Below are 57671 nucleotides of genomic sequence, written 5' to 3' on the forward strand. Positions count from 1 at the left end.
TTTCTTTTTATGCTACACTTGGTGAAAAGCCTGTCTTTCTTATTGCGACTTCATTTGTTGTTGGAGTTTTGTTTGTGCTTTTGTTTTTCTTCGTAATCAAACAAGTGCAAAAACTAGCTGAAGACAATTCTTTTAAAATAACCAATACACTAAATAAAACTGCGGAAGTATATCTGACTATTCCCGAAAAGAAAAGCGGAAAAGGCAAAATTATGATTAGCGTAAACGGTGCCTTTCATGAACTGGAAGCCATGACAGAAAATGATAGAATTCCGTCAGGAAGTTCAGTAAAAGTTGTCAAAATAGAAAACAACAACCTCTTAATCGTAGAAACCATATAATACACATACCATGTTAATGAACCCAATTATTTTGATTGCAGTTGCGGCAATCGTTCTATTCGTAACCATTTCAGCATTAATCTCGAGGTACAAACGCTGTCCTTCAGATAAAATTTTAGTAATCTACGGACGCACTGGCGGCACTTCTGCACGATGCGTGCATGGCGGAGGCGCTTTTATCTGGCCAGTTATTCAGGATTATTCTTTTCTGGATTTAAAACCACTTTCTATCGAAGCCAATTTGACAAATGCGTTAAGCCGTCAGAACATTAGAGTAGATGTCCCTTGCCGATTCACCATTGCAATTTCTACAGAATCGGACAGTATGAACACTGCTGCTGAAAGATTATTAGGTTTATCATCAGAACAAGTTCAAGAGCTTGCAAAAGATATTTTGTTTGGTCAATTGCGTTTGGTTATTGCAACAATGACTATTGAAGAAATCAACTCAGATCGTGATAAATTCTTGGACAATATTTCTAAAAATGTTGACAGCGAATTAAAGAAAATTGGTCTTAAACTAATAAACGTTAACGTTACCGATATTCGTGACGAATCTGGTTATATCGAAGCTTTAGGAAAAGAAGCGGCTGCAAAAGCGATCAACGAAGCTAAAATCAGCGTGGCTGAGCAGGAAAAAATAGGAGAAACTGGTAAAGCTCTTGCTGACAGAGAAAAAGACACTCAAATTGCTGAAACACACAGAGACCGAGATGTAAAAATAGCCATTACACAAAAAGACCGTGAAATTAGTATTGCAACAGCTGCTAAAGATGAAACGATTGGAAAGGCCGAAGCAGAAAGAGATACAAGGGTAAAAACATCTGAAGCAAACGCAATCGCAATTCAGGGAGAAAACGAAGCGAAAATTGCCATCGCAAATTCTGAAGCTATTCGTAGAGAAAAAGAAGCAGAATCGTTGCGTATTGCAATTGCTGCCGAAAAAGTACAACAGGCAAAAGCACTGGAAGAATCATATCTTGCAGAACAAAAAGCCGAATTGGCACGTTCTGAAAGAGAACGCTCTACACAAATTGCCAACATTGTAGTTCCTGCTGAAATTGCTAAACAAAGAGCCATCATTGAAGCGCAAGCTGCTGCCGAAACCATCAGAGAAAATGCAAAAGGAGAAGCGGATGCAATCTTCGCTAAAATGGAAGCAGAAGCAAAAGGTTTATTTGAAATCTTAACCAAACAAGCAGAAGGTTACAAAGATGTTGTGGCTGCCGCTGGCGGAGATCCGAGCAAAGCATTCCAGCTTTTATTATTGGAGAAACTTCCTGAATTGGTTAAAACTCAGGTGGAAGCGGTTAAAAACATCAAAATTGACAAAATCACGGTTTGGGATTCTGGAAGCGGTCAAGGCGAAAACGGTTCAACAGCCAATTTTGTTTCTGGAATGATGAAGACAGTTCCGCCATTAAATGATCTATTCAATATGGCAGGTTTAAATCTACCAACTTATTTAAAAGGCGAAGATGCTCCTGAAGTTCCTCCAACTATTCAAGTAGAAGAAACGAAAGAGTAAAAAACTTCTTTCTAAAACAAAAAAGCGCGAACCAATTAACAGTTTTAATTGATTCGCGCTTTTTGCTTTCAAAATAGTCGCTTTCTGAATTATCTTTGAAAAATAATACACAATTAAAATTCATTAAATGAAACTCACCAAACCAAGATTAGCGTTAATCTGCGGTATACTCTGCATATCTATTTTCCCGATATTGGTAAAATTACGTTTAACACCAGGATTGATTTCGGCTTTTTACCGAATGTTTTTTGCTGTGATTCTCCTTTTGCCTTATGTTATTTTTAGCGGAAACTTTAAACTCCCAAAACTAAAATTTGCTCTTTTGGCGGTACTTTGCGGTGTTTTATTCTCGTCTGATGTAGCAGTTTGGAATATCGCCATTCAGGAATCAAGCGCGACTCAGGCTTCTTTGTTGACTAATTTATCTCCAGTTTGGGTTGGTGTTGGTTCTTTCTTTTTTCTGAAAGCAAAACCTGCCACAAATTTCTGGATCGGAACATTAGTCGCTCTATTCGGAATGATAACTTTAGTTGGTTTTGAGTTTTTTATCGATTTGAACTTTGATAAAGCATTTCTTTTTGCCGTTTTATCTGGAATTCTATATTCTATTTATCTGTTGGTCAGCAAAAATGTACTTTCCGAGGTTGACGTTTTATCGTTTATGACGATCAGTCTAATGGCTTCAAGCGTTTATTTGGGAATTTTATGTTATTCATTAAATGAACCTTTCACAGGATTTACAGATATGGGCTGGCTTGTTTTGGTGCTTCAAGCCGTAATTTGTCAATTATGTGCTTGGCTTTCGATTAGTTATGCCACACAACACATGCGCGCGACGAGAGTTTCGTTAAGTTTATTGAGTCAAGCTGTAATTACATCGATTTTAGCTTGGTTGTTTTTGGAAGAACAAATAACTTTACAAATGGTTTTCGGCGGAATCGTTTTACTTTTCGGAATCCGAATTACTTTTTACGATAAAACTATTTCTTTAAAAAGGCTTTTTTCTAAGAATTAGATTGAGAAAGTTTTCACTCAAATTGACTTTAAACAATTCGTGCAATTTGCGGCAGAAAAGCTCTCTCGCAGATTTTGGAGATTGAGCAAATATTTTAATCTTTAAAATCGTTTCAATCTATGACAAAAAACTTGAAACAAAAGAAAACCTCAAACTTGAAACAAAAAAACTATGTTACATAAAACTAAAATACCAAACTTAAAAGTAATCGCATTTGATGCCGATGATACTTTGTTTGTAAACGAACCTTATTTCGAGGAAACCGAACATAAATTTTGCGCTTTGATGGAAGATTATCTTTCACATCAAGGCATTTCGCAGGAATTATTCAAAATAGAAATTGCCAATCTGCCTTTGTATGGATATGGAATCAAAGGATACATTCTTTCGATGATTGAAGCTGCGATGAATATTTCAAACAATACCATTCCGGTTGAAGTAATCGAAAAAATCATTCAATACGGAAAAGAATTACTGGAAAAACCAATCGAATTGCTGGACGGAATTGAAGAAACCCTTGAAGCTTTAAAAGGAAAATACAAATTGGTCGTTGCTACAAAAGGCGATTTGAAAGACCAGCACAGCAAATTGCATCGTTCTGGTTTGGGTCATTATTTTCATCATATCGAAGTAATGTCAGACAAACAGGAAATCGATTATCAAAAATTGCTTGGCCGTTTAGACATTCAGGCGCATGAGTTTTTGATGATCGGAAATTCATTAAAATCAGACGTTCTTCCTGTTTTAGGAATTGGCGGTTATGCCGTTCATATTCCGTTTCACACTACTTGGGAACACGAAAAAATTAATCATACTATAGAACACGAGCATTTTAGTTCATTTGAAACTATTGCAGAAGTGGTTCCGAATTTATTATAATGAAAACACTTTTAGACCTAGAAAATTGGAATAGAAAAGAGCACTTTGCCCATTTTAAACAAATGGAAGAACCTTTTTTTGGTGCCACTGTAGAAATCGACTGTACCAAAGCATATCAAACCGCAAAAAGTATAAATGCTTCTTTCTTTATTTTCTATTTGCATAAAACTTTGGCTGCAGTAAATGCCATTGAAAATTTTAAATATCGAATTTCAGAAGACAAAATATACATTAACGATCAAATTGATGCATCGGCGACAATTGGTCGTGAAGATGGCACTTTCGGATTTTCTTTAATTGAATATCACCCAGATTTTAAAACATTTGAGCAAATTGCATTAACCGAAATCGAACGCATTCAAAATACAACCGGACTTTTCACGAGATCTTTTGATGATGATAATCTAATTCATTTTTCGGCAATTCCGTGGCTGAATTTTAGTTCTATAACCCATGCGCGCAGTTTTACCTATCCAGACAGCTGTCCTAAAATTTCGTTTGGCAAAATGATGGTTTCCGAAACTGGAAAAAGAACCATGTCGATGGCCGTTTATGTTCATCATGGTTTAATGGACGGAATGCATGTTGGTCAGTTTGTAGATCTTTTTCAAGAGCTTATGAATCAATAAAATAATCGGAATGATTTTTGCGCCCAAAAACATATGAAACAAATTTTCCTTTTTTTGTTTTTAATCTCCACTACTACATTGCTAAGTCAGACAGTGCTGACTTCTTATGCCGTCGATTTAAAAAACAAAATAGGACAATCTGAAATCATGACTGGCGAAAACACAGTTACTCACGACGTATTTACTTTTGTTGCGAGCGCAGACAGTCTTTCTATACTAAAATACAATAGCGCTTTATTTCTAAGGGATAAATTTGTTACAAATCGTCAGTATACCCAAAACAGAGCCTTAATGGGCTACAGTTTTAGCGAAGATGGAAATCCTACTTTGTACTGGTTTTCGAAAGAAGAAAAAACAATTATTTTAATTAAATATTATCTGGAAAACAAAACTTCCCGAGCATTAAAATTTCAGATTCCGCTTGAAGAAAATTCATTGATAACACATTATCAGAAAGACAACAATTTCTATTTGTTGATGAAAGATCGAACAAAAGAGGCTTTAACTGCTTTTATTTTTAAAAACGGAATGGCTCAACAAAAGTTTTTAGATTTTAGCGCTTTCAAATTTATAGATCAGAAAAACCAGCCTAAAACATTTCATCAAATTTTGTTTGAAAATCCGATAGAACTGATGGGATCTGGCGAATACAATCCGTTGTATAAGGTTACTGCCAAAAGTAAAATTTACACCCTTCCTAATCGCTTGATTCTAACGTTAGATCAAAATTTTAGAAAAACACAATTGTTTGATATTGATTTAGAAAATCTAGAAATAAAAGAAAAGACGTTTTTAAAACCCGTTGGAGAGAAAAACCCAAAAACGTCTAATTCTTATTATCACGAAAATAAATTATATCAAATTAATCTTAATGCCGACGAGCTTTTGTTTGATATTAAAGATTATGAATCTGGAGAATCGATAAAGGCTTTTGTGGTTTCAAAAAAAGATACCATTCGCTTTAGCAATTCTCCTTTACTGATGCAAATTGAAGATCGTGAACCCAGAAAGTTAAAGAATACAGCGAAATTTTTAAAAGCTTTGTCTTCTCTTGACGCCGGAGTTTCGGTTTATAAAAACGAGAAAAATCTGTTTATCACGTTAGGAGGAAGCGGAAGAGATTTCAATACGGTATCTATTAATGGCTTTAATTTTAGTGACCCTTTTGGAGATTTCCCTTCAAACAATTATTACAATGTTGAGACGAATTATTCTGTTTTTTTTGAAAGCATATGGACAAAAAAACTAGACACAACACAAGAAACACACGAGGCTTTTGCTACTGATAAAATCTTCTACTTTTTAGATTCTCATCGAGAAGCAGTTCTTCCTAATTCTGTTAAACTAAGTAATTACACCATTTTAACTTATTACGATATTGTTGCGAAACAGCTTGTTCTTCGCAAATTTACGGACGGATTTAATTAAAACAATTCGTTGATAAAACCTGTTTGCTTTTATTTTCCATATTTTTTTTATTGCTTCGATTTTTGCCTATTGCCCTATTTTAATACTTTTTTGGCTTTAAGGGAAAGTTTTTACTTACAATTTGTTGTTGTTTTGGACAATATTTAAAATTAAGAAACAATGAAAAAAATTGTAATGACTCTTGCATTTGCCCTGGCTTTAACAGGAGTACATGCGCAAACAGAAAACAATAGCAGCTATAATAAGTGGTCTGTAGAATTAGCTGGCGGACTAACTAAACCTCAACGTTCATTTTCAGCAGGTTACTCAACAAGTACTCCAAGTCCTTGGGTTGGTGAAGTAGGGGTTCGTTATATGTTCAACAACAAATTTGGTTTAAAGGCCGATTTTGGATACAACAGTTTTACTTCAAAAAGCAACTCTATCGATTTTGATTCAAAAAACTACAGAGTAGATTTACAAGCTGTTGCTAACTTAGGCCGTATCATGAATTTTGAAACATGGACAAACACTTTAGGCTTATTAGGACATGCTGGTTTTGGTTATGGTCAATTAAGAAGTGACAACTTTAAAGGAGCAGATGAAGTGGGTAACTTTATTGCCGGTGTAACTGGACAAATAAAATTATCAAACAGAGTTGCTTTAACTGGTGATTTCTCTACTATTTTGAATGCATCGCAAGATCATACTTTTGACGGAGCTTATGTAGCTCAAAACAGAGGTTTCTCAGGATTGATTTTTAACGGTACAATTGGTTTAAATGTGTACTTAGGAAAAAATGCAAAACATGCAGACTGGACTGTAACTTCAAGTGAAGGTAACAATGTGGATATTTCTGCTTTAGAAAACAAAGTGGCAGATCTTGAAGCAGAAATCAAAAAAATACCTGCACAAAAAGAAGTAGTTGTTGAAAAACAAATAAGCGCTCCTCAGGCAACTGATAATGAATTAATCAGAAGAATGATTAATGACAAATATTACAGTGTTTATTTTGATTTCAATAAAACAACTCCAATCGAGAACTCAACAGCTGCAATTGACGTTGTGTTAAATTACTTAAGAAAAAACCCTTCTGCATCTCTAGACCTTGTTGGTTATGCTGACCAAGTTGGAAAAGCTGAGTACAATGAAAAATTATCTTATACTAGAGCTACTAACGTAAAAACAATTTTCGAAAAAGCTGGAATCGCTTCTTCTCGATTAAATGTTGTTGCAAATGGTGCAGATACATCAATTCAAAAAGATTCTGACGAAGCTAGAAGATTAGCTAGACGAGTTACTTTTATTGTAAAATAATTTCTTTTTAATACTTGATTCGAAAGTCCTTAAGATTTTTTCTTAAGGGCTTTTTTTATTTTTCAAATTTAAAACGATGTAAATACGGCATAAAATTTGAACAAAATCTGCTAAACATATAAGAAGCACATTTATGAAAAAACTATTACTTCTTTTTCTTTTGCTTTTTCAAGCAATTTTGTTTGGACAAACAGTCTTAAATTCTCTACCATTAAATCTAAACTCACTAGGAAAAACTCAGATTTTAAATATCGAAGACAAAAAAACCAAAGATATTTATGCCTTTACTTGGGACGAACAGAACATAAATATTTTAAAATACAATAGATTTTTGTTTCTAACGAATCGGTTTACAGATTCTATTAAAAAAGAAACAAATCGAAATCTAATGGGCGTTACTATTAACAAAGAACAAAAGCCAACACTATACTGGATTTTGCCAAATAGCAAAAACATTCTAATTGCGACTTACGACCTTAATCACAAAAGATCAGAATTCTTAAATTTTGATTTCCCTAGAAATCATGATTACATTATAAGCTCTTTTGAAGAGAATAGCATTTTTTACATTCTAGCCAAGGAGAAGGATTTTGAACATCTTCTTCTTTACAAATTTGAAAATCAAAAGTGTGAAATTAAAATGCTTGATTTTTCTAGTTTCACTTTTAAAAACAAAGAGAATGTAAATATTTCTTTTAATGCGCTTATAAAATACTTTCCAATTAAAAAAATGGAATCAGGTATTCTTAATCCAATTGATTTTGTATCGCAAATAAGCAAACTCTATGTGACCGATAATCATCTTATTTTGACATTCGACAATCGTTTAGAACGAACGCAGGTTTTTGAGGTTAATCTTGATACTGGCAATATGAAAGAAAGAACTTTTGATCATCCTGTTTCTAAAAATCCAATACGAACAGCAAATTCATTTTACAATGATAAAAAACTATTTCAAGTTGCAGCCAATAAAGAAGAATTGCTGTTTGAAGTAAAAGATTTTGATTCTAAAAGCATTATTAAAAATTATTCTTTTTTTAATAATGATAGTATTCCGTTTAAAAACTCACCTTTCTTTGTTCAAATTAATAACAGGAAACCTCAACAGCTAAAAACTACTGCAAAATTTCTTAAAGATCTAGATGGACTAACTGCAGGTATTTCGATACTTAAAAACAAACAAAGCAGTTTTATTACTTTTAGTGGTTTTGGAGAATCCTTAGATTACTATTTTAAATCTGAATCTCCAGATGATTTTGGAGCACGTGAATATTATTCATTAAGTAAAATAGTCTATTTTGATGCTACTCTAAATGAAAATTTAGATTTCATAGATGATAAACATTCAGAGCCATTGGCAATTGAAAACTTATTTTATTTTTTAAATAATAATAAAGACATCAAATTATACGATACGTTAAGATTAAGCAATTATTACATACTTAGTTATTACGACAAAGCCTCTGAACAATTTGTTATGCGAAAATTTACTGATGGTTTTATGGTGGAAGATAATAGAAATCCAATCGCAAATAAATCTATATTTTCAAATCCTGCAAAATTTGACAAAATCAATTCCAATTAATTCTACTTACAGTTAATCCAAGAGTCTAATGTTTTCGAGCTTTAGAAAAATGAAATGAATAATTTTGCTTAATTTTACAAAAAAGACACCGTATTATGTTAGCAAAAAATATTGAATCGGCTTTAAACAAGCAAATCCGCATAGAAGCAGAATCTTCGCAAACTTATCTTTCTATGGCTTGTTGGGCTGAAGTACAAGGATTAGAGGGAATCGCTCAATTTATGTACACACAGTCAGATGAAGAGCGTGCGCATATGCTTAAACTAGTTAAGTATGTAAACGAACGCGGAGGACACGCTCAGGTAACAGATCTTAAAGCACCAAAAACAACTTATACTACTTTCAAAGAGATGTTTGAGGAGCTTTACAATCACGAACTTTTTGTTTCGAAATCTATCAACGAATTAGTGCACATTACTTTTGAAGAAAGAGATTATGCTACTCACAATTTCTTGCAATGGTACGTTTCTGAACAAATTGAAGAAGAAGCTACAGCTAAATCGATCTTAGATAAAATCAATTTAATTGGTGATGATAAAGGTGGACTTTATTTGTTTGATCGTGATATTCAGCAATTAACAGTTACAAGTTCAATCGCTATCAATCCTAAATAAAAAAGTTAAAGTTTATTTAGAACATTTAAAAATAACTTTTTTGATTTATATTTGTCACTGTTTTTAAAATTCAGAGGAAAAAGTGAGCAAGAAAGAAAAAGACAAGGACAAAAAAAAGGATAAAAAGAAAAAGAAAAACAAAGATATCCTTGATAAAATTAAGAAGATTGAAAACTGTAAATCTTCTTGTTGCGAGAAATATAAAAAGAGCGAAAAAAAACGCTGTTCACGCTGTCCTATGTTTGACTTATTCAAAAAAACTGCTTAATACAATATAGAAAAACCCATCAGATTTCTCTGGTGGGTTTTTTAGTTTTAAATTGCAGTCACTTTCGATTTTTAAATGCTATTATGGAAAACACTATTACAATTCCCAAATCTAGTCTTGACTTTTTGGCTGAGCTGAAAATGAACAACAATAAACCGTGGTTTGAAGAACATAAACCGCAATATTTGATAGAGCTCAATCATATTGAAAATTTTGCAGGCGCTTTACTGAAGGAACTTTCCAAAACTGATGTTCTAGAAAATGCCTCGGGCAAGAAGAGTGTTTACAGAATTTATCGAGACATTCGTTTTTCTAAAGACAAAACTCCTTTTAAGACATTTTGGGGCGGAAGTTACACAAGGGCAACTGCGGCAAGACGTGGCGGTTATTATTTTCATCTGGAAAAAGGAAACACCTTTTTTGCTGGTGGCTTTTGGGGACCAAATGCCGCAGATTTAAAACGAATAAGAACCGAATTTGCCCAAGATCCGGAAACCTTTCAGGAAATACTAAATTCAAAATCATTTGTCAGCAACTTTGGAACTTTGCAAGGAGAACAGCTCAAAACAAAACCAAAAGGTTTTGATGTTGATCATCCTGCAATTGATTTGCTTCGTTTTAAACAATTTTTGGTTATAAAACGCTTTACTGATGATGACGTATTAAGTCCGCAATTTTTAGAACTGGCTCTAGATGCTTTCAAAAATATGAGACCTTTTTTCGATTATATGAGTGAAGTCCTTACAACTGATGCAAATGGCGTTTCGATACTTTAATCTCATTCTTAAAAACAGCAAACCCGATAGGTTTTGAAAATCTATCGGGCTTAATTAATTATTGTCTTTTCCTAGTAAACTATTATTTACTCAACAGTAAAATTTCATTTACTACCACTTCTGTTATATAACGTTTCTCTCCGTTTTTATCATCGTAACTTCTGTGCGTTAATTTTCCTTCAACAGCGATTTCTTTTCCTTTTACAACATACTTTTCTATAAGTTCGGCTGTTTTTCCCCAAGCGGTTATGCGATGCCATTCTGTTTGTTCAACTTTTTCACCTTTATCATTTCTATAAATCTCATTGGTTGCGATCGTAAGGTGTGCTAGTTTTCTACCGCTTTCTAATGTTTTAATTTCTGGATCATTACCAACATTCCCGATTAATTGTACTTTGTTTCTAATTGCACTCATGGCGTATACTATTTTTATGTTACTACTAAATTGAATCGTTTGTCAAATTCAACATGGCAAAGATGCAAAACCCAAGTGCTGATAGTCGGTTACTAACTATTTACTATCGACTGTAACTATTTGTAAGCGTTTGTAAATGGAAATTGTTTTTTGTATATTTGAGATAAATCTTACGATATGCAGGCAAAAATTAAAAAAGTAGAGTTACGAAATCTTGAAATAGAAGACTATAAACAATTAAAGAAATCGATGATCGAATCGTATCCAGAAATGGCCGATTCTTATTGGAGATCTGAGGATATAGAAAGACTTCTTTCAATTTTTCCAGAAGGACAGCTGGTGATTTTGGTTGACGGAAAAGTTGTTGGCTCTGCCCTATCTCTTATTGTTGACGAAAAATTAGTAGAAAAAAGACATAATTATCAGCAGATTAGTGGCGATTATACTTTCTCGACCCACAATCCGAATGCTGAAATTTTATATGGAATAGATGTTTTCATCCATCCAAATTATAGAGGCTTGCGTTTAGGACGTCGTTTGTACGATGCAAGAAAAGAACTTTGCGAACAATTGAACCTTAAGGCGATTGTCTTTGCAGGAAGAATTCCGAACTATAGAGAACATGCCAAAAAGATGTCTCCCAAAGCTTATATTGAAAAAGTGCGTACTAAAGAATTATACGATCCGGTTCTTTCTTTTCAATTAAGTAACGATTTTCACGTTTTGAGAGTCATCAAAAATTATTTGGAAGGAGATGAAGAATCAAAAGAATTTGCGGTTCTATTGGAATGGAATAATATTTATTACGACGATAGTCCGAAACTGATTAATTTAAAGAAAAACATTATTCGTTTAGGATTAATTCAGTGGCAGATGCGTCCACTTAATAATGTTGAAGCGCTTTTTGAACAGGCAGAATTTTTTATTGACGTCGTTTCGGGTTATGGTTCTGATTTTGCTTTATTTCCAGAATTGTTTATTGCGCCTTTAATGGCCGATTACAATCATTTGTCTGAAGCCGAAGCTATCCGTGAACTGGCTCGTCACTCTGATCCAATCAGAAAGCGTTTTCAGGAATTTGCCATTTCGTACAATATCAATATTATTACTGGAAGTATGCCTTACTTAGAAGGCGGAAATCTTTATAATGTTGGTTTCTTATGCAAAAGAGATGGAACTTCAGAAATGTATACCAAAATTCATATCACACCAAACGAAGTTATACATTGGGGAATGAAAGGCGGATCTCAATTTAAAACCTTTGATACCGATTGCGGTAAAATTGGAATTTTAATCTGTTATGATGTTGAGTTTCCAGAACTTTCTAGACTTTTGGCAGATGAGGGAATGAATATTTTGTTTGTCCCATTTTTAACAGATACTCAAAACGGATATACTCGCGTAAAACATTGCTCGCAGGCACGCGCCATCGAAAATGAGTGTTATGTAGCCATAGCAGGTTGCGTTGGAAATCTTCCGAAAGTGAATAATATGGATATTCAATATGCGCAGTCTTCTGTATTCACACCATCTGATTTTGCTTTTCCGAGTAACGGAATCAAAGCAGAAGCTACTCCAAACACAGAAATGACATTAATTGTAGATGTTGATTTAAACTTACTGAAAGAACTTCATGAACATGGAAGCGTAAAAACATTAAAAGACAGAAGATCCGATCTTTATGAAATTAAAAAATTGAATTCATGAAAACATGCCTCGAATGCTCAGCCAAAATTTTCGGCAGAGAAGACAAGAAATTCTGCTCAGACAGTTGTCGAAATGCCTACAATAACAAAATAAATAAAGATAGTACGAATTTCATGCGAAATATAAACAACAAGTTACGCAAAAATTACCGTATTTTGGCAGAGTTAAATGTAGACGGAAAATCGAAAGCTTCGAGAGATAAATTACTAACAAAAGGCTTTGATTTTGAGTTCTTTACAAACATTTTACAGACCAAGACAGGAAATACATATTATTTCTTGTACGATCAAGGCTATCGTTCCTTGGACAATGATTATTTTATGCTTGTTAAAAAAGAAATATAGTTAGTTTTTATTACCATGAGAAAAAACCCCACCTCAATTCTAGCCATAGTCTGCGTTTTAGCCTTACTTGGCATTATATACGCCACGATGATGCCGCAAGGAATCTCTAAAGATGATGAAGCTCTTGCTGAATTCTCGACTGAAAGAGCCTTAAATCAGGTCGAGATTATTGCACAGAAACCGCACTATGTAGGGTCAACCAATCACGAACTTGTTGCCAACTATTTAAAGCTCGAATTAAACCGAATTGGTCTAGAAACGAGTATCCAAGAAGGTTTTACTCTAAATGATAAAGGTCTTTTGGTAAAGTCAAAAAATATTTTGGCTCGAATTAAAGGAACTAACAATACAAAAGCGCTTTTACTTCTTTCTCATTATGATAGTGCACCGCACTCGTTCTCAAAAGGCGCAAGCGACGATGCTTCTGGAGTCGCTACCATTTTAGAAGGTGTTCGTGCCTTTTTGTACTCAAAACATCCTCAAAAAAACGATATTATCATATTATTCTCTGATGCAGAAGAATTGGGATTAAACGGCGCTGCTTTATTCGTAAACAAACATCCTTGGGCAAAAGACGTTGGTTTGGTTTTAAACTTTGAAGCAAGAGGAACTTCTGGACCAAGCTACATGCTGATGGAAACCAATAAAGGAAACGAAGCTCTGATTAAGGAATTTACTAAAGCAAAACCTTCCCATCCCGTTTCAAATTCGTTGATGTACAGTATTTACAAAATGCTTCCTAACGATACTGATTTAACTGTTTTTAGAGAACAAGGAAATATTCAAGGTTTTAATTTTGCATTTATCGATGGGCATTTTAACTATCATACGCAACAAGATGATGTTCAGCATCTAAACAAAAACACATTAGCACATCAAGGCACTTACATTATGCCTTTGCTGAAATACTTCTCTAATATTGATTTAAACCAAACCGAGTCTACCGAAGACGATGTTTATTTCAACGCTCCTTTTACTTTCATCAGTTATCCGTTTACTTGGGTAATGCCAATGACACTTATTGCTTTTGGCTTATTGGTTATTTTTATTTTCGTTGGAAAAGTAAAACGAATCATTACTTTCACAGAAATTTTCAAAGGTTTTGTTCCACTTCTTGGATCCATTATAATTGCAGGATTGGTAACGTTTTTAGGATGGAAGCTTGTTCTTGAAATCTACCCGCAGTATTCTGATCTTTTAAACGGATTTACTTATAACGGACATGCTTACATTGGCGCTTTTGTTATGTTAAGCATTGCAATCTGTTTTGCTTTTTACCATCATTTTTCTGAGGCAAAAACAACTATGAACCATTTTGTAGCGCCCTTACTGATTTGGATCATCATCAATGCCTTTTTAGCGAATAGCTTAACAGGTGCCGGTTTCTTAATTATTCCAGTTTATTTCGGAATATTATTATTCGGAATCTTTGTCTTTACACAACATTACAGTTTAGGAATGAATTTAATATTTTCTATTCCTGCCCTAGCCATTGTTGCGCCTTTCATTGTAATGTTCCCAGTTGGTTTAGGTCTTAAAATATTATATGGAAGTGCCATTCTAACCGTTCTCTTGTTCGGATTGTTACTTCCGATATTTGGAGCATTTGCAAAAAAAGGAGCTTGGATCGTTGTTTTCTTCCTTTCTTCTATCGCATTTTTCATTTCTGCGGGATACAATTCTGGTTACGAACATGGCAAAGCAAAATCGAATAGTTTATTATATGTTTACAATGCCGACAACAATTCGGCTGTTTGGACAACATATGATACTAATTTGGACGAATGGACTAAATCTTATTTAGGCGAAAACAATCAAAAAGCAGTTGGATTAAATACGCTTCCACTGGCAAGCAAATACAATACAACGTTTACTTATAGCGCTATTGCTCCAGTTGTTGAAGTTCCGAAACCAACCATTCAGTTTTTAAGAGACAGTGTAATTGGAAATAATAGATATCTAAAAATCAAAATTACTCCAAACAGAAAAGTAAACCGTTACGACATTTATGCTAATCCGAAAATGACGTTCTTTAACTTTAAAGCAAACGGAGTGGCAACTTCTGGCGAAAAAGGAAATCGTCTGCAAAGAGAAGACAGCAAAATTTTATGCTATTATGTTGTAGGGAATGAACCCCTTGAAATGGAATTCTACATCAATAAATCATCCATTTTTGATATGGATTTAATCGAAAGTTCATTCGATTTAATGAGCAATCCGCTATTGAATGTTAAACCAAGAAATGATTGGATGATGCCAACGCCATTTGTTTTAAATGACGCCATTTTAATACAGCAGAAAATCAAAAGATATGTGCCGCCAGTAAAACCTATTGAGCCTGTTGTGCCAATAGATAGTTTGGCGGTAAGTAAAGATACTTTGAAACCGGCAGTTGTTAAACCAGAATAAGAAAATTGTTCTAACCCTTAATCATTTAAAATGAAAAAAAACTTCTCGTTATTTTTAATTTTTAGTGGCTTTTTAGCACTACACGCACAAACCGTTGAAGAAAAAATTGCCACAAAAGCATGCGAGTGTTTAGAAAAAAGTTCAAAAATTACTGAAGATGTTTATAGAGATTGTCTAACTAAACCAATGAGCGAACTGATCTTGACAGATAAAGATCCTAAAGTTAGAGAATCAATAAATACAGTGGAAGGCATTCAGAGTATGATTCTGAAAGTTCAAGGTGTTATTTCAAAAAAATGTCCAAATCTGGTTCCAGAATTAATGGAAAACAAAGACGATGTTTTTTATGGCAAATCAAAAAACCAAAACGCGCAGAATTCTTATGTAATTGCTAAAGATTTTATGCGCCAGAGCAACTATAAAATGGCTATTGAAAGTTTTCAGCTGGCTTTAAAAGAAGATCCAAATTTTGTTCTTGCTCTTGATGATATGGCGGTTTCTTACAGACAATTAAACGATTATGATAATGCCATTAAATATTACAAAAAATCGCTCGAAATTTATCAAGAAGGAAATTTTGCCTTGATGAATATTGGTGTTGCCTATACTTTTAAATCTGATTATAAAACCGCGATAAGTTATTATGAAAAACTAATTCAATATCATCCAGACAATGCTGAAGGCTACTTTGGAGCTGGAAAAAACTATTTCATACTAAAAGATGATGAAAAAGCATTGGATAATCTTTTTTTGGCCCATATAATTTATACCAATGAAAATTCAGAATATGCAAAAGATTCTGAACAGCTTATTGGTGCTCTTTATCAGAAAATGAAATCGGAAAACAAAGAGGATTTATTCAAAAAAATTGCGGAGAAAAACAATATTAAATTAGAATAAAACTTAAATAAAAAAGGCAGACTTATAATTCTAAAGTCTGCCTTTTTTCAGTTTTAACAAGCGCATTCTATTTTCAATCCCTGCTTTTCGCCTTTTATGCCTTCGGTTGCATATCCGTCAATCTTCCACCATTCCAAACCGCCAATTAGTTCTTTTACTTTAAAACCTAATTTCGTCATATTCAGAGCTCCTTTTGTAGATGCGTTACAGCCAATTCCAGTGCAATACGTCACATACAAAACATCTCTATCCAAATGCTTAGTGGTTTCTAAATTCATTTCGCGGTGCGGAATATTAACTGCAGTCGGAATATGTTCTTCATCGTATCCAAAAGCTCTTCTGGCATCAATTACTATAATTTTTTCTCCATTGTTTAAAGCTTCAAATAAATCTGAAGGATCCATTTCAAAAGCTAATTTGTTTTCATAATGTTTAATTTGTTCTTCCATTTTGTTTTCGGTTTTGATGTTTTACTTTTCCAAAAGTAGCCGAAGATCAAACACCATAAAAACGAAAAGAATTCATCAACACCATTACTTTTTTTCATGCAAAAGCCAGTCTAAAATTTTGTTACTTTGCGTATTAATTCTTCAAAAATGGAAATACGCCACTTAAAATTGATAAAAGCAATTGTCGAAGAAGGAAGCATCACAAAAGCGATCGACAAACTTCATTTGACACAATCGGCTTTGAGTCATCAGCTTAAAGAAGCTGAATATCAATTGGGAACAGCCATTTTTTTAAGAACAAATAAAAAGCTAGTCCTTACAAAAGCAGGCGAAAAGATCTACGAACTGGCCAATGAAATCCTGAACAAACTTGCCGAAGCCGAAACTCAAATCAAACAAATGGTCTTTGGCGAACAGGGCGAAATCAGAATCAGTACCGAATGTTTCTCAAGTTACCATTGGCTTCCTTCCGTTTTAAAGCAATTTCATCTTTTATACCCAAATGTCGAATTGAAAATAGTAGCCGAAGCAACTCATATCCCGTTGCAAAAACTTCTAGAAAACACGATTGATATTGCCATTGTAAGCGATCAGATCAAAGACAGCAATATAAAATATCAAGAGCTTTTTCAGGACGAGGTTGTAATGGTCGTTTCTGAAAATCATGCTTGGGCAGGTAAAAAATATGTCGTTGCAGAAGATTTCATCAGCGAACATTTTATAATTCATTCGCTTCCGCTAGAAACGGTTACGATTCATCAGTTTCTTTTGGCTCCAGCCAAAGTAAACCCGAAGAAAATAACTCCAATGCCCTTGACAGAAGCTTCTCTAGAAATGGTAAAAGCCGATATGGGAGTCATGTCGATGGCAAAATGGGCATTTACGCCATATTTAAAAACCACTTCGCTTAAAGCCGTAAAAGTTGGAAAAAATGGTTTGAAAAGAAAACACTTCATTGCAACACGCGCTAATGAAAGTTATCCCGATTACTTTTATCATTTCATCAGCTTTTTGCAAAACGAAATCAACTTACAATGGAATATTCAATAAGAAACTGCGAAATTAGAGACTTGCCTAAACTATTGCTTTTAATTCAAAAACATGCCGAATTTGAAAAAGCAGAGTTTTCTCCTGTAGGAAAAGAAAAAGGTTTAAAAAATGCTTTATTTAGTCAAAATCCAAAACTATACTGTTTGGTTGTGGCTACAGAAGAAACTATTGTCGGTTATGCTTCTTATACTTTTGATTTTTCAACCTGGAATGCACAAAACTTTCTTTACATGGATTGTTTGTTTCTGGAAGAAGAAACGAGAGGTTTTGGTATTGGCGAAATCTTAATCGAGAAATTAAAAGAAATCGGAAAGCACAACAATTGTGTCAACATACAATGGCAAACTCCAGAATTCAATACAAGAGCGATTAAATTTTACAACAGAATGGGCGCAAAAGGAAAAGATAAAGTACGTTTTACTTTAGACTTAAATCCATAAAAGCCCAAAAGAAAACCTCTGCAACTTTGTACCTTTGCAACTTTGATACTTTAAACAAATGACAAAAATTAGCATACTTGGTTGCGGTTGGCTCGGACTTCCTTTAGCAAAAACATTAATTTCAAAAGGACATTCCATAAACGGATCCACAACTTCAGAAAATAAACTTTCCATTTTAAAAGATGCAGGAATAAATTCATTTTTAGTAACTGTTGAAAGCGAAAGTGTTTCTGAAAATACCACATTTTTTTTAGCGGAAAGCGAAATATTAATCATAGACATTCCTCCAAAATTAAGAACAGTTGATCCTAATTCTGAGAAGAAGGCCTTTGTAGAAAAAATCAAGAATTTGATTCCGTTTATAGCAAAATCAACAGTTAAGAAAGTCCTTTTTGTAAGTTCAACATCGGTTTATGGAGATGATAATGGTTTGGTAACAGAAGAAAGGAGTCCAAATCCAGATACTGAAAGTGGCAAACAGTTAGTTTTAGCTGAAAAGCTTCTTCAAGACAATCAAAACTTCGACACTACAATTCTGCGTTTCGGCGGATTAATTGGTGAAGATCGTCATCCTATAAAGTTTTTAGCTGGAAAAGAAAACCTAGATAATCCTGATGCTCCAATCAATTTAATTCATCAAAACGATTGTATTGGCATTATTGACGAAATCATAAATCAATCCAAATGGAATGAAGTTTTTAATGCCGTTGCTCCTTTTCATCCAACAAGAGAAGACTATTATACTCAAAAAGCTGTAGAAATGAATTTGCCAGAACCAAAATTCGGTTCCGAAAAATCAAATATTAAAAAAGTGGTTTCTAGCGAAAAAATTGAAAACTATTTGAACTATAAATTCTGTTTAGATAATTATTAAACTGGCTATCAGGCTGTAAAAGTTAAAATCATTATTTAATCTTAAAGTGATATAAATACATCTTATTGAGGCTATTAAAAACACATCCATAAAACATTTTTGCAAAAAATTTTAAAGCGAAAATTATGTCAATGGAACACAAATCATTTTTGTTTAATACATCAGCCTTCACAAAAGAATTATCAGAAATCATTCTTACTGCCGGAGAAACAGATAACGAAAAATTGCTAATTTCTTTTATAAACCAAAATTTAAACGATTTAAAGTCACCTTATTCAGGAGAAGAACTTACAGCTGAATGGATAGAAGAATTAGAAACCGAAGATATTCAAGAACTAGCAGATTTTGCAATGACAAAATATTATAATCCTGATGAAGAATTAGGGTTATCTTATAGCTGGGAATTATTATTAGAATCATTTGATGAATTAGACCTTAAGTTCAATAATGAATATTATATACTGGGCAAATCATTAGACTCCGAAAACTTTACTCTAGACCCAGGCAGAATGGGACTTGGTTTTATTGACTCTCAGCAAATTTCTAGCATTCATAAAGAACTAATAAGTTTAAAACAAAACTTCACAAATATCTTCGAGACTGAGAGCTTAGACAAAGAAGTTATACAAGCTTATGAAGAATTAATTGAGATTTACGAAGAAGCCAAAGAATCAAATTGTGGACTATTAATGACTTTTTGATTATTTAAGTTTTTAGACTTAGCAACATCTGGGATATATTATTTTCGCAAGTCTGCGACTTCGCTCAGGGCGATAATAGTTTAAAGTATTATACAAAAACTTAAATTACTTACATGATTTAAAAAAACTTTGCGAACTTTGCGATGGACCTTTGCTTCTTTAGGGTTAAAATACAAAAATCATGGAAACAGTTTTCATCAATTCGCCTCTCGGAATCACCAAAATCATTGGAGATGAAAACGGTATTTCGGTAATTTCTGTTTCTGATGTTGGAACAAATGAAGCTTCTAAGGAAATTCCAAAGGTTTTACAAGAAGCAGTTTCGCAATTAAATGAATATTTTACAGGTAAAAGAACCGATTTTGATCTTAAACTAAATCCGCAAGGAACCGAATTTCAGCAGAAAGTCTGGAAATCTCTTTTAGAAATTCCCTACGGAAAAACGGTTAGTTATATGGATCAGACCAAAAAACTGGGCGATGTAAAAGCAATTCGTGCTGTAGCATCGGCAAATGGTAAAAATCCGCTTTGGATTGTGGTTCCCTGTCACCGCGTTATTGGCACAAACGGGTCTTTAACTGGATATGCCGGCGGATTGTCACGCAAAAAATGGCTTTTGGAACATGAAAGCCCTTCTCAACAGCAAAGCTTGTTTTAGCGTTTTTTTATCGTAAGAATTTTACGCATATTTGTAAAAGTTTCAATATTAAAATCTAAAAATCTAACCATCTAATATCTAAGGAGTCTGGAAAATGATTGAAAAAATAAACCTCAATAACATTTTATTTCTTGATATAGAAACTGTTCCTGAAGAAGAAAATTTCAATTCGCTTGACGCGGAAATGCAATCGCTTTGGGATTTAAAAACACAATATCAACGAAAAGACGAATTCTCTCCAGAAGAATTTTACGAACGAGCCGGAATTTGGGCCGAGTTCGGAAAGATAATCTGTATTTCGGTTGGCTTTTTTACCATCAAAGGAGATGTTCGAAATTTTAGAGTAACTTCTTTTTTTGGTGAAGAAAAGAAAATCTTAAAAGATTTTTCGAATCTGATCAACAATCACTTTAATCAGCCTCAGCATTTGATGTGTGGACATAATTCAAAAGAATTTGATATTCCGTTTATTGCCCGAAGAATGATCATCAATCAAATGCCAATTCCCGACAAATTGAATTTGTTCGGTAAAAAACCTTGGGAAATTCCGCATCTGGATACTCTCGAATTATGGAAATTTGGCGATTATAAGCATTTTACTTCTTTAAAATTGCTAACCAAGATTCTGGGAGTTCCATCGCCAAAAGGCGATATTGACGGAAGCCAAGTTGCTCACGTCTATTACGTAGAAAAAGACATTGATCGAATTATTACATATTGCGAAAAAGATACCATTGCTGTTGCGCAGATATTTCTTCGCTTACGTCGAGAAGATTTACTGATTGAGGATGAGATTATTCATGTGTGATTTTTTTAGGCACAAAGACTCAAAGTAGCATAGATGCAACGGTTTGAAATTAAAATTTTATTTTTTTAAATGATTTATTCTGAGATTTCACATCATCGTCTTGTTTCACAGAAACTGTACAAAACAAGTGCCTTTTCACCACAAGAAATTGTACACCATTTGGGCGCTATGCAGGCTCAAGATTATGCTATGGCAAAATGGGCTGTTGGTTCTCGATGCCATGCTTCTGAAAAAGAAATAGAAGAAGCGGTAAATTCTGCAAAAATTATTAGAACACATATTCTTCGTCCAACCTGGCATTTTGTTTCTGCTGATGATATTTATTGGATGTTGGATCTTTCGGCTCCTCAGGTAAAACGTTTTACTGTCGCCGCTGCCAAAAAATATGGTTTTGATGCAAAAAAACTGGATCAGATTAATAGTTCTATCGAAAAATTATTAGCTGGAAATAATCATTTAACGCGAGATGAGATCATGCAAGAACTTAATATCAAAAAAAGTTCTAAAGAAGATTTCCTGAGCGCAGCCATTATGATGAATGCAGAATTGGATGGTTTGGTATGTAATGGAGAAATGAAAGGCAAGCAAATTACGTATGCTTTGCTTGAAGAAAGAGTTTTAAAACCTAAAACTAAATTGACCAAAGAAGAAGGTTTAGCCAAACTTGCTCTGCGCTATTTCGAAAGTCACGGTCCGGCCACAGCGCTTGATTTTTCTTGGTGGTCAGGTTTTCCACCGACAATTTGCCAAAAAACAATTAACGCAATAGAGTTGCAATTAAGCGGAGTTACCATTGATAATCAGCAATATTGGTTCAAAAAGCATCATTCCGATTTGGATAACTTTCGCGAAAGCGTACATTTTCTACCTGCATTTGATGAAATTCTTATTTCGTATAAAACGCGTGAAGCCTCTATCCTGCAAGAACATCAAACCTTAGCTTTTACCAATAATGGCATTTTTAAACCTATTATTCTTGAGAACGGAAGAGTAATTGGAACTTGGAAACGGACTATTAAAAAAGATCACGCCAAAATAGAAACGAAGTTTTTTAATGAAACGGAGAGTTCGAAAAAAGCGATTTTATTTGAAGGAATTAAAACTTTCGAAAATTACTTAGAAACAAAAATTGTTATTGAATAAAGCTTTTTATTTTGCTCCGCTGGAGCTTTTTATCTTTGCCATCCTCTTTCTATAAACATTTCGTCTTGATGAGGCTTCTTTACTTCCATTGTGATGACATCACAATAAAATCTTTATGCTTATTATTGCTAAATAATTACATTTACAAAAAATTACAATTATGGTATTAAGCAGATTTTGGTTAGCGATTTTTATTTCTTCGATTGTTTTTATTGTAGTCAGTTTGTTTACTGCCAACACGTATACTATTGATTCTATTTTAAATGGAAAAAAAGACGATCCTGTTTTAGTTTCTGAAAAATACGTCGAAGAACTTCCTGCTTTCTTAAAAGACAGCATTAAAAAAGCGCCAGATCAGACCATGATTATCAATCGTGATATGCTAAATGCTGACACTACTTACGTTTACAAAAACAAAACCGTAAAAATTTACAGCGGACTTCAAAAATCGGATGGTTTATTGCCAACGTGTAAAAGCACTTTGGTTGATTTAATTTTGCCTCTTATTGCTTATTTAGCTTTTTTCTGTGGTTTGATGGAACTTTTAATCGTTTCTGGAGCTTCAGGAAAATTAGCCAAAGCTTTGAGTCCGGTTTTTGTGAAAGTTTTCCCTAGTATTCCTAAAAATCACCCTTCGATATCCTACATGACTTTGAATTTTGCTGCCAATTTCTTAGGATTAGATTCGGCGGCAACGCCATTCGGATTGAAAGCCATGGAAAGTTTACAGGAAATAAATCCCGAAAAAGACAAAGCGAGTGATGCGCAAATCATGTTTATGTGCCTTCATGCTTCTGGTTTAACTTTAATTGCAACTTCAATTATTGGTTATCGTGCTGCGGCAAACGCAAGTAATCCTGCCGATGTTATGCTGCCTTGCATTATAACTTCATTTATCGGAACCATTGCGGCTTTCCTAATTGTTGGAATCAAACAAAAAATTAATTTTAGAAGTGCTTCGCTTCTTATTGGTTTGATGGTTCTGATTGCCGCAATTGTAAGTTTGCTGATGTATGTGAATCATTTGGACTTAATTGGAAAAAACTATTTTACATCTAATCTTTCTGGATTAATCTTAATTGCCATTATTGCATTTACCTTGATTTTCTCATTTATACATGAAAAGAAATTCAAAGATGCAGAAACCACTGTTTTCGACACTTTTGTAGTTGGCGCCAATAATGGAGTTAAAACTGGAGTTACGATTTTCCCTTATGTTTTAGGAATGCTGGTTGCAATCTCGCTATTCAGAAACAGCGGTTTATTCGAAATTATCAGCGATGCAATTGGGTTTGTTTTTTCGAATCTAGGGGTAAGCAAAGAAATTACTAATGCATTGCCAGTTGCCATGCTTCGTCCATTTAGTTCTGCAGGTTCAAGAGGTTTTCTAATTGATTCGATGAATACCTTTGGAGCCGATTCTTTAACGGCAAGATTAAGCAGTATTTTCCAATGCAGTGCCGAGAGTACTTTCTACGTAATTGCGGTTTATTTTGGATCGGTAAACATCAAAAACACTCGTTATGCTTTGGGTACAATGCTTTTGGTGGATTTAATCTGTGTAATTACAGCCATTTTTGTAGCGACTTGGTTTTTTTAAAAAAAATTGAAAATATTTTTTCTCCTCAAAAAAACACTCTAAATACCTTTATTACAAACAATAAAGACTAATTAATTAAAGTTTTAAAAGAAGCCTTGAAAGTAATTAAACTTATTTTTCATGTGCTTCTTTTTCTTTTTTCTAAAAAAAAATCTCATAATTTTATACTTTAGAGGTTTCGCTAGAATTTAAAAAACAATTAAAATATCTCCCCAAAGATGAAAATCCACACTCTTTTTTTCTCCTTGCTTATTTTTATCGGATGTCAAAAAACAAAACCTACAGATGCTGCGCCACCTATAGCGGAAATCATTGAACCACAAGAGACATTAGAGGTTTCTGCCGACGAAAAGATCATTAAAACCGATACGGTAGCCATTTACACTGACGGAACAGAATCTTCGACAGATTTTATACTAGCGCATTTGGTAGATCAGCAGGCAGACCAAGACAGTATTGTTACTGTAAAATACCGATTAGACTTTTATCAGAATAAAGCCAAAACCGCATCTTCTAAGATTGCAATAAAAGGCTTTCAAAAAGGTTCTGAATGGACCGCTTCTTACGGATTAACATCTGAAACTTCTAAAAATTCTCCATTCGTACAAATCACCGTTGGATTTCCTGCTTGTGGTTATTCACACGACAACTATCTTTATTATTTAAAAAACAACGGACTTCAATTGGTACACCAATGGAGCTCTATGACTGACAGTGGCTGGGGAAGCTGGGTTGAAATAGCAAACCCTTCTAACAATTCTGACCCAAAATCTTTTTATTGCAAAACTGTTGCATTTATACCTGCAGACGAAGATGAAAACATGGATATGGGAATCCTTAAGCACTCAGACTCCATATCTTTTGAATTAAAAGACAATAAATGGAAAAAGATGTTACTGTCTGCCAAAGACAAACCGTACTTTGAAAAAAAGATGACGTTTGATCAATTTAACACTTCAGAGTAAAAAACATCTGCACAAGAGTTCTAATTCAAATTCTTTCTTAGGTAAATAATTTCTAAATTTGTAAAAAAACAAAACAATGATCGATTTTATATACCAAGATCCTTATCCGATCTTAAAGGATGATACGCAGTACCGCAAAATCACTTCTGATTTTGTGAAAGTAGAACAATTTGGAGAGCGTGAAGTTTTAACCGTTGACCCAAAAGGTTTAGAATTATTGGCTGAAGAAGCATTGACAGATGTTTCGTTTATGTTGAGAACAACGCATTTACAGAAACTAAGAAAAATTTTAGACGATCCAGAAGCAACAGACAATGATCGTTTTGTTGCTTACAACTTGCTTCAAAATGCATCTGTCGCTGCTGAAGGTCAGTTGCCAAGCTGTCAAGATACTGGAACTGCGATTGTAATGGCTAAAAAAGGCGAAAGCATTTTTACTGGTGTTGATGATGCAGAGTGGTTAAGCCGTGGTATTTTTAATACGTATCAAAAAAGAAACTTACGCTATTCTCAGATTGTTCCGATTTCGATGTTTGAAGAGAAAAATTCAGGATCAAATCTTCCGGCACAAATTGATATTTATGCTAAAAAAGGAACTTCTTACGACTTTTTGTTCATGGCGAAAGGTGGAGGATCTGCAAACAAAACATACTTATACCAACAAACAAAGTCTTTGCTGAATGAAAAATCATTGGACGAATTCATTCGCACAAAAATCAAAGATTTAGGAACTTCTGCTTGTCCTCCGTACCATTTAGCTTTGGTAATTGGCGGAACTTCTGCTGAAGCAAACTTAAGCGCTGTTAAAAAAGCTTCTGCCGGATATTATGATCATCTTCCAACTTCTGGAAACATGGCGGGTCAAGCTTTCCGTGATTTTGAATGGGAAGAAAGAGTTCAGAAAATATGCCAAGAAAGTGCTATTGGAGCGCAATTTGGAGGAAAATATTTCACGCACGACGTACGTGTAATTCGTTTGCCTCGTCACGCAGCTTCTTGTCCTGTCGGACTTGGAGTTTCTTGCTCGGCAGATAGAAATATCAAAGGAAAAATCACTAAAGACGGAATCTTTGTTGAGCAGTTAGAAGTAAACCCAAAGCAATTTTTACCAGAAACAGCTCCACATTTAGAAGCTCCTGTAGAAATAGATTTAGATCAGCCAATGGCAGATATTTTGGCAAAATTATCTCAATATCCAGTTAAGACTCGTTTAAAACTAAACGGAACTGTAATTGTTGCCAGAGATATTGCTCACGCAAAAATCAAAGAATTATTAGACGCTGGAAAACCAATGCCTGATTATTTCAAAAATCACCCAGTATATTACGCTGGTCCTGCAAAAACTCCAGACGGAATGGCTTCAGGAAGTTTCGGACCAACAACTGCTGGACGTATGGACGTTTATGTGGATGAATTCCAGAAAAATGGTGGAAGTATGATTATGCTGGCTAAAGGAAACCGTACCAAACAAGTTACTGATGCCTGCAACAAATATGGCGGATTCTATTTAGGTTCTATCGGAGGTCCAGCTGCTATTTTAGCTCAAGATAATATCTTAAAAGTAGAAGTGGTTGACTTTGAAGAATTAGGAATGGAAGCTGTTCGTAAAATCACTGTTAAAGATTTCCCTGCGTTCATTATTACAGATGATAAAGGAAATGATTTCTTTGCTAATTTATAATATTCAGCTACAAAGGCACTAAAACGCAAAGTTTTTTATAAAAATAAAGCCATCCTATACGGGTGGCTTATTTTTTTATCTTCTTTAAAAAATATCTGAGCGTCTTTGTGCCTTTGTGGCAATTTAAAAAACCTAAGCGCTTATGTCCTGTTTTTCGAAGGCTATGAAATGAGATATTTCGCCTTTCAGGTTATAAACTGGCGAGGCATCGATTTTGCATTTATAGGTTTGACCGTTTTTTCTATAATTCTCGAGGGTTTTGGCAAAGGGAATCTTCTTTTTTACCGCATCTCTAATTTCCTTTAAATCCTTTTGTGAAGTTGCTGGGCCTTGAAACATCTTAGGGGTTTTTCCTAAGACTTCTTCTTCTTTGTAACCCGTCATTTTTTTTATTCCGCTTGACGCGAAAACTATTTTCAAATCTAAATCGGTTATTAAAACCACTTCGTTTTTGATTCTTTCCTGAATATTGAGCATCGTTTCGTCCCAGGTAAATTCATCTGAGATTTTATTTACCCTTTTCAAATCAACACTAAACGCTTTTAGCTCATTCAAATATTCATAATGAAAATCCCAAGAAAGAATTGGAACTGAATTTCGCTGTAACGGATCTTCGGAATTTTTATTTTTCATACAAAAATAATTCACAAGACAGATAAATCTTTTTACTCAAAGATAACAGAAAAATCCTGTTATATAAAGTCTTGAATCTTAATATACGATTAAAAAACATCACTAAAATGTAAATTTTAACTGAACTGCGACCGCTTTTTTCACTTCGTTATTCAAATTGCTCAACGAAATTCCGAGCAATCGTACCGAATCTTTCATTTTTTCCTGATACAATAATTCCTCAACGTTTTCCATAATCAGATTTTTATCAGAAATAAAATAAGGCAGTGTTTTACTTCTGGTCTGTTGCGAAAAATCACTGTATTTGATTTTGAGAGTGATTGTTTTTCCAGAAATGTTATGCCTTTGAAGACGTTTTTCTAGCGAAGTTGCAATACGCTCCAACTGCTGCATCATAAAAATCTCCGAAGACAGATTCACATCAAAAGTATGTTCTGCAGCCACAGATTTGGTAATTCGTGACGATTTTACTTCGCTATTATGAATGCCTCGAACCACATGATAATAAAATGTTCCCGATTTTCCGAAGTGCTTTTCTAAAAACTCTAGAGATTTACTTTTCAAATCGGTTCCAGTAAAAATCCCCAGCTGATACATTTTTTCTGTAGTCACTTTTCCAACTCCGTAAAATTTACGAATGGGAAGATCTTCCAAAAAAGTTTCTACTTCGTCCGGATTTACCGTTTTTTGTCCGTTTGGTTTATTATAATCGCTGGCAATTTTAGCCACAAATTTATTAATCGAAATTCCAGCCGAAGCCGTCAACCCTACTTCATTAAAAATTCTTTGCCTAATTTCCTGTGCCAAAAGGCTTGCACTGGGATTTCCTTTTTTGTTTTTGGTAACGTCCAAATACGCTTCGTCCAGCGAAAGAGGTTCAACCAAATCGGTATAATCATGAAAAATTTTATGAATTTTAGATGAAATCTCTTTGTAACGGTCAAATCTCGGACGCACAAAAATAATTTCTGGGCAGTATTTTTTGGCTAAAACCCCGCTAAGGGCACTCCGAACACCAAACTTTCTGGCTTCATAACTTGCAGCCGAAACTACACCGCGGTTTTCAGAACCTCCAACTGCAACTGGTTTTCCTCTTAATTCTGGATTGTCCATCTGTTCTACCGATGCGTAAAATGCATCCATATCAATATGGATAATTTTGCGATATGTTGGTGTTTCAGACATTCTGCAAATTTACTGAGGAAAACAATAAAAAAGTATTGTAAGTAGTTATAAATCATATCAATTTTTAAAGAATCTGAATTCAATGAGTTCAAACCAATTATTCTTTCTATTTTTGTTCTTCTACTCGAAAAATTAAATAATGCGAACATTTGTTATAGGTGACATTCATGGCGGATTACTTGCACTTGAACAAGTACTAGAGAGAGCCAACGTTACTACAGAAGATACTCTAATTTTTTTGGGCGATTATGTTGACGGCTGGAGTCAGTCTGTTGAAGTAATCGACTATTTGATTGATTTAAAAAGCAAACAAAACTGCATCTGTATACGAGGAAATCACGATCAGCTGGCTTTGGACTGGCTGGAAAACAGACATGATGATTTTGACGAAGAAATGTGGTACAAACATGGCGGAAAAGCTACCGTTGAAGGTTATGCTAAAATTTCTGCAGAAAAAAAGAAAACGCATATCGAATTTCTAGAAAATCTACAGGATTTTTATCTTGACGACCAGAATCGATTGTTTGTTCATGCTGGCTTCACTAATTTAAATGGTGTAAAATGGGAATATTTTTCTAAGCTATTTTATTGGGACAGAACCCTTTGGGAAACAGCACTTTCATTAGACCCTAAATTAAAAGAAGACGATTTACACTATCCAAAAAGATTTACCGTTTATAAGGAAGTTTATATTGGTCACACACCCGTTACCCGAATTGGAGAAACGGTTCCTGTCAACAGAGCTTGTGTCTGGAATGTAGATACGGGCGCAGCATTTAGAGGTCCGCTTACTATCTTAGATGTTGACACAAAGGAATACTGGCAAAGTGAACCATTAAACGAACTCTATTTTAACGAAAAAGGTAGGAATTAATTTATTTAAATTTTACATTTGCTACCCAAATAATTAATATTAAATTTTTATGAAAAAGGTTATTACACTTGTATTTTTAGTGACATTCGGATTTGTTAATGCTCAAGAAGCTTTTAAAGGAAAGGGAGATATTAAAGTAAACGTAGGAGCTAATTTACAAGATGGTGGTTCTGGAATTCAAGGTTCTGTTGATTTTGGTTTAGGAGAAAATTTCTCTTTTGGTTTTGTTGCTAACTACATACTAGGATTTGATAATTTTAACGGTTTTTACCACGGTAGCACAAATCCTTACTATGATGCCGAACCAGATTTCTCAGATCGTTTTGATGCAAAAGCAAGAATCAATGCTAACTTATCTAGTGTAATTGGCGTAAAAGAATTAGACGTTTACCCTGGACTAAGCTTAGGTTTACATAATTTCGGAGCTCACGTTGGAGGCCGTTATTTCTTCACTGATGGATTTGGTGTTTTCACAGAAATTGGATTCCCAATTGCAAAATATGGTTCAAACAATGATCCTTTTTATCATTTGAATAATCAAGCGACTTTTAGTTTAGGAGCTTCATTTAACTTATAAGTTTTTTTTGGCCGCGAAGGCGCTAAGACACAAAGTTTTTTTTAAAGTAAAACCGCCCATAAGGCGGTTTTTGTTTTTTATTTATATGGTATTAGTCTAGCGAACTTTTTAAATTTTGGAATTAAATCATTTAATGTAATTTCTTCTCTTTCGTCTAAATCATCTTCTATTAAAAACTCTGAAAGGTTTTTTTTTCTGTGTGGAAACAATAAAGAAAACGGCTGAGCATCTACTTCTGAAGTCATTCTTAAAAATGAAGACAGCAAGTAAGAGAAAATCAAGACCCTAAAAAAAACAAAGATTTTTCTAACTCCTTTACTTAAACCGTGCTTTTTGTTTTCTCTAATCGCCTTAATAGTAAAATAAAATAATTGGAACACCGCAACCAATATAATAATATACGCTATACTATTTCTATCAATTAAAAACATTAAAAGCGCAATAAAAATAGAAGCAATAATATTTGCCATAAACAAATAACTCCCCCATTTTATATCAATTTCAAATTTTTCCAAATCTAGTTTTTTAAGGCTCAAATGTAAATAAAAGATTACTTATAATTCATCTTCAAAAAAATAAAAAAACCGCCAAATAGCGGTTTATATAAAAAACTTTGTGTCTTAGCGCCTTCGTGGCCAAAAAAACTTAAACAATCATTTCAGGAATTTCACCTTCTATAATCAAATCAGCTTCGGTTGAGGCGACGATGTGCTCGACTGAGACACCTGGCGCGCGTTCTAAGAGCTTAAAACCTTTTTCGGTCACTTCGAGTACTGCAAGCTCGGTTACAACCTTTTTAACGCATCCTACGCCTGTTAATGGCAAAGTGCATTTTTTTAAGATTTTTGATTCTCCTGCTTTGTTTACGTGCATCATGGCAACGATAATGTTTTCGGCTGAAGCCACCAAATCCATTGCGCCTCCCATTCCTTTTACCATTTTCCCTGGAATCTTCCAATTGGCAATGTCTCCGTTTTCAGAAACCTCCATTGCCCCTAGAATTGTCAAATCTACTTTTTGACTACGAATCATTCCAAAACTGAAAGCCGAATCAAAGAAACTCGCACCTGGAAGCGTTGTTATGGTTTGTTTTCCTGCATTGATAACATCTGCATCTTCTTCGCCTTCAAAAGGAAAAGGTCCCATTCCAAGAACACCATTTTCACTTTGAAATTCCACCGCAATGTCTTCACGAACATAATTCGCAACAAGAGTTGGAATCCCAATTCCAAGATTTACGAAATAACGGTCTTTTACCTCTTTTGCAATTCGTTTTGCTATATCTTCTTTACTAAGTGCCATAGTTTTAATGTGTCAATTTGTGAATTTGCCAATTAGATAATGCTGAACTAAATTATCTAATTGACACATTGTCTAATTATATCAATTATTAAAATAACTCCAGACTGCTTTTGTTATATCTGCAATTATCTTTTCTGTATCTTCTCTTTTTTCTGTAATATCTTTCAAATAAACCGATAGAATAAAATGCTTACCGTTTGGAAGCTTTACAATTCCAATGTCATTCATTGCAACTCTCAAATTAGCATCGTTTGTTCCAGAAATTCCAGTTCTGTGTGCTAATTCAGTATTTTCAGGAAGTCCGGCTTTCATCCAAGTAAGTCCTCTTGAGGTTTCAACCATTATTTGATACAAATACTTTGTTGTTTCTTCTTTTAAAACTTCACCTTTAAAAAACTTTTCAAGCAATTCTGTTGTAGCCAATGCAGTAGTGGTATTGATATAAAGATTTTTCCACGTCTTCATTTGATCCTCGTTCACTTTAATAACGAAATCCTTGATTCCCTGATCATTTATAAATTTTTGAATATATCTTGTACCTCCAACCAAATTAATCAAAATGTCGCATCCGTTATTATCACTATGTGAAACCGTGTAACGGAGAATTTTATCTAAATTCAAATTTACATTTCCTTCAGGATAATTTTCTTTCATCGGACTCCAGGTATCTTCCTTTAAATCTTTCTTTTTTATAAAGATTTCCTGCGAAAGATTGAGCTTGCCTTCATCAACTTTATGCAAAACCGCCAAAGCAATATGAAATTTAAATACGCTCATCATTGGCATTTTTAAATTTCCATTAATACTCAAAGTATCCTTATTTTCAACACCTTTCATAGAAACACCTACAGTAGCACTTTTACTTGAAATGATTTGTTGCAATTGATTTCTAAGTTCATTTGTACCCTGAGAAAAAACCTGAAACGATAAGAAGGAAAAAAGAACTATAAAAAACTTATTCATAAATTAAATGTATCAATTGGTCAATTTGGTAATTAGATAATTAGAAGCACAATGGGAAGAATTATCTAATTTTCTCATTATCTCAATTATCAAATTACGAACGTTTTCTCACTGTACGTTGCTCGATTCTCTTCTCAAATTTTTCTCCTTGAAAGATGCGTTGCACCATAATTCCTGGAATATGAATCTGATTTGGATCTAAACTTCCAACAGGAACCAACTCTTCTACTTCTGCAATTGTGATCTTTCCTGCACCCGCCATACACGCATTGAAGTTTCGGGCTGTTCCTTTGAAAATCAGATTTCCGGCTTCATCGCCTTTCCAAGCTTTTACAATAGAAAAATCTGCTTTGAAAGCCTCTTCCATAATGTGCATTTTTCCATTAAACTCACGCGCTTCTTTTCCTTCAGCAACTTCAGTTCCGTAACCTGCTGGTGTAAAGAAAGCAGGAATTCCAGCCTGAGCCGCACGACAGCGTTCTGCCAAAGTTCCTTGAGGCGTCAATTCAACTTCCAATTCTCCCGAAAGCATCTGACGTTCGAATTCGGCATTTTCTCCCACATAAGAAGAAATCATTTTTTTGATCTGCTTTTTCTGCAACAACAATCCCAAACCAAAATCATCTACACCCGCATTATTGGAAATACAGGTTAAATCTGAAATGGATTTATTTACTAAAGCTGCGATTGTATTTTCAGGAATGCCACATAATCCGAAACCACCAAACATAATGGTCATACCGCTATCAATTCCTTCAATAGCTTCATGAACGCTATTTACTTTTTTTGTTATCATAACAAACTATCTTTATTGCTAAATATTTTTGATAAAAATAAGATTTTTAGGTGAAATTATAACGATTTCGTAAAAATAAAACCCAAAGAAAAATCCCTTTACAAATCTTTCAAAAGACTGGCAAAGGGATTGATATATAATTAGGTACACATTATTGCAACAATGTTACAATTCAAATTCATCTGTATTTTGTTCGGTCTGTGTGGTATCTTTCACTATAGCTGGCCTAGCATAACAGTCTACTTTTATAGAAAGGTTTGCAGGACGTTCAAATTCACCCTTAGAAACCTGAAGGCTTTTGTCAGCATAACATTTTTTCATAAAATACCCCCAAACAGGAAGAGCTGCAGTTGCTCCTTGTCCGTAAGTCAAACTTTTGAAACGCGCTGAACGATCTTCACATCCAACCCAAACTCCAGTTACCAAGTTCGGAACCATTCCCATAAACCATCCATCAGACTGGTTTTGCGTTGTACCTGTTTTACCCGCAATTGGGTTTGTAAACATGTATGGATATCCTGTCCAACGGTTATCTCCGCTTCCGCCGCCCTGCGTACGCAAACGTACACCAGAACCACTTTCTGTAACCCCTTGAAGTAACTTGATTACAGCAAAGGCAATATCTTTATTTAAAACGTCGTGAGATTCTGGAATTGGCTCGTAAATAACCTCTCCGCTTTTGTTTTCAATTCTGCTTAAAAACTGTGGTTTTACATAAACTCCTTGATTTGCAAATGTACTATACGCTGCAACCATATCTTCAACTGTAATATCTACCGCTCCTAATGCGATTGAAGGCTGAACTGGAATTTCTGTTTTTACTCCCAATTTTTTTGTCAATTCTACAACTGCCTCTGGACTTGTTCTGTCAATTAATTTAGCCGAAACTGTATTAATAGAAGCCGCCAAAGCTTGTTTTAAAGTAACCATTCCGCGGTATCTGTAATCAGAGTTTCTTGGTTCCCAGTCTTCTGTTACATGGTGACGTCCTTTATGAATCATGAAAGGCCCATCAAGAATAGAATCACATGGCGACATATTTAATTCTTCGATAGCTGTTGCATAAACAAAAGGCTTGAAAGTAGAACCTACCTGTCTTGCTCCCTGCCCAACGTGATCGTATTGGAAATATTTGTAATTGATTCCTCCAACCCAAGCTTTAATTGCTCCTGTTTGAGGCTCCATAGACATTAAACCAGATTGTAAAAAGTGTTTGTAATAACGAATAGAATCCAGTGGAGTCATAGTGGTATCTCTTTCACCTTTCCAAGTAAAGACACGCATTTTAGTTTTTACTTTGAATGAAGCAATGATATCTTCCTCGCTTTTATCCATATCTTTCATCTGAGCCCAACGAACAGAATTTTTCATTGCTTGCATGATGATTCTATCTGTCTCAGCTTGCGTAATATTTACGAAAGGAGCATTTTTATTGTTTTTTTGATCAATAAAAAACTGCTGTTGAAGATTTTGCATGTGCGCAGCAACAGCTTCTTCAGCGTAAGTTTGCATTCTAGAGTCTATCGTAGTATAAATCTTAAGACCGTCTTTGTAAATATCGTAATCAGATCCATCTGGTTTTTTATTTTCAGCAACCCATTTCTTCATATAATCACGAAGATATTCTCTAAAATAAGTAGCTATACCTTCACGGTGGCTTTCCAATTTAAATTTCAGCGTAATTGGAAGTGTTTGAAGTCTTTCTTTTTCAGCTTCCGAAATCATTTTTGCTTTTGCCATTTGCGACAAAACCACATTACGACGGTTTTTTACGCCCTGCGGATTTCTGACTGGATTGTATAAACCTGAATTTTTGAACATTCCGACCAAAATAGCCGATTCATCAATTGTCAAGTCTTTTGGTTCTTTAGAGAAATAAGTCTGAGCGGCAGAACTTACTCCAACAGAATAATTTCCGAAATCATAAACGTTGCAATACATCGCTAAGATTTCGTTCTTTGTATATTGTCTTTCCAGACGAATGGCAATAATCCATTCTTTTATTTTTTGTACAATTCTAAAAGGTAAAAATTTCGATCCTTCACCGTGAAATAACTGTTTTGCAAGCTGTTGTGTCAATGTACTCGCACCACCATTTGTTCCTAAACTAAAAACAGCTCTTAAAGTTCCACGCCCATCAATTCCTGAGTGGTCGTAAAAACGTGCATCTTCAGTTGCAACAAGCGCTTCAACTAAATTTTTAGGCAAATCAGAATATTTTAGTTGAGATCTATTGGTTTTGAAATATTTACCAATCACAACTCCATCAGAAGAGATAATTTCGGTAGCAAGGTTTGAATCTGGATTTTCTAAATCTTCAAATGAAGGCATAGATCCAAATAAACCCCAAGAAGCAAATAAGAAAAAGGCTAAAACTCCTAGTAAAGAGTAGGCAAAAACCCGCCAAAATTTCTTTTTGTAATAATTAATATCCTTAACGCTTTTGGATTGATTGTTTTTTTTAGCAGCCATAACTATTTATCTAATCTTTTTGTTCTATTCTAAAACCAACGTCTGTAATTCCTTGCAAAGCTTCAACACCTGGAATTTTACCCGATTGTCTAACCGCTTGTTTAATGTGAACTTTGTATTTTCCTGTAAACTTCACATCTTCTTTGTAATAAAGCTTACTTTCTTTTATGTCAGAAAATCCATTTCCTAACAATGTTCCATCTGGCTCTGCCATTTGGTATTCTAATGTATCCACTTTTGTAAAACCGCTTGGTGTTTCAAGAGCAACAATTAAAAATAAATTATTAAACGGATAATTGTTATTGTCTCGTATGTTTACGAAGAGGTTGAACTTTTTTGTAGAATCTAAAACTGGCAGATCAAAGCTTACAATACTGTCTTTGTGCCAAGCACTTCCAACAGATTTATACTGATCAAATACTCTTTTTTTATCACAAGAAAAAAGAAGTATTCCTGCCAAAAGAAGAATTCCGCTATTTTTTATTCTCATTTTTAGTATTCGTTATGGGTTTTCTAGGTTCAGCAGCAGGTTTGTTTTCATTAGAATTTTGCTTATTCGGATTGTTCTTATTCGAATTATGCTTTTTCTTATGATTTTGCTTGTTTGGATTGTTTTGATTATTTGGCTTATTTGCATTGCCATTGTTTGCATTACCATTGTTCGGATTGTTATTTCCTGCCGGTTTTGCTTGATTTACATTTTTCTCCTGCTGTGGTTTTGCTGGAGTCGCAACTGCAGCTGTTTCTGCATTTTGCTTGCGCTTGCGATTTGGTTTTTTCTTTCTTTTTGGCTGATCAAAACGAGTTAAACTTTCTTGACCCATTGCATTATTGAAATCTTTTTCTGGTTCTGCAATCACCTCAACAGCAAAGTCTTCTAAAGAAGAAACTTTGTTCTTTTGTTTATTCTCAGCAATAATTTCTTTTACCTGATCAATTTTTAAAACATGCCAGTTTGCAAAGTTGTTTGTATAGGCAAACCACATTAAACCTTTAAAAATATCTTGTTTTTGGCAAACAGCATCTCCTTTTTCTGTGATTAGTTTGGTATCGTAATCTGGAAAATCTTTTAATGCGTCCATGTAAGTATCTAACTCATAGTTCAGACAGCATTTTAATTTACCACATTGCCCTGCTAATTTCTGCGGATTCAATGATAATTGCTGATAACGAGCTGCAGAGGTATTTACACTTCTAAAATCGGTAAGCCAAGTCGAACAGCAAAGTTCACGTCCGCAAGAACCAATTCCTCCTAAACGAGCTGCTTCCTGACGGAAACCAACTTGTTTCATTTCCACTCTAGTGCTAAACTCTTTAGCAAAATCTTTAATCAGCATTCTAAAATCGACACGATCATTGGCTGTGTAGTAAAAAGTCGCTTTAGATCCGTCTCCTTGAAATTCGATATCCGAAATTTTCATTTCTAATTTATGCTGAATCGCCAATTCACGGGCACGAACTTTCATTGGTTCTTCGCGATCACGCGCTACAGACCAAATATCAATATCTTTTTGAGATGCTTTTCTATAGATTTTAGGTACATCATTACTTTCGTAATTCACCCCTTTTTTCTTCATTTGAATCTTTACCAATTCGCCTGTAAGAGTCACAATTCCAATATCATGTCCTGGTGAAGCCACAGTTGCAACAATATCACCAATACTTAAAGTTAATTTCTCTGAATTTCTAAAAAATTCCTTACGTCCGTTTTTAAAACGTACCTCAACACAATCAAAAATCGCCTCTCCATTAGACGGACTCATGTTTGAAAGCCAGTCAAAAACCGTCAATTTATTGCAGCTATCGGTGCCGCAAGTCCCATTATTTTTACAACCTTTTGGTGCGCCACCATCTGAGGTTGAACAACTTGTACATGCCATAATTATATATGTAGTGCTGCTAAAACGCAGCTTAAGTTCATAAACGTTTGATCGGTAAAGATAGTATTTTTTTTATTTGGCTATTTAAGGATTAAAACTAATGGTTTGTTAAATAAAAAAACTGATTTATTTAATTCAAAAAGAATGACATAAAAACTCAATAATATGATCTCGAAAGTCTTTTAAATGTCTTATTTTATTAGTAATATAATTTTTAAGAGTAAAGTGATCTAACAATTGAAAGTACTTTTGCGCGATAAAAATAACCCATAAAAAATCAAAAAAATGCTAATAATTTTTGGAACAAAATCATACGGTAAAACAATAAAGAAAGGTACTTTTAATTGCTTCAGATGCTCTGCAGAAAGAAATTACGACTTAATACGTTACAAAAAGCACTTTGCCTTATTTTTTATTCCACTAATACCATTAGGAAGTAGCGGCATACTTTAGAATGTAATTCTTGTAAAACTCAATATGATCCTCGTTCTGTTTTATCAGTTTCTGAATATAATCTTAACATGCCTATTAGTTCTAACTTAGAGCAAATAGTTTCTTCAGGTAAACGATTTGGTGCTTACCTCATAGATATGATTTTTTTTAACGATTCTAAACCTGCCTATAGCTGCTCTTCTATTACCACATTTACCTGATTATTTTAACAATAGATTTCACTTGGTGTTTATGACAGTCTGGGTAATATATTTCTTTTTAATGGAAGTACTTTTCAAAACAACCTTAGGAAAAAGAATGATGTCTATTAAAACCGTTTCAGACAACAAAGAAGAACCTGTAACTATTGTCCGCTACTTTTTAAGAAGCTTAGTTAAATGTATCCCGATGATAAACATTATTTTATTATTCAATAAGAACCATAAAGGATTACATGATTATATTGCTAGTACTGTAGTGATTGAGAGATAAATAACTAAACTAAGATCAAACCTTTTAAATTCAAAAAGATGAAAAACATAAAAAGCTACAGAACCATTAATGAGCTGGAAAGAGAAGAAATAGACAGATTAGCGAATAATGCATTAACCACATTAAAAATAGATTGTAATGATGAGAATTCTTTCATTCTAAAAATAATGAATGAATTTGTTGAAAATTATAATGGCAATGATTCCGAAGAGTTAGAAAAATACGGCTATGAGTTAGGCTCTTTGTTTGGAAACATAATTCAAAAAGAGTTTGGGTGGCAATGGTTTTATATCGATTCAGATGATGAAACATTTTATTGCATTACTTCTCCAAAAGAGAAAGCATGTTGTGTATGCCACAATTATTTCTATTCGATCTTAAAACGAGATCATTCAAATAATTTTAGGTTATTATTCAATATGATTGAAAAAGAATATCCTAAAAATTGGAAATTTATGGTTTTATCATAATTGCTAAACAAGCACAAATCACTAAGATCTACAACGAATTACAAATATAAAAAATCCTAATGACACAAGACTCTGCGCATAGACATGAGGTTTCCTAAAGTTAATTATATATAAAAATGAAAACAATTTTATTGAAAAACATTCAAAAAGAGTACGAACAAGCCATAGAGGAGTTAAATAAGACGGAATTCAGTATAGAAGATATTATTTCTTTATCAAGAAACTTATTTAATGAAATTATAATAAGAGGCTGTTCTAGAGAAGAGAATCCAGATAATGATATGTTACTATTTCAATACGGAACATACAAACTTGATAATGAATTATATTTTAGCTTTGATATCACCAGACAGTTTTCTAAAAAGAACTTTGATATGTTTCAACTTTCATTAACATTGCTTTTTGATCCAACTGAATTTAAAAATTTAGAAAGCTATAATTCTTGGAATTCTCATTTCAAAGATTTAGAAGAATGGATTCAAGACATAAAAATTACTAAAGGCTATCAATTAGCTAAATTACAAACCAGCAAAACATACAAATTGACATTTTGTAAGATATAATATCTGTATAAATAATAAATATATTTCAAGAAAAAAATTGCCAATAGTAATGAATAAGAATGACATTAAACTCCTAGAAAAACTTTTTAATGAAGCCGATTATAAAACTATAGATTCAATAAAATCACGTTATCTTGAAGTCCATAACAAATTAAAAGATGCTTTAAAAGACAAAACTCCTGAGCATCTTAAAGAAATGGATAATAATGAAATATTGCTGAGACTTTTATCTTATTCGGATATATATTCCGTTTTAAATATCGGAATTTATAACTCAATTAAAAACAATGATTATTCACTATTAAATAATGCTTTGTTCTCTTACAATTGCTTACATTATAAGAGAAATTCACTTTTTGAATCAGGAACTGATCATCCTGTACATTTTAAAAATGTCATAGAATGTTTCGCTGGAAATGATCTAAGTCTGATTTATAAGATGTTCCCAAAAGATAATGGTTTGACTAAAAATGGTCATAAATTCAATATTATCTGTAGTAATCTTATAATTTCGCTTTTGCACCAAAATTCAGACTGGCTTGAAAAAAGCATACTAAATGCAGAAAAATACATTACACAAAAAATAAGCGATTTTGACAGCGCTATAGTAAATTACCTACTATCAATTGCTTTAGGTAAAAATGACGAGGCAAGTCATTATCTCTTGAATGTTTGTCAACTATATAAAAGAGCAAAATGGATTCATGACTTTAACAATCCATTTTTAAAAGTTTTTGGATTATTCATCCATGGGCTTTACAATTTTGCATATCATGTATTGCCACAAAAAAGTTTTGAAAAAATTGAAATTCAACATGATGTGTTTTGGTCAAGTTTTTCAGATTTTACCAAAGAAAATAATTTTTCTAAAGGAAGTAATTATATAATATTTGAAAACGAATTAATTAGCTTAAACGAAATTTTTAAATAAGATATTGACTCTATAACTAAGTTATCTGAAATTATAGATTTTGATGAGTTTGAAGTTTCAGAAGAATTAAAGCATTCGCTAAAATTTTAAAAACCCTATTCTATGCATTCAGAATAGGGTTTTGCTTTTATATAGGAATATTTTAAGTCTTTTTACTTTTTATCCTAAAATATATTTCTCAATTTTATGTTTTATCTTACAACATAGTTGATGAAGCCAGCAATTATCCAGACTGGTTCATCAAACACAATCTTTTATTTATAAATACCACTTCAAAATGCAAACACAAAACCAGATTGAAAATTTCCTTTTTCAGGGAAAATTTGACGAGGCCAGAGAATGCCTAAATAATGGCGAAACCTTTAACGAACAATATCTTAAAAACAATTTTTCTCAAATAGCAGCAAAGATTATTAACGCCAAAGAAATTGATTTTATAGAAAAATTAATTAAAGCCGGCTTTATTGAAACTGATATTTACGAATTGGACAGTTTCGACAAATCGATTTTTGCTCCATTGGCACTTTATCTCAAAGACGATGAAGAATCGCTTGCTTTTTTCAAAGAATTGATGTCAAAAATGGATAATATCAATGATGAAATCAGCGATAAAACTTTACTTGGATATCTTTTTGAAAAAGGAGCTTCACCAAAAGTCATAAAAATACTTATTGATGACTTTGGAACGAATACTCAATATAAAAATAATGCCGGAGAAAATTTCATCTACATCGTTCTCAACACCTACAGCACAGATACAGAGAAGACAAAAGAATATATTTCCATCCTTTTGGAAAATGGTGTCGATATCAACGAAAAAAACATTGTGGGAACAACCCCTTTAATGTGCGCTGTTAAAAGAAGCAAAAAAGAATTTGTCCCTTTCTTATTAGAAAATGGAGCCGATGCCAACGAAACCGACAACCTCAACAACACTGCTTTTTATTACGCCGTTGCCGAACAGTTTTCGTATGATATGTACGATGCACTGTCAACAGTTTCTTCACCCGATTTTAATATTGTCAACAAAGACGGGCGAACCTTATTCACTAATTTTATAAATTCTGTTTCCGGATCTCCAAGCGATATTAAATTTTTGGAAAGATTATTAGCTGATGGTGCCGATGTCAATTTCTGCGCGCAATATTACGGTCAGCCAAAATCGGGAATTGATTTTATTGTCGAAAAGAAATCGGATATTTTAAAATCGGTTTTAGAAAATGTTTCTTTAGATATCAACGAACAAGATAATCAAGGAAGCACCATTTTGCATAAAGTCTGCGCTTACAATGTCAATTATGATGCAGAAATGGCCAAAGAAACCTATCGGAAAGTAAAATTATTATTAGAGCAGGGCGCCGATATTTCTATTACCAATGACAAAGATGAAACGGCTTTAATGTTAGCTTCTGAAGACAATTTGAAAATTAAAACGGTCGAGCTTTTAATGAAATCATAATAACTGAATTATACAAAATACCACATATATGTCAATGTCATTTATAATTGCCTGTGAAAACGGCAACCGGAAAATAGCCGAATTACTGCTTCAGAATAAAGAAGTAGATGTAAAATATACGGATGAAAAAGGCAGAACCGCTCTTCATTATGCCGCCCACAGAGGTTATCTGGATATTGTGAAAATATTGGCTGAAGACGGAGCCGATATTAATTACGAAGATCATGCTGGCGAAACCCCTTTATTTTTTGCCTGTCTTCAAAAACAAAAACAGACGGCTTTGTATCTGTTGGAAAATGGTGCGGAAATTACCAAAAATGATAAATACGGAAATAGTCTGCTACATTTAGTTGCTCAGACCGCTCAAATCGAAATTGCAACAAAGTTGCTTGAAGCCGGAGCAGATGTTAATTTACTGAATAACAATGGAGAAACTCCACTATTATTGGCTTCTGCAAAACTAAACAGAGAAATTATTCAGTTGCTTTTAGAAAAAGGAGCCGATATCAATGTAACCGATAAACAAGGAAATACACCTTTGATTTACGCTTGTTACACCAAATCAATCCCGATGGTGAATTTACTTCTCGACAATGACGCTGACATCAATCACGTAAATCATTCGGGAGAAAATGCGCTGTTAATTGCGTGTTATGAAATCAACAGAATGTTGGCTAAATTATTGATTGAAAGAGGATCAGATGTATTTACTTCAAGTAACAATGGATATTCGCCTATCTGGTACGCTTGCGCGAATAATCAAAAGGAAATTGTCTCTTTGTTTTTAGAAAACGGAGTTGATGTGAATTACAGTAAGCCTTTGGCCAGCGATACATCTTCAATGAATGATTATTTAGATTGGATTGTGAGTGCAACCAATATTTCTAACGAATCTAGTTTTACACTCAACAATTCTTACACCTATGGCGGAGAAAGCCTGTTGCATGTCGCTACCAAAAAAGGCAATCTGAGTATGGTAAAACTGTTAATTGAAGCTGGTGCCAATATCAATATTCAAGACGAATCTGGAAATACACCTTTACATTACAGCTCCGCAAACGGAAAGAAAGATGTTGTAAAATATTTACTGGACAATAAAGCCGATGCTTCAATCGTAAACGTAAAAGAGCAAAAAGCGATTGACTATTCGAATGTAAAAGGTTTCAATGAAATTACAGAATTGATTTTGAAATATGCTCCATCAGGAACTGTCGTAACTCCAATTCAGAAAGAAGAAACACCAAAAACAGACACTTCAAATTCGATGGAAGTAAAGAAAAAAGCATTACTAGATTTAAAAGAGCTTTTAGATGCTGGAATTTTAACTTCGGAAGAATTTGATGTTGAAAAAAGTAAAATTTTAAAAGGTTAAATAATAAACAAACTTAAAAATGAAAAGAATCTTAAATACCGTAATCCTACTTTTAGCTGTAATCGCTACAAGTCTAACTTTTACCTCTTGCAACAACCTTTCGCCAGAAAAAACTTTTGAAGTAGCCGCCTTAAACTCGAATTTATTATCTCGTTTTGGAAGTAAAGAAATCAATGAAAAACTGCAATCAGAAGCACAAATTTATGATGAGAGCCAAAAAAAGATGGTTCCGTCTTCTTACTACGATGCTTTTAAATATGACATTACCAATCTGGAAGTACGTTTTCAAACTATTAAAGATATTCCTGAAGACGATGACAACAAAGAACTTCTTCAGGCTTCAAAAGATTTATTTTCTTATGCCATTGCCAAACAAAAAGAAGGTTATTTGCCAATTGCTAAACTAAAAGACGAAAAAGCTTCGCCTGAACAGATAGAAAAAGCAATCTCAGATTTTGACACCTCAACTCAAAGTGAAATAGATGCAAAATTTACAAAACTGATGAATGCAGCAAAAGCGTATGTTGAAAAGCATAATATCAATGCTAAAATTGGTGTCTGAAATCAAATATCTTGACAAATGATTTTAAAAAGGAACAAAAAGAATGGCAAAGAAAAAGAAAACGCTTCCGAAAAATTTTAACGAATTAATTGAGAAGAAAGACATTGAAGCTTTGAAAGCTGTATTTGACACCTGCGAATTGGACGCAAGAGGCGGTTACGGAAAAACAACAGCGTTAAGCTTTTGGGGTATTCCCGATGAGCTTATAATTTGGCTAGTAGAAAATGGCGCAGATTTGGAAGCGGTTGATACTTACAACCATACTGCATTACATCAAAACGCCATGATAAGAACTGGTAAGGTTTCAACTTTATTAGGTGCCAATATACATGTAAGGGACCATTATGGAGATACTCCTTTGCATTTTGCATGTGGAAGTGGCTTTAATGTCGATGCTGTCAAAAAATTGATAGAATATGGAGCGGACACCAATGCATTGAATAACTACAAACAAACTCCTTTGGAACGTGCTTTGGTTAGAGCAAATAACATTGACCTTAAAAATTTGGCCGAAATATCAAAAATACTTTTAAAATCTGATATCGAAATAACTCAAACCATGAAAGATGCCGTTGTTCGAAGGGGAGAAGATTTTGAATTTCATAGAGAAAATTTCAACAAAGATTATTTAGAAGAGACAGACCATGCATTAAAGCAATTGTATGAAATGTATAATGTTCCACCTGTAAAAAGACGCATTCTGCACGACGGTGTATCTCCCATTTCTGTAACTGGCACAACCTGGGAAAAACAATTCGAAGAACTATGGGAACTCTTAATACCATCAAAGGGCAGTTCAAAAACCATACAAGGCGAAGTCGTGCGCATTTCGGGAAAAGTACGAGATGAAATATATAGAAATGGCGGTGGAAATTGGAATATCGATTTTAAAAAAATGTTAGATACCTTTTTTATCCATTTGTCCTCAAATAATTCACTGTCTGATAACGAACTTGAAAAAGCAGTTTTAATTATAAAATATGTTCGCAAAAATGGAGACGGAGAAATCGACGAACTTAATTTTTTATGCGAACTCGCAACTAAATGGGTTCTTGCCAATACGACACCCATTTTGCTAAGCGAACCAAATTACAAAAGATAAGATTATAAACATTTTGAACGATACAACAATGTTTTTCTATGAAATCTAAAAAACTATTATGATTAGAAACTTACTTATTACAGTCCTTATTTTACTATTTACTGGGCTTTCAAGTTGCAATAAAACCAAAGAAAAGACAGAATCTTCTCAGGTCACAGAAATTCCAACTGTTCCAGAAGTTTTTGAATCAGATACAGCTTCAATCGAAATAAAGAAAAAACTAGAAGATTTTATTCCGAAAGGATATGTCCCTTTTGATACCATTAAAGGAGATTTTAATAAAGATGGACTGGAAGATTATATTCTAATTATTAAAGGAACGGATAAAAGTAAAGTGATTCAGCACGAATATCGTGGAGAACTAGACCGAAACCGCAGAGGAATTATTGCGCTATTAAACAAAGATAACGGCTACGAACTGGCTAGTAAAAACTATGACTGCTTTTCTTCTGAAAATGAAGAGGGAGGTGTTTATTATGCTCCCGAACTTGACTTTGAAATAAAAGACGGAAAATTATACATAAACTATGCTCATGGAAGATACGGCTATTGGCAGTATACTTTTAGGTATCAAAATTCAGATTTTGACCTAATTGGTTATGATGCCAGCAGTAATCGAGGACCTATTGTGCTTACACAAACCAGCATTAATTTCCTTACTCGAAAAAAGATTGTAGATCAAAATATCAATGAAAACACCTATGATGAAGATGAAGTTTTTGAAAAAAGTGAGAGTAAAATCAAAAGAACAAAACTTCTTAAGTTATCTGAAATTAAAGATTTTGATGAACTTCATCTTTCGGAAGAATAAAATCAAAACCCCTATTTTGTAATGTTACAGAATAGGGGTTTTGATTTTAAAAAGGTATTTCTATGTTTCTTTAACCGTAATAATTTTTACTGGACAAGCTTTTGCAGCGAGTTCACAACTTTCTACAATGGCATGATTTGGCGATTTTAAAGTGAAAAATCCTTTTGCATTCTGCGAATGAAGTAAAACCGATTTTCCATCTTTTTTCGACATCTGGAAATGAACGGGATCCATTTCGACGCAATAATTACAACCAATACATTTGTCTCTCTGTAAAGTAATGATAACCATTATGCCTCCACGATTTTATATAGCTTGTCCGACATTCTGATTCTAAACGGAAGTTTGAAAGTACAATCGTCTCCTTTTGTTGCTTTTTCTGCTGTAAGATCGTTCACAAACATTTCATCGATAATCATTTCCTGAGCTCCTGTACTTGGTCCTGTTACCAAAATTTTATCTCCGACTTTAATATCATAAGCTTCAATTTTGAATTGTCCAATCTCGGCTTTAGGGAAATAATGTGTTCCTTTTCCAACATAAACTTTCTTTTGAGTTGCTGCAGATCCAGGAATATCGCTCCATTCTCCTAATTCTTGTCCCAAATAATAGCCTGACCAAAAACCACGATTGTAAACCGTTTCTAGGGCTTTCATCCAAACTGCTGTTTTTTCTTTAGAGAAAGTGCCTTCGTAATACGCATCGATCGCTTCACGGTAGGTTTTGGTTACTGTCGCCACATATTCTGGCGCACGGCCTCGCCCTTCGATTTTTAAAACCTGAATTCCAGATTCAATCACTTGATCTAAGAAATCCAAAGTACATAAATCTTTTGGCGACATCATGTATTCGTTATCCAATTCAATTTCAAAACCCGTTTCTTGATCGATAACGGTATATTTTTTTCGGCAGTTTTGCTTGCATGCACCACGATTGGCAGAGGAATTATGTGAATGCAGACTCAGATAACATTTTCCTGAAACTGCCATACATAAAGCACCGTGGCCAAAAATTTCGATTTCTACTAAATTTCCGTTCGGCCCTTTGATCTGATCTTTTTCTATTTGTTCTGTGATTTTCTTTACTTGACGTAAACTCAATTCACGACTTAAAACCATTGTATCGGCAAACAAGCTGTAGAATTTAATGGTTTCAATATTAGTAATATTCAATTGAGTTGAAATATGAACTTCCATTCCGATTGATCTTGCCATCGCAATTACAGCCTGATCAGATGCAATTACAGCAGTAATATTGGCTTCTTTCGCTTTTGTCAATAATGTTTTCACAACCGACAGATCGTGATCGTAAATAATGGTGTTTAAAGTAAGATAGCTGCGAACATTTTTAGCTTCACAACGATTGGCAATTTCTTTTAAATCTTCAATAGTAAAATTAACAGTAGATCTTGCGCGCATGTTGAGTTGTTCAACGCCAAAATATACAGAATCACAGCCATTATCTAAAGCAGCCTGAAGCGACTCAAAGTCCCCAGCGGGAGCCATGAGTTCAATTTTGTTGGTAATTGTCATTTTTGATTTATTATTCCGATGACACGTTTTTCGAATCTAATCATCTAACAATTGACAAAAATAATGTGGTTTAAATTAGATTTCTATGATTTATATCATAGTCTACATTTTAAAAATTATTCGAAGTAGCCCACGGTTTTTCCTCTCAACATCTTTTCAATATAACCCGTGGTTTCAACCACGGGGAACGTATTGATGAACATATTTATCCCAACAAACTTGCAAAATTTACAATCATTATGGATACTCTCTGTCTTCCTGCGGTTGAAACCGCAGGCTATATTTTCCCTTCCGTATCTTTCAACATAACCCGTGGTTTCAACCACGGGAAACGTATTGATGAACACATTTTTAATCCCGATAAACCTTGCAAAATTTACAATCGTTGTGGATACTCTCTGTCTTCCTGCGGTTGAAACCGCAGGCTATATTTTCCCTTCCGTATCTTTCAACATAACCCGTGGTTTCAACCACGGGAAACGTATCGATGAACACATTTTTAATCCCAATAACCTTGCAAAATTTAAAATCATTGTGGATACTCTCTGTGTTCCTGCGGCTGAAACCGCAGGCTATATTTTCTTTTAGGCATCTTTTTTCAACATAACCCGTGGTTTCAACCACGGGAAACGTATCGATGAACACATTTTTAATCCCGATAAACCTTGCAAAATTTAAAATCATTGTGGATACTCTCTGTGTTCCTGCGGTTGAAACCGCAGGCTATATTTTCTTTTAGGCATCTTTTTTCAACATAGCCCGTGGTTTCAACCACGGGAAACGTATCGATGAACACATTTTTAATCCCGATAAACCTTGCAAAATTTACAATCGTTGCGAATGTTCTTTGCATTCCTGCGGTTGAAACCGCAGGCTATATTTTTCCTTCCGTATCTTTCAACATAACCCGTAGTTTCGACCACGGGGAACGTATAACAATCATTTCTCTCGCAATCCATGCAATCTTACAAAATCATCAAATTCATCTTGTCCATTTTTCTTGAGATGATGCTGTTTTTGATTTTTTATATAATTGTAAACTGCCTCTAACTGAGATTCACTGACAGAGAAAGCACCAAAACCAGTTTGCCAAGCAAATTTTTCCAGGATAAATTCTCCTCTATTTATAAAATGAGAAGAACTTCCTTTAATTTGCTTTACAATATCTGTGATGGTTTTTTGTGGATTTTGTAAAAATAAAACGTGCACATGATCGGGCATTCCATTTATGATTCTCACGGGACAGCCAAGTTCTGTTAACTCTTGCCAAATGAAATCGTACAATGTTTTCTCAATTGAAAAATCAATTAATTCCTGGCGTTGTTTGGTTGACCAAATTACATGAATCCATAATTTGGTAAAAGATTGTGACATAAATAAATTAGCATAAAAATTTATGCTAATTTACAATTTTATACAATTTATCTGACAAACGAATACGGAATGGAACTTCAAAAGTAACCTTATCACCAATTTTAGCAGTTTGAGTCTCTGCTCCGTTCACGATGACTTTATCTAAAACTAATTCCTGATCGCCTGTTGTTGGACCTGAAATAAGAATTTTATCACCGCTGTTTAATTCGTGATTTTCTATTGTAAACTGTCCAACTTGTGCTTTTACATAGTAATGCTCTGCTTTTCCAAGAAGTACTTTTTTTACTTTTACTTTCTGACGAATGTCGGCTGGTTTTTGGGCTGTAGCCAAAGCAGTTTCTGGCAGCTCTCCAGAATGTTTGAATTTTAAGTTTTCAGATTTTCCTTTTCTGAAAACTTTATTTCCTACCTGTTTTCCGGTTCTTAAGCGAACTTGGTCAACCAAAGGCATGTGGATAATTTCGAGACATTCTGTAGAACAACAATTTTCCATTGCTGCTTTACATTCATCACATTGAATAAATAGCAAATGACAACCATCGTTTTCACAATTGGTATGGTTATCACAAGGTTTTCCGCATTGATGGCATTGTGAAATGATATCATCTGTAATTCTTTCACCTAGACGATTATCAAATACGAAGTTTTTACCAATGAATTTGCTTTCTAAACCTTCTTCTTTCAATTGTTTAGCGTAATTAATGATTCCGCCTTCTAATTGATATACATTTTTAAAACCTTGGTGTTTAAAATAAGCACTTGCTTTTTCGCAACGAATTCCGCCGGTGCAGTACATTACCAGATTCTTATCGTCTTTATGATCTTTAAGCTGATCGTTGATAATTGGCAAACTCTCTCTAAAAGTTTCAACATCTGGAGTGATTGCGTTTTTAAAATGCCCTACTTCACTTTCGTAATGATTTCTAAAATCAACCACAATCGTATTCGGATCATCAAGAATTTCATTGAATTCTTTGGCTTTCAAGTGAACGCCAATATTTGTTACATCGAAAGTGTCATCGTTTAAACCGTCTGCAACAATTTTGTGACGAACTTTGATTGTTAATTTCAAAAACGAATGGTCATCATGTTCTACAGCTTCATTTAAACGAATGCCTTTCATGAAATCATACACTTCAAGAGTTGTTCTAAAAGCCTCCAAATTTTCGGCAGGAATACTCATTTGAGCATTTATCCCTTCATTGGCAACATAAATTCGGCCTAATGCATCTAGGGCATTCCAGGCTACGAATAAGTCATTACGAAATTTTTGTGGATCTTGAATTTTGGCATACGCATAGAAAGACAACGTTAGTCGTTGTTTACCTGCATCATCGATCATGATAGCTCTTTCTTCTGCGCTCAAAGTGTTATACAGTTGCATGCTATAAACAGTTTTAAGTTAAGAATATTTTTTTGAGCTGCAAAATTAGGGAAAAAGGTTCTAAGTTACAAAGGTTCTGAGGCACTAAGGTTTGATTTATTGGGATTTTGCTTTAAAAAATCTATTCTTTCTCTTCTAGCAATGCTCTTTTAACCTCATTAAGTTCTGCAATTTTTTCTGCACTTACTTTAGGATATTCCAGATCCATTTCATCCAAAGCATGAATTATTGCAGAAGCAATCGCAATTCGTGCATACGATTTATCGTCGGCTGGAATTACATACCAAGGCGATTTTTTGGTAGATGTATTTTTGATTAATTCCTCATACGCATGCATATAATCATTCCAATAGCCTCGTTCTTTGGCATCGGCTGCACTAAACTTCCAGTTTTTATCCGGATTGTCGACCCTTTCAATAAATCTTCTTTTTTGCTCTTCTTTAGAAACATTTAGAAAAAATTTAATGACAACTGTTCCGTTTCTATTTAAGTACTTTTCAAAGTTTCGAATATCTTCAAAACGATTCTCCCAAATATTCTCGTTTATTAGTTTTTCAGGAATTTTTTGGCCTTTTAATATCTGTTCGTGAACACGGACTACTAGTACCTCTTCATAATAAGAACGGTTAAAAATTCCTATTCGGCCTCTTTCAGGAAGATGTTTCTGGCAGCGCCATAAATAATCATGATCTAATTCTTCTGAGCTTGGCCCTTTAAAAGACGAAACCTGGCAGCCTTGCGGGTTTATTCCAGACATCACGTGCTTAATTGCACCGTCTTTTCCTGCTGCATCCATGGCTTGAAAAATAATCAGAACCGACCATTTATCTTGTGCGTACAAAATATCCTGCATGGCGGCAAGTGCTTTGATTCCCATTTTTAATGTTTTACGAACAGAGATATTATTTACTTCTCCCAAATAAGAAGTCGGCTTATCTTTTAATGTGAAATTTTTATTATCGCCTACACAATATTGCTCAGAAAATTTTTTTGCCCGATGTAATAATTCTTTTTTAGTTAATTTTTTTAAATCATTATCACCTCCCTTCATTTCCTTGTGTTTTTTCTTACTATTTTTTGACATGATTCCAAAAGTTTTGAATTATTATTACTTATTTGATGGATAATGTATTCTTACAAAAATGTAGTTTATCGGTAGTTAATAGTGTTTCATCCGAAATTCAGTTAGTAACTGATAAACAGATAGATAAAATTTTAACTAAAATTAACAAAATCCGTACAATATCTAACCACCTATCCAAAAAAACGCTAACTTAGCTCATGCACTTTATTGGTTTTTAGTCAATTGTATTTAAATGAATCTTATCTAAAGAATTTAACAATGAACAAAATCTACTCTTCCGCAATCTTATTTAGTTTCTTATTTTTTTCCTGCAAAAAAGAAACCCCACCAGCTCCCAAACCATTAGAAATTTCGGTCACTTCAGTTTTACAGCAAGATGTAAACTTAGAATCTGAATATACGGGGCAGACTTTTGGTCAATCTGACATACAAATTAATCCACGAGTTGATGGTGTCATCGAAAGTATGAATTTCAAAGAAGGAAGTTTTGTCAAGAAAGGGCAAGTTCTTTATACAATTGATCCGTTGCCTTATAGAGCGAAACTTAACGAAGCTCAAGGAATCGCAGCAGAATCGCAGGCACGATTAGCTAAAACCAAATCAGATTTGGATATGATTACTCCTCTGGCCAAAATGAATGCGGTGAGCCAGCGAGAATTAGTTTCGGCAAAATCAGCATATTCTGCTTCATTAGCTCAAATAAAAGCTTCCGATGCTTCTGTGCAAAATGCTAAAATCGAATTGGGATATTGCCAAATTTTAGCTCCAATTTCAGGATTAATCGGTATTTCTAAAGTTCGCGTCGGTGATTATGTCAGACCTGGTGCCATGTCTATTTTAAACACCATTTCTGATCTTGGCGATGTAAGAGTGCGATTTACTATTAGCGAGCAGGAATTTCTGCGCCTTTTTAGAGAGTTTAGCAAACCAAATTCTGCTTTAAAAGGCTCTGGTGCCATTGTCACTATAAAATTATCTGACGGTTCTGTCTATCCAGAAAAAGGAAAAGTAAGTTTTGCCGACAGACAAATTGATCCTTCTACGGGAGCAATCACATTTGAAGCAGCATTTCCTAATCCTGATAAATTACTTCGTCCAGGTCAATATGTAAAAGTCGCTTTGCTTACCGACATTCGTAAAGAAGCCATTGTAATTCCGCAACGAGCTGTTATCGAAGTTCAAGGAATCTATCAAGTTTATGTAGTGGGCAATGATAATAAAGTCCAGATGCAGATTGTAAAACCAGGCCCTTCTGTTAAAAATGGTTATATTATTGAAGAAGGATTAAAACCAGGTGATAAGATAGCCATGGGAGGTACTTCTTTATTGAAAAACGGAAGTGTTATTACTCCTAAAATTGTTCAATGGCAATTGGGCGATCCAGAAACTGTAGCTGCAAAGTAATCTAAATCACATACTATTATGGGAGAATTTTTCGTCCGAAGACCAATTGTTGCCATTGTAATTAGTATTATTATTGTGATACTTGGATTACTGGCACTGCAAAAAACACCTATTTCGCAATATCCGGATATCAATCCGCCAGTTGTAAAAATCACTACTTCATTTACAGGAGCAAATGCGCTCAATGTAGAACAGGCAGTTGCTACTCCTATCGAGCAAAAAGTGAACGGTGTCGAAAATATGTTGTACATGAAATCAGTTAATACTTCTGATGGTGCTTGTACCATTGAGGTAACTTTTGACGTAGGTACAAATTTGGACAATGCCAATATGCTAACGCAAAACAGGCAAAACCAGTCTGCTCCATTTATGCCTTCAAGCGTAAAACAGCAGGGTGTAGTGGTAAAAAAGTCCCTTTCATTCCCGATGATGCTATTTACCATTACATCCAATAATCCAAAATACGATGCAAAGTTTTTAAATAACTACGCCAGCATCAATGTTGTTGACCAACTTGCCCGTATAAAAGGAGTTGGAGAGGTTGCTCTTTTTGGAGGAAGCGATTACTCGATGCGTATTTGGCTAAAGGCAGATATAATGAACAAACTCGGCGTAACGGTTGAAGATGTTAAAAATGCCCTGAATGCACAAAACATGATTAGCCCAGGAGGAAAATTTGGAGCTGAACCCGCACCTCCAAATACCGAATTTACATATGGTGTTACGCTCCAAGACCGATTGGTAACCGAAAAAGAATTTGGAAATATTGTAGTTCGAAGTAAAGAAGACGGAGCTCAGGTTTTATTAGCCGATATTGCCCGAATCGAATTAGGAACTGAAAATTACAGTTCAACAGCCAGAAGAAATAGTTCTCCAAGTGCTGTTATTGCTTTATATCAAATGCCAGGAAGTAATGCTCTTGATGTGGCAGAAATGGCAAAAACAACCATGAAGCAATTGTCTGAAAGATTTCCTCAAGACATTGTATATCAAGAATCTTTAGACACAACATTGGCTATTACTGCAGGAGTTGATGATATTGTGCATACACTTTTTGAAGCCATTATACTAGTTATTTTGGTAGTATTCATATTCCTTCAAAACTGGCGCGCTACTTTAATTCCGTTAATTACCGTTCCTGTTTCTTTAATTGGTACTATTGCCGTTTTTCCAATGTTAGGTTTTTCTATCAATACGCTTTCGCTTTTAGGATTAGTATTAGCAATTGGTATTGTGGTCGATGATGCTATTGTGGTTGTAGAAGCCGTAATACATCATATCGAACATGGGAAAAATCCGCGTGAAGCGACTATTCAGGCCATGAAAGAAGTTTCTGGACCTGTAATTGCAATTGCTTTAATTTTATGCGCCGTATTTATCCCAGTTGCTATGACACCCGGAATTACGGGACGTTTTTATCAACAGTTTGCTATAACCATTGCCGTCTCGGTCGCCTTTTCGGCATTTAGTGCTTTGTCATTAAGTCCCGCACTTTGTGCCATGCTTTTAAAACCAACAAAACCTATTGATCAGCAAAAAGGATGGCTTGCAAAATTCTTTTCTTGGTTCAATAGGGTTTTCGAAAATGTTACAGGAAAATATATTGGCGGAGCTACTTTCTTCGCCAAAAAAGCAATTCGTATTGTTATTTTGCTAGCTGTTATACTCGTTTCAATTGTCCTTTTAGGCAAAAAGATTCCGTTAGGCTTTATTCCAGAAGAAGATCAAGGCTATGTTTTAGTAAATATTGCTTTGCCACCTGCATCATCTTTACAGCGCACCGATGAAATATCGAAAAAAGTTGACAGTTTCCTTAAAGAAGAAAAATCTATTTTATCTTATACTACGATAAACGGATTTAGTATGCTTACAAATTCTTATCAACCAAATAATGCTTTCATTTTTATTTCCCTAAAACCTTGGGAAGAAAGAGCTGAAACGGCTAAACAGTTTGTAGACCGCTTCAATAAAAAACTGGCTACTCAAATTACAACTGCAACATGTTTTTCATTTGGTCCGCCGGCAATTCAGGGTCTTGGTGCCTCTGCAGGATTTAGTTTAATGTTGCAAGACCGAGGAGGAAATACGCCTCAGTATTTAGCAGAACAGACGCAAAATTTTATTGCCGCGGCACAGCAACGTCCTGAAATAAAACGAATTTACACCACTTTTAATGCTGGTACTCCACAGATCAAATTGGATATCGACAATGACAAAGCAATGAAATTAGGAATACCTGTTTCTAAAGTCACCGAAGCACTTGGAGCCTTTTTGGGAGGAAGTTATGTAAATGACTTTAACCGTTTTGGACGGCAATATAAAGTTTATGTGCAAGGAGAAGCTGTCAATCGTGTGAAACCAGAAGATCTAAACATGATTTATGTGAAGAACAATAAAGGCGACATGCTTCCAGTCTCAACATTGGTTACAGCAACTAAAGTATCTGGACCTGATTTTACGAATCGTTTAAATTTATTTCGATCTGCTGAAATTGGAGGTAGCCCAAATGATGGTTACAGTAGTGCGCAAGCTTTAACTGCATTAGAAGAAGTGGCCAAACAGACCTTGCCAGCAGATATGAGTTACGATTACATCAACTTGTCTTATCAGGAAAAACATTCCCCTGGAGGATCTTCCGTATTTATTATGGCATTGGTTTTTGTTTTCTTAATCCTAGCCGCACAATACGAAAGCTGGAAGCTACCCTTTAGTGTACTCCTTGGAGCGCCTTTCGCCGTATTTGGAGCATTTTTAGGACTGCTTTTGGCAAGATTTGGAAGCGATGCTTATGTCAATAACGTTTTTGCTCAAATTGGACTCGTTTTACTTATCGGATTAGTTGCGAAAAATGCCATTCTTATCGTTGAATTTGCCAAAGAAGAATATGAGAAAGGGAAACCGCTTTACGAATCGGCAATGTATGCCGCGAGACTTCGCTTTCGACCAATCCTGATGACTGCTTTTGCGTTTATTCTTGGAGTAGTTCCGTTACTGACCGCTACAGGTGCAGGTTCGCAAGCTCGTATTGTAATGGGAATGGCGGTATTCAGCGGTATGTTAATCGCAACAGTTTTGGGTGTATTAATTGTGCCTGGTCTATTTGTTATGATTGAAAGAATCGGAAAAAAGAAAGAGGAAACAATCGAAACAGCAGAAAATAATGTAGAATCAAATACTACAGACCATGAGTAAGAAATATAAAATAATCGTTATTATATTGGTTCTTTGCCTATTTCCAGCGGGGTGTATGGTTGGGCCAAAATATAAAAAACCTGAGCAGTTAAAATCAGATTCTTATAAAAACGAAAGAAATTTAGACAGTCTCGCTTCGGTAACCAACCTAAAATGGTTTGATTTGTTTAATGATGATGTTTTAAAAGGTCTTATACAGAAAGGCCTCGAGAATAATTATGATTTAAAAATTGCGGTTTCAAGAATCGAGCAGTTTCGTGCCCAATTAGGCTATACAAAAGCAGATCTATTTCCTTCTTTTCAATATGGAGCTACAATAAACAGCAATGAGAAATATATTACTCCATCAACTGCTGGTGCGAGTATGTCTTGGGAACTTGATTTCTGGGGGAAATATCGTCATGAAAATAATGCGGTCAAAAATGAACTTCTTGCTACAGAAGAAGCTCGTAAAGTAATATTGTCTGAAATCGTTGCCAATATTGCCATAGCCTATTTCCAGATGCGAAATTTTGATGATCAGCTGGAAATAACCAAACATACCCTCGAAACAAGAGAAAAATACTATCAGATTATAACCGAGAGATTCGAAAAAGGATATATCTCTGAAGTGGACAAAGTACAGATCGAACAGCAGGTTGCCATTGCCGAAGCCGCTATTCCTAACATTGAAAGACAAATAACCTATCAAGAAAATGCAATTGCGCTGCTTACCGGTCAGCTTCCTTCTGAAATTCCTAGAGGGAAAAGTAACACCGAGCTTCAGATAGTCAGTAAAATTCCATTGTCAATTCCGTCTGCGTTATTAGAAAACAGACCCGATGTTAAAGCCGCAGAATTAAGATATGCAGCAGCAAACGAAAGAATTGGCGTAGCTCAAGCAATGCGTTTTCCGTCTATTAATCTAGCGGCGATTGCTGGATTTGCCAGCGCCGATTTGAGCAATCTGTTTCTCGGAAGTTCTTATATGCAAAATGCTTCGGGCGGAATTGCAGGGCCAATATTTGCATTTGGAAAAAACAAAAGAAGAGTTGAAATAAACAGACAACAGGCTGAACAATTTAAATTTCTTTATCAAAAAACCTATATCGAAGCCGTTTCTGAAGTAGAACAATCGATACAAAACGTTAGAACTTATCAAGAAGAATGGAAAGCCCGCAACAGACAAGTTCAAGCCGCTTTAATAAACTTTAAACTATCTCATGAAAGATATGACAGCGGTTACGTTTCTTATTTAGAAGTTTTAGATGTAGAAACGAATCTTTTTAACGCACAATTAAGTCTAGCGCAATTATCTGAAAGACAATTAAGTTCAATGATTGAATTATACAAAGCCCTTGGCGGGGGATGGAATTAGTCTTAAGGTACAAAGGCTCAGAGAGGCAAAGGTTCAAAGATTTATACCTGATTCAATAAAAACGAAAAGCACCAATATGGTGCTTTTTGTTTTTATTCTTTGTACCTCTGCCTTTGTTACTTTGAGCCTAAACCTTAGAACCTCAGCAACTAAGAACCTTAGTCCCTTAAAAATTAACAGAATTCGTTAAACGCATCTTGCAAATTCTCAGCGATTAATTCAGCTGGTCGTCCTTCGATGTGGTGACGCTCTAACATGTGAACCAATTCTCCGTTTTTAAACAAAGCCATAGATGGCGAAGATGGAGGAAATGGAAACATATGTTGTCTTGCAGCATCAACAGCTTCTTTATCAACACCTGCAAAAACAGTAATTAAATGATCTGGTTTTTTAGCATTATCCAAACTCATTTTTGCTCCCGGACGTGCATTTCTTGCAGCACACCCGCAAACAGAGTTTACAACAACTAAAGTGGTACCTTCAGCCTTGATAGCATTCTCAACAGCTTCAGCACTATGTAAATCTTGAAAACCAGCAGCTGTTAATTCAGCCTCCATTGGTTTTACCATATCTAGTGGATACATATTCTTTTGTTTTAAATTGTACTTTTTGAACTGCAAAGTTACAAAGTTTACTCGCAACTAGTTAATTTGAAGTATAAAGTTTTGTTATAGTTTAATATTAAATTTTATATAGTATGTGTTCTCCCTCCTTACTCCAATTTTCCAGCAATCTCTTTGGTTTCTTCTTTTGATTTTTTATGCGAAAACTGATAATTATATTGCTTCAAATGGCTATTCTTGCCTCTTACTTTATGCTTAGTAGTTAGAACTGTTTCTTTATTTTCTTCAGAAATTTCAATTGTCGATAGATAACTGCTGCAATATTTTTTTAGGGCATTAATATTATCTACCCCAGCAGAGTAAATGGTCTTCTTGCCTTCATATTGTATATGAACCAGATTT

Annotated in this window: 58 protein-coding genes (2 of these 58 cut by a window edge); 39 read left to right on the forward strand and 19 right to left on the reverse strand. The window is 34.4% G+C overall.

Annotated features, from left to right (window positions below):
* From M0M44_RS04535 to M0M44_RS04585, 11 genes are all read left to right on the forward strand, one after another.
* Positions 1-341 carry the 3' portion of an NfeD family protein gene (locus M0M44_RS04535; RefSeq protein ID WP_248728698.1) on the forward strand. 226 nt of this gene lie to the left of the window's left edge, so the window shows 341 of its 567 coding nt (coding positions 227-567); its start codon lies off the left edge, out of view; it ends in the stop codon at positions 339-341.
* A 16-nt stretch (positions 342-357) separates the two neighbouring features.
* Positions 358-1869, forward strand: a complete 1512-nt coding sequence (locus M0M44_RS04540; protein ID WP_248728699.1) for a flotillin family protein — start codon at positions 358-360, stop codon at positions 1867-1869.
* Positions 1870-1996: 127 nt separating this feature from the next.
* On the forward strand, positions 1997-2884 hold the full coding sequence (locus tag M0M44_RS04545) for a DMT family transporter (protein WP_248728700.1): 888 nt from the start codon (positions 1997-1999) through the stop codon (positions 2882-2884).
* A 171-nt stretch (positions 2885-3055) separates the two neighbouring features.
* Positions 3056-3763, forward strand: coding sequence for an HAD family hydrolase (locus M0M44_RS04550; RefSeq protein WP_248728701.1), 708 nt, complete (start codon positions 3056-3058; stop codon positions 3761-3763).
* The gene (locus tag M0M44_RS04555) at positions 3763-4392 is read left to right on the forward strand and encodes a chloramphenicol acetyltransferase (RefSeq protein WP_248728702.1); all 630 of its coding nucleotides are present in this window, start codon (positions 3763-3765) and stop codon (positions 4390-4392) included. Before M0M44_RS04550 ends, M0M44_RS04555 begins: the two co-directional genes overlap by 1 nt.
* Before the next feature lie 33 nt (positions 4393-4425).
* Positions 4426-5820 (forward strand): hypothetical protein, encoded by a 1395-nt coding sequence (locus tag M0M44_RS04560; RefSeq protein ID WP_248728703.1) that lies wholly within the window; start codon positions 4426-4428, stop codon positions 5818-5820.
* A 159-nt stretch (positions 5821-5979) separates the two neighbouring features.
* Entirely contained in the window at positions 5980-7116 is a 1137-nt protein-coding gene (locus tag M0M44_RS04565; protein WP_248728704.1) for an OmpA family protein, read from the forward strand.
* 133 nt (positions 7117-7249) lie between these two features.
* Positions 7250-8701 carry a C2 domain-containing protein gene (locus M0M44_RS04570; protein WP_248728705.1) on the forward strand — a complete coding sequence of 484 codons (1452 nt, stop codon included), beginning with the start codon at positions 7250-7252 and terminating at the stop codon, positions 8699-8701.
* 95 nt (positions 8702-8796) lie between these two features.
* Positions 8797-9315 carry a ferritin gene (locus M0M44_RS04575; protein ID WP_111368145.1) on the forward strand — a complete coding sequence of 173 codons (519 nt, stop codon included), beginning with the start codon at positions 8797-8799 and terminating at the stop codon, positions 9313-9315.
* A gap of 82 nt (positions 9316-9397) precedes the next feature.
* Positions 9398-9583, forward strand: coding sequence for a hypothetical protein (locus M0M44_RS04580; RefSeq protein ID WP_029271150.1), 186 nt, complete (start codon positions 9398-9400; stop codon positions 9581-9583).
* Positions 9584-9666: 83 nt separating this feature from the next.
* Positions 9667-10359: a DUF2461 domain-containing protein gene (locus tag M0M44_RS04585; RefSeq protein WP_248728706.1), complete on the forward strand. Its 693-nt coding sequence runs from the start codon at positions 9667-9669 to the stop codon at positions 10357-10359.
* Between the two features lie 82 nt (positions 10360-10441).
* Here M0M44_RS04585 and M0M44_RS04590 read toward each other — a convergent pair whose 3' ends face one another.
* Positions 10442-10774, reverse strand: a complete 333-nt coding sequence (locus M0M44_RS04590) for a single-stranded DNA-binding protein (protein ID WP_248728707.1) — start codon at positions 10772-10774, stop codon at positions 10442-10444.
* Positions 10775-10951: 177 nt separating this feature from the next.
* On the opposite strand from M0M44_RS04590, the gene M0M44_RS04595 reads away from it, so the two are divergent.
* From M0M44_RS04595 to M0M44_RS04610, 4 genes are read left to right on the forward strand one after another with little or no spacing between them, the layout of a single operon-like run.
* Positions 10952-12481 (forward strand): bifunctional GNAT family N-acetyltransferase/carbon-nitrogen hydrolase family protein, encoded by a 1530-nt coding sequence (locus tag M0M44_RS04595; RefSeq protein ID WP_248728708.1) that lies wholly within the window; start codon positions 10952-10954, stop codon positions 12479-12481.
* Positions 12478-12825: a hypothetical protein gene (locus M0M44_RS04600; RefSeq protein ID WP_008465546.1), complete on the forward strand. Its 348-nt coding sequence runs from the start codon at positions 12478-12480 to the stop codon at positions 12823-12825. Before M0M44_RS04595 ends, M0M44_RS04600 begins: the two co-directional genes overlap by 4 nt.
* 15 nt (positions 12826-12840) lie before the next feature.
* Positions 12841-15234 (forward strand): M28 family peptidase, encoded by a 2394-nt coding sequence (locus M0M44_RS04605; RefSeq protein WP_248728709.1) that lies wholly within the window; start codon positions 12841-12843, stop codon positions 15232-15234.
* A gap of 30 nt (positions 15235-15264) precedes the next feature.
* The gene (locus M0M44_RS04610) at positions 15265-16134 is read left to right on the forward strand and encodes a tetratricopeptide repeat protein (protein WP_248728710.1); all 870 of its coding nucleotides are present in this window, start codon (positions 15265-15267) and stop codon (positions 16132-16134) included.
* 53 nt (positions 16135-16187) lie between these two features.
* Here M0M44_RS04610 and M0M44_RS04615 read toward each other — a convergent pair whose 3' ends face one another.
* The gene (locus M0M44_RS04615) at positions 16188-16583 is read right to left on the reverse strand and encodes a rhodanese-like domain-containing protein (protein WP_248728711.1); all 396 of its coding nucleotides are present in this window, start codon (positions 16581-16583) and stop codon (positions 16188-16190) included.
* Between the two features lie 147 nt (positions 16584-16730).
* Between M0M44_RS04615 and M0M44_RS04620 the strand changes: the two genes are divergently transcribed.
* The 10 genes from M0M44_RS04620 (at position 16731) to M0M44_RS04665 (ending at position 26503) form a co-directional block, all read left to right on the forward strand.
* On the forward strand, positions 16731-17633 hold the full coding sequence (locus M0M44_RS04620; protein ID WP_248728712.1) for a LysR family transcriptional regulator: 903 nt from the start codon (positions 16731-16733) through the stop codon (positions 17631-17633).
* Positions 17618-18073 carry a GNAT family N-acetyltransferase gene (locus M0M44_RS04625; protein ID WP_248728713.1) on the forward strand — a complete coding sequence of 152 codons (456 nt, stop codon included), beginning with the start codon at positions 17618-17620 and terminating at the stop codon, positions 18071-18073. The genes M0M44_RS04620 and M0M44_RS04625 overlap by 16 nt, the downstream gene beginning before the upstream one ends.
* A 58-nt stretch (positions 18074-18131) precedes the next feature.
* Positions 18132-18947 (forward strand): SDR family oxidoreductase, encoded by an 816-nt coding sequence (locus tag M0M44_RS04630; RefSeq protein WP_248728714.1) that lies wholly within the window; start codon positions 18132-18134, stop codon positions 18945-18947.
* A gap of 131 nt (positions 18948-19078) precedes the next feature.
* Positions 19079-19648, forward strand: a complete 570-nt coding sequence (locus tag M0M44_RS04635) for a hypothetical protein (protein WP_248728715.1) — start codon at positions 19079-19081, stop codon at positions 19646-19648.
* 181 nt (positions 19649-19829) lie between these two features.
* Positions 19830-20306, forward strand: coding sequence for a methylated-DNA--[protein]-cysteine S-methyltransferase (locus tag M0M44_RS04640; RefSeq protein ID WP_248728716.1), 477 nt, complete (start codon positions 19830-19832; stop codon positions 20304-20306).
* 94 nt (positions 20307-20400) lie between these two features.
* Complete coding sequence (locus tag M0M44_RS04645; RefSeq protein WP_248728717.1) at positions 20401-21114, forward strand: 3'-5' exonuclease; 714 nt, start codon at positions 20401-20403, stop codon at positions 21112-21114.
* A 69-nt stretch (positions 21115-21183) separates the two neighbouring features.
* Positions 21184-22257 (forward strand): winged helix DNA-binding domain-containing protein, encoded by a 1074-nt coding sequence (locus M0M44_RS04650; protein ID WP_248728718.1) that lies wholly within the window; start codon positions 21184-21186, stop codon positions 22255-22257.
* Positions 22258-22417: 160 nt separating this feature from the next.
* Positions 22418-23857, forward strand: a complete 1440-nt coding sequence (locus tag M0M44_RS04655) for a nucleoside recognition domain-containing protein (protein ID WP_248728719.1) — start codon at positions 22418-22420, stop codon at positions 23855-23857.
* Between the two features lie 218 nt (positions 23858-24075).
* Positions 24076-24822 carry a hypothetical protein gene (locus M0M44_RS04660; RefSeq protein WP_248728720.1) on the forward strand — a complete coding sequence of 249 codons (747 nt, stop codon included), beginning with the start codon at positions 24076-24078 and terminating at the stop codon, positions 24820-24822.
* 76 nt (positions 24823-24898) lie between these two features.
* Positions 24899-26503, forward strand: coding sequence for a fumarate hydratase (locus tag M0M44_RS04665; RefSeq protein WP_248728721.1), 1605 nt, complete (start codon positions 24899-24901; stop codon positions 26501-26503).
* A gap of 132 nt (positions 26504-26635) precedes the next feature.
* Here M0M44_RS04665 and M0M44_RS04670 read toward each other — a convergent pair whose 3' ends face one another.
* Together M0M44_RS04670 and dinB are read right to left on the reverse strand one after the other, a co-directional pair.
* Positions 26636-27136, reverse strand: coding sequence for a PAS domain-containing protein (locus M0M44_RS04670; RefSeq protein WP_248728722.1), 501 nt, complete (start codon positions 27134-27136; stop codon positions 26636-26638).
* A gap of 102 nt (positions 27137-27238) precedes the next feature.
* Positions 27239-28321 carry a DNA polymerase IV gene (gene dinB, locus M0M44_RS04675; protein WP_248728723.1) on the reverse strand — a complete coding sequence of 361 codons (1083 nt, stop codon included), beginning with the start codon at positions 28319-28321 and terminating at the stop codon, positions 27239-27241.
* A 139-nt stretch (positions 28322-28460) separates the two neighbouring features.
* On the opposite strand from dinB, the gene M0M44_RS04680 reads away from it, so the two are divergent.
* Positions 28461-29195: a metallophosphoesterase family protein gene (locus M0M44_RS04680; RefSeq protein ID WP_248728724.1), complete on the forward strand. Its 735-nt coding sequence runs from the start codon at positions 28461-28463 to the stop codon at positions 29193-29195.
* A 49-nt stretch (positions 29196-29244) separates the two neighbouring features.
* Positions 29245-29772: a DUF6646 family protein gene (locus tag M0M44_RS04685; protein ID WP_248728725.1), complete on the forward strand. Its 528-nt coding sequence runs from the start codon at positions 29245-29247 to the stop codon at positions 29770-29772.
* A 77-nt stretch (positions 29773-29849) separates the two neighbouring features.
* Here M0M44_RS04685 and M0M44_RS04690 read toward each other — a convergent pair whose 3' ends face one another.
* The 7 genes from M0M44_RS04690 to M0M44_RS04720 all read right to left on the reverse strand — a co-directional run bounded on the left by M0M44_RS04690 (position 29850) and on the right by M0M44_RS04720 (position 37185).
* Positions 29850-30287 carry a hypothetical protein gene (locus M0M44_RS04690; RefSeq protein ID WP_248728726.1) on the reverse strand — a complete coding sequence of 146 codons (438 nt, stop codon included), beginning with the start codon at positions 30285-30287 and terminating at the stop codon, positions 29850-29852.
* A 130-nt stretch (positions 30288-30417) separates the two neighbouring features.
* Complete coding sequence (locus M0M44_RS04695; RefSeq protein ID WP_248728727.1) at positions 30418-31074, reverse strand: 3-oxoacid CoA-transferase subunit B; 657 nt, start codon at positions 31072-31074, stop codon at positions 30418-30420.
* A gap of 81 nt (positions 31075-31155) precedes the next feature.
* Positions 31156-32037 (reverse strand): class A beta-lactamase, subclass A2, encoded by an 882-nt coding sequence (gene bla, locus M0M44_RS04700; RefSeq protein ID WP_248728728.1) that lies wholly within the window; start codon positions 32035-32037, stop codon positions 31156-31158.
* A gap of 94 nt (positions 32038-32131) precedes the next feature.
* Positions 32132-32833 (reverse strand): CoA transferase subunit A, encoded by a 702-nt coding sequence (locus M0M44_RS04705; protein ID WP_248728729.1) that lies wholly within the window; start codon positions 32831-32833, stop codon positions 32132-32134.
* Positions 32834-32998: 165 nt separating this feature from the next.
* Positions 32999-35305 carry a penicillin-binding protein 1A gene (locus tag M0M44_RS04710; RefSeq protein WP_248728730.1) on the reverse strand — a complete coding sequence of 769 codons (2307 nt, stop codon included), beginning with the start codon at positions 35303-35305 and terminating at the stop codon, positions 32999-33001.
* Between the two features lie 10 nt (positions 35306-35315).
* Positions 35316-35795 (reverse strand): gliding motility lipoprotein GldH, encoded by a 480-nt coding sequence (locus M0M44_RS04715; RefSeq protein WP_248728731.1) that lies wholly within the window; start codon positions 35793-35795, stop codon positions 35316-35318.
* A complete protein-coding gene (locus M0M44_RS04720; RefSeq protein ID WP_248728732.1) occupies positions 35779-37185 on the reverse strand; it encodes a PSP1 domain-containing protein in 1407 nt (468 codons plus the stop codon). The genes M0M44_RS04715 and M0M44_RS04720 overlap by 17 nt, the downstream gene beginning before the upstream one ends.
* 621 nt (positions 37186-37806) lie before the next feature.
* Here M0M44_RS04720 and M0M44_RS04725 point away from each other — a divergent pair.
* The 9 genes from M0M44_RS04725 (at position 37807) to M0M44_RS04765 (ending at position 45379) form a co-directional block, all read left to right on the forward strand.
* Positions 37807-38109 (forward strand): RDD family protein, encoded by a 303-nt coding sequence (locus tag M0M44_RS04725; protein WP_420842774.1) that lies wholly within the window; start codon positions 37807-37809, stop codon positions 38107-38109.
* Between the two features lie 38 nt (positions 38110-38147).
* Complete coding sequence (locus M0M44_RS04730; protein ID WP_248728734.1) at positions 38148-38579, forward strand: hypothetical protein; 432 nt, start codon at positions 38148-38150, stop codon at positions 38577-38579.
* A 116-nt stretch (positions 38580-38695) separates the two neighbouring features.
* Positions 38696-39142: a hypothetical protein gene (locus M0M44_RS04735; protein WP_248728735.1), complete on the forward strand. Its 447-nt coding sequence runs from the start codon at positions 38696-38698 to the stop codon at positions 39140-39142.
* A 49-nt stretch (positions 39143-39191) separates the two neighbouring features.
* Positions 39192-40073 (forward strand): hypothetical protein, encoded by an 882-nt coding sequence (locus M0M44_RS04740; RefSeq protein ID WP_248728736.1) that lies wholly within the window; start codon positions 39192-39194, stop codon positions 40071-40073.
* A 277-nt stretch (positions 40074-40350) separates the two neighbouring features.
* Positions 40351-41532, forward strand: a complete 1182-nt coding sequence (locus M0M44_RS04745) for an ankyrin repeat domain-containing protein (protein ID WP_248728737.1) — start codon at positions 40351-40353, stop codon at positions 41530-41532.
* Positions 41533-41566: 34 nt separating this feature from the next.
* The gene (locus M0M44_RS04750; RefSeq protein WP_248728738.1) at positions 41567-42904 is read left to right on the forward strand and encodes an ankyrin repeat domain-containing protein; all 1338 of its coding nucleotides are present in this window, start codon (positions 41567-41569) and stop codon (positions 42902-42904) included.
* A 19-nt stretch (positions 42905-42923) separates the two neighbouring features.
* A complete protein-coding gene (locus M0M44_RS04755) occupies positions 42924-43466 on the forward strand; it encodes a hypothetical protein (RefSeq protein ID WP_248728739.1) in 543 nt (180 codons plus the stop codon).
* 43 nt (positions 43467-43509) lie between these two features.
* A complete protein-coding gene (locus M0M44_RS04760) occupies positions 43510-44568 on the forward strand; it encodes an ankyrin repeat domain-containing protein (protein WP_248728740.1) in 1059 nt (352 codons plus the stop codon).
* Between the two features lie 58 nt (positions 44569-44626).
* The gene (locus tag M0M44_RS04765; RefSeq protein WP_248728741.1) at positions 44627-45379 is read left to right on the forward strand and encodes a hypothetical protein; all 753 of its coding nucleotides are present in this window, start codon (positions 44627-44629) and stop codon (positions 45377-45379) included.
* 60 nt (positions 45380-45439) lie between these two features.
* On the opposite strand, the gene M0M44_RS04770 is transcribed toward M0M44_RS04765, so the two are convergent.
* From M0M44_RS04770 to M0M44_RS04795, 6 genes are all read right to left on the reverse strand, one after another.
* Positions 45440-45670 (reverse strand): ferredoxin, encoded by a 231-nt coding sequence (locus M0M44_RS04770; RefSeq protein WP_039118414.1) that lies wholly within the window; start codon positions 45668-45670, stop codon positions 45440-45442.
* Complete coding sequence (locus tag M0M44_RS04775; RefSeq protein ID WP_248728742.1) at positions 45670-46911, reverse strand: peptidase U32 family protein; 1242 nt, start codon at positions 46909-46911, stop codon at positions 45670-45672. The genes M0M44_RS04770 and M0M44_RS04775 overlap by 1 nt, the downstream gene beginning before the upstream one ends.
* A gap of 351 nt (positions 46912-47262) precedes the next feature.
* Positions 47263-47595 carry a hypothetical protein gene (locus M0M44_RS04780; protein ID WP_248728743.1) on the reverse strand — a complete coding sequence of 111 codons (333 nt, stop codon included), beginning with the start codon at positions 47593-47595 and terminating at the stop codon, positions 47263-47265.
* Between the two features lie 255 nt (positions 47596-47850).
* Positions 47851-48285, reverse strand: a complete 435-nt coding sequence (gene tnpA / locus M0M44_RS04785; protein WP_248728744.1) for an IS200/IS605 family transposase — start codon at positions 48283-48285, stop codon at positions 47851-47853.
* A gap of 25 nt (positions 48286-48310) precedes the next feature.
* Entirely contained in the window at positions 48311-49669 is a 1359-nt protein-coding gene (trhO, locus tag M0M44_RS04790) for an oxygen-dependent tRNA uridine(34) hydroxylase TrhO (protein WP_248728745.1), read from the reverse strand.
* 121 nt (positions 49670-49790) lie between these two features.
* Complete coding sequence (locus tag M0M44_RS04795; protein ID WP_248728746.1) at positions 49791-50753, reverse strand: polyphosphate kinase 2 family protein; 963 nt, start codon at positions 50751-50753, stop codon at positions 49791-49793.
* 258 nt (positions 50754-51011) lie between these two features.
* Between M0M44_RS04795 and M0M44_RS04800 the strand changes: the two genes are divergently transcribed.
* Genes M0M44_RS04800 through M0M44_RS04810 form a run of 3 tightly spaced genes read left to right on the forward strand, consistent with a single transcriptional unit; the run spans position 51012 to position 56706 of the window.
* Entirely contained in the window at positions 51012-52157 is a 1146-nt protein-coding gene (locus M0M44_RS04800) for an efflux RND transporter periplasmic adaptor subunit (RefSeq protein WP_248728747.1), read from the forward strand.
* 18 nt (positions 52158-52175) lie between these two features.
* Positions 52176-55349: an efflux RND transporter permease subunit gene (locus M0M44_RS04805; RefSeq protein ID WP_248728748.1), complete on the forward strand. Its 3174-nt coding sequence runs from the start codon at positions 52176-52178 to the stop codon at positions 55347-55349.
* On the forward strand, positions 55342-56706 hold the full coding sequence (locus tag M0M44_RS04810) for an efflux transporter outer membrane subunit (RefSeq protein ID WP_248728749.1): 1365 nt from the start codon (positions 55342-55344) through the stop codon (positions 56704-56706). Before M0M44_RS04805 ends, M0M44_RS04810 begins: the two co-directional genes overlap by 8 nt.
* 173 nt (positions 56707-56879) lie before the next feature.
* Here M0M44_RS04810 and M0M44_RS04815 read toward each other — a convergent pair whose 3' ends face one another.
* A complete protein-coding gene (locus M0M44_RS04815) occupies positions 56880-57290 on the reverse strand; it encodes a BrxA/BrxB family bacilliredoxin (RefSeq protein ID WP_111284876.1) in 411 nt (136 codons plus the stop codon).
* 128 nt (positions 57291-57418) lie between these two features.
* Positions 57419-57671: the 3' portion of an ArsR/SmtB family transcription factor gene (locus M0M44_RS04820; RefSeq protein WP_248728750.1), read on the reverse strand. Its footprint extends 194 nt past the window's final position; the window shows 253 of its 447 coding nt (coding positions 195-447); the start codon falls outside the window, past its right edge — the gene reads right to left on this strand; the stop codon is at positions 57419-57421.

Source organism: Flavobacterium humidisoli (assembly GCF_023272795.1).
Classification (GTDB): Bacteria; Bacteroidota; Bacteroidia; order Flavobacteriales; family Flavobacteriaceae; genus Flavobacterium; species Flavobacterium humidisoli.

Excerpts from the sequence above, each read along its gene's own strand:
- M0M44_RS04540 (WP_248728699.1), top strand. The coding sequence starts at position 358 with ATGAACCCAATTATTTTGATTGCAGTTGCGGCAATCGTTCTATTCGTA.
- M0M44_RS04545 (WP_248728700.1), top strand. The coding sequence starts at position 1,997 with ATGAAACTCACCAAACCAAGATTAGCGTTAATCTGCGGTATACTCTGC.
- M0M44_RS04550 (WP_248728701.1), top strand. The coding sequence starts at position 3,056 with ATGTTACATAAAACTAAAATACCAAACTTAAAAGTAATCGCATTTGAT.
- M0M44_RS04555 (WP_248728702.1), top strand. The coding sequence starts at position 3,763 with ATGAAAACACTTTTAGACCTAGAAAATTGGAATAGAAAAGAGCACTTT.
- M0M44_RS04560 (WP_248728703.1), top strand. The coding sequence starts at position 4,426 with ATGAAACAAATTTTCCTTTTTTTGTTTTTAATCTCCACTACTACATTG.
- M0M44_RS04565 (WP_248728704.1), top strand. The coding sequence starts at position 5,980 with ATGAAAAAAATTGTAATGACTCTTGCATTTGCCCTGGCTTTAACAGGA.
- M0M44_RS04570 (WP_248728705.1), top strand. The coding sequence starts at position 7,250 with ATGAAAAAACTATTACTTCTTTTTCTTTTGCTTTTTCAAGCAATTTTG.
- M0M44_RS04575 (WP_111368145.1), top strand. The coding sequence starts at position 8,797 with ATGTTAGCAAAAAATATTGAATCGGCTTTAAACAAGCAAATCCGCATA.
- M0M44_RS04585 (WP_248728706.1), top strand. The coding sequence starts at position 9,667 with ATGGAAAACACTATTACAATTCCCAAATCTAGTCTTGACTTTTTGGCT.
- M0M44_RS04590 (WP_248728707.1), bottom strand. The coding sequence starts at position 10,774 with ATGAGTGCAATTAGAAACAAAGTACAATTAATCGGGAATGTTGGTAAT.
- M0M44_RS04595 (WP_248728708.1), top strand. The coding sequence starts at position 10,952 with ATGCAGGCAAAAATTAAAAAAGTAGAGTTACGAAATCTTGAAATAGAA.
- M0M44_RS04600 (WP_008465546.1), top strand. The coding sequence starts at position 12,478 with ATGAAAACATGCCTCGAATGCTCAGCCAAAATTTTCGGCAGAGAAGAC.
- M0M44_RS04605 (WP_248728709.1), top strand. The coding sequence starts at position 12,841 with ATGAGAAAAAACCCCACCTCAATTCTAGCCATAGTCTGCGTTTTAGCC.
- M0M44_RS04610 (WP_248728710.1), top strand. The coding sequence starts at position 15,265 with ATGAAAAAAAACTTCTCGTTATTTTTAATTTTTAGTGGCTTTTTAGCA.
- M0M44_RS04615 (WP_248728711.1), bottom strand. The coding sequence starts at position 16,583 with ATGGAAGAACAAATTAAACATTATGAAAACAAATTAGCTTTTGAAATG.
- M0M44_RS04620 (WP_248728712.1), top strand. The coding sequence starts at position 16,731 with ATGGAAATACGCCACTTAAAATTGATAAAAGCAATTGTCGAAGAAGGA.
- M0M44_RS04625 (WP_248728713.1), top strand. The coding sequence starts at position 17,618 with ATGGAATATTCAATAAGAAACTGCGAAATTAGAGACTTGCCTAAACTA.
- M0M44_RS04630 (WP_248728714.1), top strand. The coding sequence starts at position 18,132 with ATGACAAAAATTAGCATACTTGGTTGCGGTTGGCTCGGACTTCCTTTA.
- M0M44_RS04635 (WP_248728715.1), top strand. The coding sequence starts at position 19,079 with ATGGAACACAAATCATTTTTGTTTAATACATCAGCCTTCACAAAAGAA.
- M0M44_RS04640 (WP_248728716.1), top strand. The coding sequence starts at position 19,830 with ATGGAAACAGTTTTCATCAATTCGCCTCTCGGAATCACCAAAATCATT.
- M0M44_RS04645 (WP_248728717.1), top strand. The coding sequence starts at position 20,401 with ATGATTGAAAAAATAAACCTCAATAACATTTTATTTCTTGATATAGAA.
- M0M44_RS04650 (WP_248728718.1), top strand. The coding sequence starts at position 21,184 with ATGATTTATTCTGAGATTTCACATCATCGTCTTGTTTCACAGAAACTG.
- M0M44_RS04655 (WP_248728719.1), top strand. The coding sequence starts at position 22,418 with ATGGTATTAAGCAGATTTTGGTTAGCGATTTTTATTTCTTCGATTGTT.
- M0M44_RS04660 (WP_248728720.1), top strand. The coding sequence starts at position 24,076 with ATGAAAATCCACACTCTTTTTTTCTCCTTGCTTATTTTTATCGGATGT.
- M0M44_RS04665 (WP_248728721.1), top strand. The coding sequence starts at position 24,899 with ATGATCGATTTTATATACCAAGATCCTTATCCGATCTTAAAGGATGAT.
- M0M44_RS04670 (WP_248728722.1), bottom strand. The coding sequence starts at position 27,136 with ATGAAAAATAAAAATTCCGAAGATCCGTTACAGCGAAATTCAGTTCCA.
- dinB (WP_248728723.1), bottom strand. The coding sequence starts at position 28,321 with ATGTCTGAAACACCAACATATCGCAAAATTATCCATATTGATATGGAT.
- M0M44_RS04680 (WP_248728724.1), top strand. The coding sequence starts at position 28,461 with ATGCGAACATTTGTTATAGGTGACATTCATGGCGGATTACTTGCACTT.
- M0M44_RS04685 (WP_248728725.1), top strand. The coding sequence starts at position 29,245 with ATGAAAAAGGTTATTACACTTGTATTTTTAGTGACATTCGGATTTGTT.
- M0M44_RS04695 (WP_248728727.1), bottom strand. The coding sequence starts at position 31,074 with ATGGCACTTAGTAAAGAAGATATAGCAAAACGAATTGCAAAAGAGGTA.
- bla (WP_248728728.1), bottom strand. The coding sequence starts at position 32,037 with ATGAATAAGTTTTTTATAGTTCTTTTTTCCTTCTTATCGTTTCAGGTT.
- M0M44_RS04705 (WP_248728729.1), bottom strand. The coding sequence starts at position 32,833 with ATGATAACAAAAAAAGTAAATAGCGTTCATGAAGCTATTGAAGGAATT.
- M0M44_RS04710 (WP_248728730.1), bottom strand. The coding sequence starts at position 35,305 with ATGGCTGCTAAAAAAAACAATCAATCCAAAAGCGTTAAGGATATTAAT.
- M0M44_RS04715 (WP_248728731.1), bottom strand. The coding sequence starts at position 35,795 with ATGAGAATAAAAAATAGCGGAATTCTTCTTTTGGCAGGAATACTTCTT.
- M0M44_RS04720 (WP_248728732.1), bottom strand. The coding sequence starts at position 37,185 with ATGGCATGTACAAGTTGTTCAACCTCAGATGGTGGCGCACCAAAAGGT.
- M0M44_RS04730 (WP_248728734.1), top strand. The coding sequence starts at position 38,148 with ATGAAAAACATAAAAAGCTACAGAACCATTAATGAGCTGGAAAGAGAA.
- M0M44_RS04735 (WP_248728735.1), top strand. The coding sequence starts at position 38,696 with ATGAAAACAATTTTATTGAAAAACATTCAAAAAGAGTACGAACAAGCC.
- M0M44_RS04740 (WP_248728736.1), top strand. The coding sequence starts at position 39,192 with ATGAATAAGAATGACATTAAACTCCTAGAAAAACTTTTTAATGAAGCC.
- M0M44_RS04745 (WP_248728737.1), top strand. The coding sequence starts at position 40,351 with ATGCAAACACAAAACCAGATTGAAAATTTCCTTTTTCAGGGAAAATTT.
- M0M44_RS04750 (WP_248728738.1), top strand. The coding sequence starts at position 41,567 with ATGTCATTTATAATTGCCTGTGAAAACGGCAACCGGAAAATAGCCGAA.
- M0M44_RS04755 (WP_248728739.1), top strand. The coding sequence starts at position 42,924 with ATGAAAAGAATCTTAAATACCGTAATCCTACTTTTAGCTGTAATCGCT.
- M0M44_RS04760 (WP_248728740.1), top strand. The coding sequence starts at position 43,510 with ATGGCAAAGAAAAAGAAAACGCTTCCGAAAAATTTTAACGAATTAATT.
- M0M44_RS04765 (WP_248728741.1), top strand. The coding sequence starts at position 44,627 with ATGATTAGAAACTTACTTATTACAGTCCTTATTTTACTATTTACTGGG.
- M0M44_RS04770 (WP_039118414.1), bottom strand. The coding sequence starts at position 45,670 with ATGGTTATCATTACTTTACAGAGAGACAAATGTATTGGTTGTAATTAT.
- M0M44_RS04775 (WP_248728742.1), bottom strand. The coding sequence starts at position 46,911 with ATGACAATTACCAACAAAATTGAACTCATGGCTCCCGCTGGGGACTTT.
- M0M44_RS04780 (WP_248728743.1), bottom strand. The coding sequence starts at position 47,595 with ATGATTTTAAATTTTGCAAGGTTTATCGGGATTAAAAATGTGTTCATC.
- tnpA (WP_248728744.1), bottom strand. The coding sequence starts at position 48,285 with ATGTCACAATCTTTTACCAAATTATGGATTCATGTAATTTGGTCAACC.
- trhO (WP_248728745.1), bottom strand. The coding sequence starts at position 49,669 with ATGCAACTGTATAACACTTTGAGCGCAGAAGAAAGAGCTATCATGATC.
- M0M44_RS04795 (WP_248728746.1), bottom strand. The coding sequence starts at position 50,753 with ATGTCAAAAAATAGTAAGAAAAAACACAAGGAAATGAAGGGAGGTGAT.
- M0M44_RS04800 (WP_248728747.1), top strand. The coding sequence starts at position 51,012 with ATGAACAAAATCTACTCTTCCGCAATCTTATTTAGTTTCTTATTTTTT.
- M0M44_RS04805 (WP_248728748.1), top strand. The coding sequence starts at position 52,176 with ATGGGAGAATTTTTCGTCCGAAGACCAATTGTTGCCATTGTAATTAGT.
- M0M44_RS04810 (WP_248728749.1), top strand. The coding sequence starts at position 55,342 with ATGAGTAAGAAATATAAAATAATCGTTATTATATTGGTTCTTTGCCTA.
- M0M44_RS04815 (WP_111284876.1), bottom strand. The coding sequence starts at position 57,290 with ATGTATCCACTAGATATGGTAAAACCAATGGAGGCTGAATTAACAGCT.